This is a genomic window from Thiomicrorhabdus cannonii (assembly GCF_013391695.1).
In the GTDB taxonomy this organism is placed as follows: Bacteria; Pseudomonadota; Gammaproteobacteria; order Thiomicrospirales; family Thiomicrospiraceae; genus Thiomicrorhabdus; species Thiomicrorhabdus cannonii.
Window position 1 is genome coordinate 1 of sequence record NZ_JACBGH010000014.1, and the last position, 44,373, is coordinate 44,373.

Genomic DNA, 44,373 nt, shown 5'->3' on the forward strand with positions numbered 1-44,373 from the left:
AGTGAAACGTCTTAGCGCCGATGGTAGTGTGGGAGGTCCCATGCGAGAGTAGGTCATCGCCAAGCTTATATCCTAAAACCCGCCTACCTCACCGTGGCGGGTTTTTTTTTGCCTAAAATCGACTCTGATTTAGTTGTATTTATTCCTGCCATTCTTTTTCTCAGCTATTATACTAATCTAAACGTATATTTAGAGGTCATGGCATGTATCGTGGTTATTTTGGTTTAACGCAGTTACCCTTCAAGAATACGCCAAACGTGCATTTCTTTTACGAGCAAGCCTCTCGCAAAGATATTCTAAATGCACTGACCTATGTGATTCAGCGAGGTGATCCTATTGTTAAAGTGACAGGTGAGGTCGGTTGTGGCAAAACGACCTTGCTGCGCCTGTTGGCTGACTCTTTGGATGAGCGTTTTACACTTGTATACATTAACTCACCCAACCTGACACCTAAGGATTTACTCTTTCATATTGCCGATGAACTTTGTCTTAGCTTTGATGCTGATTTGCCTAAGTTTCATTTATTGAAAAGTCTTAGACATCAACTCGTTTCGTTGCATGCATCCGGGAAGCATGTCGTTATGTTGGTGGATGAAGCCCAAGCAATGTCCTTTGATACATTGGAAGAAGTCAGGCTTCTGAGTAATTTGGAAACTAATACCGATAAGCTTATTCAGATTGTATTATTTGGACAGCCTGAGTTGGATCAGGCGCTTGAAAAACACCAGCTGCGTCAACTTAAAGACCGTATATCATACAATATTCATGTGCCTCCCTTAACTCAGCAGGAGGTACAGGCATATCTTAACTATAGAATGCGTCAGGCGTCTTTTAAGGATTTGGATTTCTTTGATGCTAAGTTTTCAAAACTGATTCATAAGCTTAGTGGCGGTTTGCCTCGCTCCATTAATACCATAGCCGACCAGTTGCTCATGGCGGTTTTTGGTTCTGGTGACAGAAAGTTAAAAACCAAACATTTTAAGAACTTATCGAAAGAGAATCTTAAGGAGGCAAGGTCTTCTTATTTGCCCTATTTGATTTCATTAGCCATAGTGCTATTTTTATTCTTATTGATTCTTACGCGTTTCGATCAAGGAATAAACCAGTTGTTTGAGCGTACTGTAGGAGGCGTTGTTCATGAGGTTAATCGTGGTAGCAGTGTTGATACAATGGATGATGCTAGTCACAAAACAGTAGCTGCTAACGAACCGGCTGCTGTAGAACATACTGAAAAATTGTCTGAAATCAAAAAAGCAACTATTAATGAAGAAACATCCGTTGCAGACGCCACCCCATCAATGGTTTTATTTATACAAGCGTCTAGTTCGAATATTAATCTTGAATTGGCTGGTGAGTTGGCGGTTAGGCATGAAGCAGCCGTTCAATGGCTGAATGGTTTGAATGAAAGTTCCTATGTTGTGCAGATGGCGACCTTTGATCTTGATGATTACCTAAAGGCAAAAGCCTTTTATACACGATATAAAATGATTACGGATAGTTTGTATGTTGTGTTAGACTTGAATTCAAATACGCAAAAATTTCGAATTAAGTTTTTATATGTGGGTTCGGACAGTTATTCTCAATTGCTGCAAAAAATTAATGAGTTGCCGACCCCGCTTAAAGCTTCACAACCGTTTATTACTCCAGTGCACTTGCTTTTGCAAACGGTGCGAGATACTGAAAAAAATCTAGAAAATTGGGAAAAGTCATGAAACAAATAGATTCTGTTAGCCCTTTCTCTCCACTAGTTATCCTTACGATTTCATTGTTTGGACTGACGTCTTGTGCAACATCTGAGGTCAAGAGAGATCCTGTTTCCCCTCCTGTGAGTAGTGAATTCGCGGTCAAGGGGCATATCAATAAGCAGAATGTTATTGGGCAAGGAGATGGCTCCACTGGGATTCCGCAGCTTGTTACTAAATCTAATGTGTTGCCGCCAAAACCAGAATTTCAGCATTTGGTTAGAAAATATTCACTTGCTGCGGTCAATGTGCCTCTGAAAGAAATTTTATTTAAGTTGGCACAAGACTCCGGAAAACAATTGGATTTTCATTCGGGTGTTAATGGTTCGGTAACTATTAATGCTATTAACCAAGATTTACCAACTATTCTTAAGCGTATGTCTGGGCAGTTGGGTTTTTTATATGAGATTACGGCTGATAGCATCGTGATCAAGCCTGATACCCCTTTTTGGAAGAGTTATGAGGTTGATTATGTAAATATCAAAAAAGTCAGTCAAGATACAATTGACATGAAGATGGCTGTGGGTGGGCCATCTGGCTTGGGTTCAGGTAACGCTAGCAGTAGTGGTGGTAGTGCAGCAAACATTAAGGTTATTGCTGAACATGACTTTTGGTTGGAGCTTGAAGAAAACTTGTCTCGTTTAATCGACGCAGGTGGTGATGCAGTAACTTCTACTGGACAGGCCGGTGCGGTTAATAAAAATGTTGTTGTTAATGAGGAGGCGGGCGTTGTAACGGTCTATGGTGGTGGCATAATTCAAGGTGTTGTTAAAGAATACCTAGATCAGGTCATGAACAGTGCATCCAAACAAGTCTTGATTGAGGCGACGGTTGTTGAAGTGGAGTTATCTGATCAATATCAGGCTGGGATTGATTGGTCGACACTGGTTAAAACTAACGATGGTAACGGTGTATTAAGCCAGAATCTCGTGCCAACAACATTGTCAGGCAACGCTGCTTTGGCATTTAATTTTACAGGACTGGGTGGTGATTGGGATTTAGGCGTGCGTATGTTGCAACAGTTTGGTAAAACTAAAGTATTGTCTAGCCCGAAAATTATGGCAGTTAATAACCAAACTGCTCTTTTAAAAGTGGTCAATAATGAGGTTTACTTCACTATTGAGGTGAATAGGGAGGCTGCTACCACTACTAGTGCAGGAACAACAACCTATGAGACAACCGTTCACACCGTTCCTGTTGGTTTCATGATGAGTGTAACGCCGTTTGTAGGAGATGAGAGTGACGTTTCACTTAATATCAGACCGACGATTTCGCGTATTGTTGGGTATGTTAATGATCCGAGTCCTGATTTGGCCAAGGAAAGTATAGTCAGCCGTATTCCTGTCATCCAAGAGCGAGAAATGGCTTCTGTGTTGCGATTGAAAGATAAGCAGACAGCTGTGATTGGCGGTTTAATTGAGGACTCAAATACAAATGATAAAAACTCCGTACCATGGGTAAATGAGATCCCGTTTGTAGGTGATTTGTTTTCTTATAAGGATGACAACGCTAGAAAAAGTGAGTTAGTGATTTTTATCCGCCCAATTGTTGTTAAAAATCCTGATGTGGATAACGGTGATTTAACTCTGTTGAGAGATTTCCTGAAGACAGAACGCAATTAAGCTTAACTTTAAATAGGTAGAAGTCCTGTGAGTGTTTTACTAGAGGCTTTAAAAAAGGCTGCAGAAAACAAAAAGCAAGTTGAAGGCTCTCATAAAGCAGAGGGGTTGGATAAGGCTGCTTCAGAACCGGAGGGCTTAGAGGTTGGACTTGTTCAAGATAGAGTTATACATACTGAAATGGATGACAACTCTTCGAACGCACAAGCCAATAAGTCTCAAGGCACAGGGCTTGGTTTGACACTACCTATTGCGCCTGCTGATTTAAGTTCCGTTCCAGTTGCTGAAGTTGATTCGGGCATGTCTGAGGGTGGGACATCTGAGAGCAATTCTTCAAGTAAAGTTCAGAAGGGTAGTTCCTCTTTAAGTCTTGCGTCAGATGAGGTAATTCCTGTCCCTGAGTCCTCTCATACGGATTATTTGAAAGATTCAGATTTAAGTAGCAATGTCGAGGCGTCAGGTTCTGACTTATCAAGTACAGATAAGATCAGAGGTGATGATACTGATCTTACTGACGTAAAAGAGTCAAAGGTGGATGATGTGTCTCATTTGGCCTCGGAAGAGAGCATGGCTAAGAATGAGAATAAAGGCAGTTATGCTTGGAGCCTAGAAACGCTTCCAGGTTATCAATCAGTCGATAAAGTGGATGAATCTGTTGGTGCTGTCAGCGTATCCGAACCTATCCATAATGAAGTACCGAATCCAATTTTGAGCACTAATCAACGCTTTAAGCATATTAGAGCAACAGGGGTGATGGGTGTATTGTTTGGTACCTCTTCTAATGCTGTTGTTTATTCATTGATGACTTTATTGGTGTTGAGTGTTTTGGGCGCTGTTGCTGTGGGGTATTTTTATAGCCAAAGTGAAGCGATTGAGAAGAGTATGCAAAAGTATGCGATTACGAAGCTTCCTGAAATACAAGTGGCTTTGCCGATTCAGGTAACTCAAAGCACTCAGGATATAACAGATAAAGATAGTGCAGGCAGTGGTCAGCAAGATGTTTCGATGGGGGAAACTGCTCAGGAGAGTGGTGAAGTGCAAACTTTGACGGGATTGAGTAAAGAGTCCGTTAAAGATCAGCCGGTTGTGAAGCATACAGCCAAAACGTCGAATTATGTATCGCCAGCAAGGGTGGCACGTCCAACCGTCAAGCGTGAAGAAGTTAGATTAAGTATTCAGGCTAGGGAAGAAGTTTCCGCTTTACAGCAAGCTTATGACGCGATGCAGCTTAATGATCTAGAGAAAGCGCAGGTTCTTTTTGAACGGATCTTGTCCGAAAATCCCTCTAGCGTAAACGCGTTGAACGGTATGGCGTCTATTTATGCCCAGCGTGGAGATCCTCAGCAAGCTATTAAATACTACTATCAAGCTTTAGAAAAGGACGCAGATAACTTATACGCCTATGAGTCTGTAATTCAGCTTACAGCGGATCAGTTATCCGGAGAGGCATGGAAAGATGAGCTCAAGAAGTCTATCAGTAAGCATCCTAAATCAGCTGTTTTGCATTATGCATTAGGTAATATCTATGCGAAGGAAAATGACTGGAATATGGCGCAAGCACAATTCTTTGAAGCGCATTCCTTATCGCAAGATAACCCGGATTATCTAGTGAATTTGGCGATCAGCTTAGACCATTTGGGAGAATATGCATTAGCATCCGAGTATTACACCAGTGCATTGGTCTTTGCAGCAAGTCGCCCAGTTAACTTTGATGAATCATCGATTAAGGCTCGATTAGCCAATATTAAGCTGTTCCTCGAGCAAAATCATATATGAAAAGAGTGGGGTTACTAGGGCAACGTTTGATTGAAGATGGCAAGATCACGCCGGATCAATTAGAAATTGCTCTTACAGAACAACGCAAAACGGGTAAAAAGCTTGGTGAGGTTCTTTTTCGCTTAGGCTTTCTTAGCGAAGAAGCCATTAGTGAGGCAATTGGCGAGACCGTCGGATACGATTCCGTTAGTCTGAGTGGTATCGTGCCTGATGCTAAAGCAATCAGCTTAGTTTCGGAGTCTTTTGCTCGCAACCACCTCATTATGCCTGTGAGCCTGCAGGAAAATGTTTTGAAGGTCGCGATGGCGACGCCAGATGATATTCTGTTGCTGGATAAACTAAAACGGCATATTCAAAAAGCGGATATTCAAATCACTCCAACACTTGGTGTTGAGAAGGAAATCCTGAACACGATCGATAACTACTATGGTTACGAGTTGTCGATTGACGGGATATTGCGAGAACTTGAAACTGGTAATATTGATATCAGCCGTATTTCTGAGGCTAGAGAGTATTCTCAGCCTATGGTGCGCTTGGTTGATAGTATTTTGACGGATGCGGTAAAAAAGCATGCTTCAGATGTGCACTTTGAACCTGAAGAGAACTATGTTCGCATTCGTTATCGTATTGATGGGGTGTTGCAAGAAGTACGATTGATACACAAGTCGTTTTGGTCGGGGCTGGTGGTGCGCTTGAAAGTTATGTCTAACTTGGATTTAACTGAGCAGCGTTTACCGCAAGATGGCCGAATGGATTTGATTGTACATGGCCGTCGCATAGATTTTCGTGTTTCGTCTTTGCCGACTACGCATGGTGAGAATTTTGTGTTACGTATTCTGGATCGTGAAAAGGGGATTGTTCCTCTTGATAAGCTTGGTCTGGATGCGGATTCATATCACGAGTTGAAGCTTATGCTGGCTCGTCCGACGGGCATTTTGTTGGTAACAGGACCTACAGGCTCGGGGAAAACGACGACGCTGTATTCGATACTCAATGAATTGAATCAGGTGGGCGTGAATATCATGACCCTTGAGGATCCCGTCGAATATCCAATGGCCATGATTCGTCAGACTGCGGTTAATGAAGAAATCGGGATGGGCTTTGCCGCGGGGATTCGTGCCTTGTTGCGTCAGGATCCGGATATTATTCTGATTGGTGAGGTGCGTGATCCTGATACGGCTGAAATGGCGTTACGGGCCGCGATGACAGGTCACCAGGTGTTTGCGACTTTGCATACAAACTCTGCCATCGGGGCAATCCCCCGACTGATAGATATAGGCGTTTCCCCGTCAATCATGTCGGGTAACATCATTGGTATCATTGCGCAGCGTTTGGCTCGTAAACTCTGCAAAGAGTGCAAGGAGCCTTATGAAGCAGAGGCTTATGAGCGTCAAATAATGGGCGTTCCAATTAATGAGCCTCTCAATTTGTACAGGGCAAAGGGGTGTCCAGCGTGTAACCAAATTGGTTATAAGGGTCGCCTGGCCGTGTTGGAAACCTTGCGTTTTACCAGTGAAATGGATGAAATGTTACTAGCAGGAGAGTCGCAACACGCTATTTTGGAACAGGCTCTGAAGGAAGGTTTTTCAACGATGGCGCAAAGTGCGTTAAGATGGGTCAAACAGGGACATACTTCTATTGAGGAAGTCAGTCGCGTGGTTAATTTAACCGAGTTGCTCTGAGGTCTTAAATGCAAAATTATCGTTACACAGGTATAAATCGCTTTGGAAAACGCGTTAGTGGCGTAATGCCGGCGGCCAACTCTAAAGATCTTAGTCAGCGTTTGTTGAAAAAGCACATTAACCTAATCAGTAGTAAAAAACAGAGCAATAAATTCTTAGGGATTTCTCAAAGCAAAGTTAAACGCAAGGATATCATTGCCATAACCTTCCAGTTTGAGCAATTGCTGAAGGCGGGTGTTCCGCTGATGGAAATCATTGACGATTTAAGAGACAGTTACGAGAACGATGCGGTAAAAGAAATTCTGGCTAGTATTTATGATGCCATGCAAGGGGGCTCAACTTTCTCAGATGCGCTGCGTGAATATGAAGACGTCTTCGGCAATGTGTATATTTCTCTGGTTTCCGTAGGAGAGAATACCGGGCGTTTGGACATTATTCTTGCAGATTTGGCAGGTATGTTGAAATGGGAGGATGAACTTGCCTCTAAAGCCAAAAAGGTCATGATTTATCCTGCGATCGTTGCTACGGTGGTCATTTCCGTTGTTATTTTGATGATGTTGTTTGTTGTGCCTGAATTATTGGGCTTTATTAAGTCCATGGGCGGTGAACTTGGGTTTGCAACCGTATCGTTGATTGCGACTTCAAGCTTCATTTCAGAATATATTATTGAGTTATTTGTAGTACCGATTGTGATCTTTTTTGTCCTTAAATGGTGGCGGAGCAAGTCGGATGACTTTAGAACCAAGACGGACAAAATGGCTCTTAATATCAGTATTATCGGCCCGGTAATCTATAAACTCAAATTGGCACGCATCGCCAACGCATTGGCTGTTATGTACAGTGCCGGCGTAAGCTTTACAGATAGTTTGAAAATGACGGCAACCGTTGCCGGCAACCGCTATCTGGAAAAAAACATTGATGCGGCGGTGCTGCTCATTCAGGAAGGTAAAGCGATTCACCAGGCATTTCAACAAGCAGATGTTTTCCCTTCCATGGCTATTCGCATGGTCAAGGTCGGCGAAAGCAGCGGTCAAATGGATGAGGCTTTGAAGAACGTGAGTTACTTCTACGATCGAGAGGCCAAGGAGTTGATCGAAAAAATCGAACCCACCATTGAACCATTACTTACTCTGGTAATGGGATTTATTGTAGGATGGGTAATGATTGCAGTGCTCGGGCCGATTTATGACACCATATCGAAGGTACAGTAAACGTGAAAGGTGTATTTTATTTAAATGATCAAGGTTTAACGGCATACGCGAACAGTTGTCGGATTTTAAACACTCCGCGTTTTTTCAGTTGGAGTGATGTGCCGGCAATTGAGGAATGGTTAGCCGAGTTGCCTGGGCGGTTCCAATGCTCCCTCATTCTCGATTTGGTGGATGAAGATATTGCTATGGAGGCCGCTCCCAGGCTGTACCTGTGGGAAAAAGCAGCCATTAGAAACAGATTGGTCGAGCGCCTGAAATCAGACGGGGCCGAGTTGATTTTTTCTGAATGGACGGGGCTTGTGCAAACCGGTTCGGAAGGCCGATCAGAAGAGTTGATTCAATCCGCTTCGATTATTATGCCCTCCCATGTATCTCATTTTCTGAACATGCTGGAAGAGGCGGAAATCACCGTAAACGGTATTTACTCCGCGCCATTTTTATTGGCAGATTTCCTCAAGAAATATTTCAAGACAAGCTTCAATCTCAGCAAGCAGGAATTCAACAGCCCTTTCTTTGTTATTTCCCGCCAAGGTGAAAATAGCTACCGCCAGACCTTTTTCAATCAAGGGCGCTTGCGCATTAGCCGATTGATTGAAATTGACAGGGAGGACGACGACTATTCTGGGGCGCAGTCCTCCTTAATTCATGAAGCGAAATTGGCGCGTAATTATATTTACAACCAGAATCTTGTAGCGCATACACAGAACATCGGTTATGTATTTTTGGACTCCGAAGCATTGCGTCTAGAAGGGCTTCAGCAGCGGTGTTTTGATGAGGGGCTGTTTACCAGCGATGACCAGTTGACAACCGCCATTTTTAAGGCGATGCCCGTCGGGTCCTTCAAGTTCGCTAAAACGTTCTGCGGAGAAGCGGAGTCTTCCCATTTCTTGGCAGATTTATTAGTCGGATATGTTCTTAACGATCGGCCGGCGAAGTTTTATTTTACCGAATACAGTCAGAAAATTTACCGTATTGCTACGGCAAATAAGGCGCTGAAAGGGATCAATATAGCCGCCTTAGTTGCGCTTTTGGGGTATGGAACTATCGCGGGTATTGATACCTACATGCGTCAGTACAATATCGAATTGCTGGGACAGCAGATCGAAAATCATATTACAGAGAAAGAGCGTCTGCAAAAACTGGTTGATCTGCAAATAGACGCCAAAGAGATCAAGGCCTCGGTAGATTTCTCGGAGGCCATCCTGAGTTTGAAAACCGATCGGACGGTTGGCTTTAAAATCATGCCGATAAGTGAGGTCTTCAGTCGCCATGAACATGTGCAGCTTATCAATGCCGAATGGAAGCAGTTGGAGCGCTTTGACAGTCACATATATGACGTCGAACTTGACGGTTTGGTCTTTCCTTTTGAAGAGTATTACAAACAACCTGTCGATTGGGTTGATGCATTGGTTGCGGATCTTAAGCAGTTGCCGTTGATTGCGCAGGTTGATTTGGTTCAGGAGCCGTTAAATCGTAATTTGCAGCAGGCCTTAACCGTTTCCATTAAGGGGGAAAAGGTGACAGCGCTACCGTTCAAGCTTAAAATGAGGGTCAAAGATGGCCAGTCAAAGTAGTTTCTTATCGGTAAGTTTATTCAAGAAGTTTTTTCTAATAGGGATTCTTCTGCTTCTTGTTTTGGGTGGGCTGTCAGCCGGACTTTGGCAGTTAGTGAATGATGAGCAGAAAAAGCTTCAGCAGATTGAGCAGACAAAGTTAAAAGAGCTCAACTCACTGCGTAGTCAGGTTAACTTCTTGCAGCAGCAAGTTCGGCTTTACCAGCAGTATGGCGCCAAGTACAAGGATCTGGTTAGAAAGGGGATCGTCAAGCAGCAGGATCGCGTTTTTTGGGCGGATTCCATGGTGCAGATGCAAAAAACCTTAGTGATGCCTGAGTTTTCTTTCCAGTTTACACCGGAACAAATATTGGACAGCAAGCGTTTCGATAAGATTCAAATCGATAAGGGCATGTTCTATTTCAGTCGACTCAATTTGAAAATGAATCTGCAGCACGACGGAGACTTGCCCAAGCTGTTGAATGCAATCAATGAACGCGTCTCTCCTTTTTATTTGGTTGACCATTGCAGCTACAGCATGAAAGACAAAAGTGAGATTATTGAGGCGAGGTTTGATCCCAAGTCGGGCAATATTCAGACCGAGTGTTCACTTGTAGTGTTCCATTCGCATTCAAAAATCGCTAAAAACCTCTAATTTGTCCGCATAGTTAGGACATAAGGGATGAAGATGAAAGTTTTGCAAGCCAACAGGATAATCGCCTCAGGCCTCTTGATTGCCAGTTTGGGATTAATGCCTTTCTCTAACGCCTATTCTGCCGAGCAGGACATGGACAGATTGATGATGACGCCGGAGCAGCGCGCCAAAATTGACGCAGAACGCTTGGCATATCTAAAAAGTCTGGAAGTGAAGACGGTTGAGGAAGAGGAGAAAGAAAAAGCCAAACAGAAGGCAGCCATTAAACGTAAGATCATTTCTCCTGATCGATTAGCTGTTTCCGCGATCATTGAAACGCCAGAAGGCAAACGCTTGGTGCGCGTTAATAATCAATTCAACGATTTTAAATCCAAGGATGTCAAATTGAATGCACAGGCCTCCAATCTTGATGGCGGTCAGTTCAAGGTAGACAATAGAGAGGTATTTGTTCCTGTTGGCAATACCTACTTTACCAACCGCAACAAGATGGTTGAAACCTATAAGTTGGAGCAGCAGGCGGCCAAGGCGAATGCTAAACAGCAGATTCTGAGCGCGGACAAGAAAACCATCGACCGTACCCTTAAGGATGTGAAAACCGTCAACAAAACCCCGCCTAATGCCTTGTCTGTTGAAGGGGCAAATAATGCGGCTACACAACCCATCACTCCGGCGCAAAACCTACCCCCTACAGCTGTTAAACAATGAATACACCGATCTCTTTAGAGAGCCTGCTCGTCCTGAGCGGGCTTTTTTTATTACTGGCACTGATTTTTATTTTCCGTTTCAAAGGGCTGCTGCAAGAGGCTCGCTGGCAATTACGTGAGCAGGCTACCCGGCTCGAAAGCGTTGAGGCATTGCAAGCACAATATGCATTATTGCAGCAGGAACACCGCCAATTGCAACCGCTGATCGGATCCGTTGCCCAGCTGGAAAAACAGCTGTTGGATGGTCAAAATCTCTTGCAGAATAAAGAAGTGCAGTTGGCCGAAGCCCAGGACAAACTTGCGTACGTGCGAGAGCAGCAGGCTCAACTGCAACAGACTTTGGAACACGAAAAGAGCCGTGCGCAGGAAAAGATCGAATTGCTGGAGCATGCCAAGCAGCAGCTGGCCAATGAGTTCAAACTCTTGGCCAATCAGATTTTTGAAGCCAAACAAATGCAGTTTCACGAGCAGGGCAAGCAGAGCATGGAAGCGGTGGTTAAACCCATGCAAGCGGCGCTGGAGTCTTTCAAACAGCGGGTTGAAACGGTCCACAAGGAAGATCTCGAGGGCCGCGCCAGCCTGGGCGAGCAGTTGAAACAGCTGCAGAGCCTCAATGCCAAAATGTCTGAGGAGGCGCACAATCTGACCCAAGCGTTGAAAGGCGACAGCAAAACTCAGGGCAACTGGGGTGAGCTGGTGCTGGAGCGTCTGTTGGAGCGCTCCGGATTGCGTGAAGGCATCGAATTTGAGCGCGAAAAATCGTTTGTGGATGACAGCGGCAAGCGTCTGCGTCCGGACGTGATTATCAATCTGCCGGACAACAAGCACATCATTGTCGATTCAAAAGTCTCACTGCTGCACTATGAGAAGGCACTCAACAGCGATACCGACACGGCGCGCCAACATGCCCTTAAACAGCATTTGTCGAGCCTCAAAAACCATATCGACACCCTCGCCGCCAAGCGCTATGAGCACTTGGAGCGCTTGAACGCACCGGATTTTGTGCTGATGTTTATCCCGGTGGAAGGCGCCTATATGTTGGCGATTGAAACCGATCCGGGGATTTTCGAGCACGCCTTTGAAAAACGTGTCGCGGTGGTCACGCCGACCACTTTGTTTACCACGTTGAAAACAGTGGAACAGCTGTGGCGTTACGAGCGCCAGAGTGAAAATACCGTTAAATTGATCAAGCGGGCCGCTGAGGTGCATGACAAATTCGTGGGCTTTGTGGAAACCTTTGAGAAGGTCGGCAAGCAGTTGGATACGCTCAACGGCAGTTATCACACCGCACGCAAGCAGATGTTGGACGGCAGCGGCAATTTGGTGCGTCAGGCCGAAATGCTCAAGGAGCTGGCCGGTAAAACCAAAAAAGAGATTCCCACGCATTTACTGGAAGAGGCGGGCGGCATTTCCGGCGCCTTGACCGAATAACCAACGCCGAGTCGCTGCCGGCGGACCCGGTCTGTTGAGTTTTTAAAGCGGGTTTATCGCGATGAGATTGTCGGCTCGTAGCGCAAGGTTAACCAGCGTTGTTGGCTGATTTTCTCGGCGCTGTAGCGGCGTTGCAGGCTAGGTGGCAAATCGGCGTAACTGCAGGGACGGTAGCCGGCCTGTTGATAAAATCCCGCCAGATGTCCTTCGGCAAAGGCAAATACCCCGGCCTGTTGAGTTTGCCGGTGCATGTATTGCAGCAATTGGCTGGCAATGCCCTGGTGACGCCAATCGGGGGCGACAAACAGTCCTCGCAGCCAAAAGCATGCTTCTTCATCCAAGGCGATCAACCGTGCGCAGCCGATGATGTGCTGCGGGTGGTGCAGGGCGATAAAATTGCGATCACCCTTGCCGGCTGCGGCCTCGCCGTGCTGTTTCAAAAAATGTTTAAGCTGATAGAACGCTTGATCCTGCGCTTCGCTGAAAGTGATCGTCATGTGGGCTGAATTCTGATTTCAATTTTCAAAGGTGAATATGGCAAGAGCATGTTGCCAGGTCTGTAAACGGCCAGACAAAGTTTGTATTTGTGCGTTTATCTCGCCTGTGGATAACTCTGTGGAAATCGGTATTTTACAACATCCCGATGAAACCCAGCGCGTAAAAGGCAGCGCGTTGCTTGCGCAGTTGAGTCTGGCGCGCTGCCAAACTTGGATTGGTGAGGATTTCAGCGAGGACGCCGGCCTGTTCAAATGGCTCCAAGATGGCGAGGTTTTTCTGCTCTATCCGCCTCAGCCGGAGGCCAGTGAGGCCGTATCCATTTCGCCGGCGGAACTCAAAAAACAATCTCAACAGGCCGGGTGGCGGCAGCCGCTCAAGATATTGGTCATCGACTCGACTTGGAAAAAAAGTTACAAGATGCTGCAGTTAAACCCGTGGTTGCAAGGCCTTAAGCGGCTCGCGCTGACGCCGGATGCGCCTTCGCGTTATCACATCCGCAAACAAAAAAGCCCCGGGTGTCTGTCGACGCTCGAGGCAATTTATAGTGTGTTGAGCCAGCTTGAAGGCGATGCCAAAAAATTTCAGCCGTTATTGCAGGCGTTTGACGCCATGAACCGACAACAGCTGGCGTTCAGGCCCATGCCAACCACTCCGGACGCCTCTTAGGCCTTACCGTTCGAATCGACCTCTTCGCGCAGTTTCCTGAAGATAAACAGGTTGGAGAGGGTGAAGTTGAAGCCCATCCCCATCAGCACGCCGATAATCAGCGCCAGCACCATCTGCTCCTGAAAAAAGGGCACATAGGTGGTGAGCACATAATAGGTGCCGTAGTTGACGGCAAAGCCGAGCAGCGAGCTGCTGACAAATGCACTCCATTGTGTGGTCTTGCGGGTTTTCTCGCGGTGATTGAAGGTGACCAGACGGTTCAGCATCCAGTTCCAGGTCGCCGCCGGCCAGAAGGAGATGGCTCGCGCCACCGTATGGCTCACGCCGAACACCTGCAACAGCAGATAGACCGCCAAATCCACAATAAAACCGCTGCTGCCGACCAGGGCGAACTGAAAAAATTCCGCTTTGGTTTTGAACCTGTACTGATACAGGCGACGCAAATGGCGCAGGTATTTGAGCTGTTCGGCCAAGGTCAGTTTGGATTCGCCGTGAATGCGGTCGACAAAGTGAATCGGCACTTCGGAAATATTTTTGAACTCGCCTTTGACCATGACCTCCAGCGCGATTTTATAACCGATCGGCGAGAGCATGCCGCGCGGTGGAATATCGGCCTTGCGCACTGCAAAGAAGCCGGACATCGGGTCTTTGACACGCGCCAACGGCAAGGCAGGCAGGGTGGCAACGGCGGAGTTAATATAACGCCACAAAGACCAGCTTTCATCGATACTGCCGCCCGGAACATAACGCGAACCCAAAACAAAGTCGCTTTCGCCGCTGCTGAGGCGCTCGATCATTTGCGGAATGGCGCTGGCCGGATGCGACAGGTCGGCGTCCATCACCACCACATAATCGCCCTGCGCGTTATCGAAGCCGTCGATCACCGCCGGGGACAGGCCGCGATCTTCAGTACGCGTGACGATACGGATCGGGTGTGTACTGCTGAGTGCTGCGACCTTTTCAATCGAGCCGTCCTGCGAGTTGTCGTCCATGATCAGGATTTCATACTCGCGTGTCTGCAAGGCGTCACGAATCATTTCGCTCAGCGGTTGCAGGTTGGCCACTTCTTTATAGGTGGGGACAATAATCGAAATCATCTGCAGTCTTTACTCCACATCGTCACGCAAAAAGTTGCGGCAGTGATAAAAATAGTAGGTCACTATTATAGAGCCGTTTTCAGCGATTGGCAGGGTTTTCACCGGCTCGCAGGACTCGAAGCGGTTGGGCTTGTTGGTTTGCGGCGGAATTTTCTCGTAATGCGGCGCCACCAGCAGTCCGTCGCTGCCTTTTGCCGGCAGTCCAAACCAGAACTCAAACTGTGTCTGCTTGCCGCCGGCAACGTAAACGGGCTGTGGGCGAACGTACCACGTCAGGTGGCTGGCGTAACTCCAGTTAGACACAAACAACGGCAAGTCGGCGTTGCCATCCGATAATTCGGTTTGCAGGGATTGTGCGGTTCGCGCCGCAGCCTGCCAACCCCATTCGCCTTGCAGCGGGTGTTTATGGTCCGGAAACGGAATCCACGGCGTCGCCAAAAAGCTGTGCAGGGTCAGACTCAGTGCCAGAGCCGTGGCCGCTTGCAGACCAGTCAACCATTTCACCCAGCGTGTATCGCGACGACACCACAGCCAGTGAACAACCACCGGAATCAACAACAACCAAGCCAGCGCCGGCCAGTGAGGCAAACTCTCTTCGCGTCCCGCCCCCCACGCAAACAGCGCAAACACCGGCACGGCAAACAGCAGCAGCAAACGGCTGGTGGTGTGTTGGTAGTTTTTGAGGGAAAGCATCATCAGCCAGCCGAACACAAACAGTAGCGGCGTGTAGACCACAAACTGCGCCGCCTGCGAGCGCAGCAGGCGCGTGATTTTCCAGTCGGGGTTGTGGGTGCCGTGATGCAGCTGATAAAGGAACGAGGCCCAATCGTGCATGGCGTTCCAGTACAGCAGCGGCGTGATGACCAAGAGCGCGACAGTCACCGCCAGCCAAAGCCCTGTATTGCGCAGCCAAGACCAGCGTTTCTCGATGGCCATGACCAAAAAAAGCGAGAGCACCAACGTCACGGCGGTGTATTTGGACAGCGCGGCCAAGCCGACCAACAGTCCCAGCAGCAGCCATTGTTTGAGAGTGACCGGTGACCCGGCCTGTTGAGTTTGCAGCATCTCCCAAACCAGCCAGACCAGCGCCAGTACAATCACCATCAGCGGATCGTCCGGCAACATCCCCATGCCCATCAACGGGAACATCAGCGTGGCGTTTAACAGCGCCACCGCCCAGAACCCCTGCCAGTTGTCGGCGGCTTGCGAAGGCTTTGCAGAAACTGAACAGGCCGGGTCGGTCGCAAACAGACGGTTGGTCAGACGGTAAAGCAGAAAGTTCAGCAGAACATACAGGGTGATGGGCACAATGCGGGCACCCCAGTCGGTCGGAAAGAGCCACATCGGCACGATTTGCAGCCAGCCCACCAGCGGCGGGTGGTCAAAGTAACTCCAATCGGGCATTAAACCGTACAGCGCATAATGCGCCTCGTCGCCGCCCAGTTCCAGTTTGAATGCCAGCGCGATATGCACGAGCGTCATCACGCCGACTATCAGGGCGGCTGCTTGATGAGGCAGCAGGGAGCGCAAGGTTTTCAACATAAATCAGCTTCTGCCGTAGATGTCTTCAAGGCGGATAATGTCGTCCTCGCCGGTGTATTCACCCACCTGTGCCTCAATCAGCACCAAGTCGAGGCGGCCGTTGTTTTCCAGACGGTGCACCTCGCCAATCGGGATATAGGTCGATTCGTTGGGACGCACCAGCTGGGTTTTGTCGCCGACGGTGACGGTTGCTGTGCCGGACACCACCACCCAGTGTTCGCTGCGGTGCAGGTGTTTTTGCAGGCTGAGGCGCTTGCCGGGTTTGACGACAATGCGTTTGATCTTGTATTTGTCGGCCGATTCCAGCACCGTGTAGGTGCCCCACGGGCGGTGCGCCGTCTGGTGGACAGCCGGCAATTCGCTGCCTTTGGCTTTGAGTTGTTCGACCACCTGTTTGATCTTCTGCCCTGAGCCTTTGGGGGCGATCAGCAGGGCATCGGCGCTGTCGATGACCATCAGGTTGTCGACATCGATCAGGGCAATCAGGCGTTCGTCGCCGATAATGAGGTTATTGCGGGCATTGAGCAACAAACTCTGGTCGTTCTGGGTATTGCCGTCCGCATCCTTGGGCAGTTCTTCACTCAGCGCCTCGAAGCTGCCGACATCACTCCATCGAATATCGCTTGGCACGACCTTGACGCTTTGGCTTTTTTCCATGACCGCATAGTCGATGCTGTCTTCCGGAATGGCGAGCATCGCCTGCATCGGAATGCGCATAAACTCGCCTTTGTCGCTCGCTTCATAGGCGCTCACGCAGCCCGCGTAAAGCTCGGGCGCATGGGTTTGCAACTCCTGCAGAAACACGCCGGCCTTAAAACAGAACATGCCGCTGTTCCAGAAATAGTTGCCCTGATCCACGTAGCTCTGCGCCGTGGTGGCATCGGGCTTTTCCTTGAAGGACAACACCTTGTTGCCGTCCGCTTCAATATAGCCAAAGCCGGTTTCGGCGTAATGCGGGGTGATGCCGAAGGTGACGAGCTGGTTTTGTTCGGCCAGCGCGCGTGCCTGCGCGACCGCGTGCTGGTAGGCGCGCTGGTCTTTAATCAGATGATCCGATGGGGTGACCAGCACCAGGGTGTCGGCTTCCATGCCCAGACACGCCAGCGCGATGGCCGGTGCGGTATTGCGGCCGACCGGCTCCAGAATAAATTGCGGGCGCTTGGCAAGATTCAGCGGTGCCATCTGGTCGAGCGCCAGAAAATACTGCTCCTGATTGGAGACAATCACAAAATCGTCGCAGACGGCGCGGTTGCGCTCAACGGTCTTCTGAAACAAGGACTCGCTTTTGAAACCGTCATGAAAAAAGGGTACAAACTGTTTGGGCAAAAGGGTGCGGCTAATCGGCCAAAGGCGTGTGCCGGAACCGCCGCAAAGAAGCACGTTGATCATCTGCTTACCTGTGGTTGAAAAGTGTTGTCGTCATTCTATCGAATTTGGCGTTGTTTGTGAGCGCCGATTACAGTTTCAGGCGCTTAAAAATGGTTTCGGGGATGTTGCGGATAATCAGCATAATCCAGCGCCAGAAAAACGGCGTGTACAGGGTGTGTTTGCCTTTTTCGACGGCGGTGACGATGCTTTGCGCAATCTGCTGCGGTTTGGCCCACAGCGGGCCCTTTTTAAAGGCGGCGGTCATGGGGGTGTCGACAAAGCCGGGTTTGATGTCCAAAACATTGACGCCATGCGCGAACAGGCGGTTACGCAAGCCTTGCAGGAAAATCGACACCATCCCTTTGGCCGCGCCGTACACATAGTTGGATTGGCGGCCACGATCGCCGGCCACACTGCTAATCACCGCCAGAGTGCCGCTGCCTTGGGTTTGCAGACGGTTGGCGCACAGCGTCAACAGACTGATGGTGCTCAGTGCGTTGGTGTTCAATTCTTTAAGGGTGAGTTCCACGCTCTGCTCGCAGGCGGCTTGATCGGGTAGGGTACCGTGTGCCATCAGTACCACGTCAATCTGCCCGAGCGTGGCAAAGGCCTGTTCGATCACGGTTTCATGGGTGGCAAAGTCATTGACGTCCAGTGTCTGGATCTTGACGTCAGCCGCGCCGCGGACGCGCGCATCGGCGGCGATGGTCTCCAGTTTTTCCACGTCGCGCGCCACGAGATAAAGCCGGGCGCCCTGTTGGGCGTAGAGGCGGATGGTCTGTTCTGCAATGGCCGACGTGGCGCCAATCACCAAAATGTTTTTCATTTAAAGTCCTATTAAAGTCCCAAGCGTAAAGATTGCAATGAGTGAAAACAGCGGTCCGCGCCGGTCTGGGCGCGGATTTCGGCAAACGCCTCCCAGTTGGGATAACTCTGCTTAAAGGTGGTTTCCGACATACGCGCGTCTTTGGTCAGATAGAGCCGGCCGCCGAAGTCGAGCACAATGCGGTCGAGTTCGTCCAAAAAGGCGAACAGCGTGGCGTCGATCTTAAAGTCCAGCGCCAGGGTATAGCCTTCCACCGGAAAACTTAGCAGATTGTCATTCGCCTTGCCGAAGGCTTTGAGTACCGCCAGAAACGAGCCGCGTTTGGAGGCGACAATGCGTTGCAGGATCGTTTGCATGCCTTCCAATCCGGCCGCCTTGGGAATCACGAACTGATACTGGGTAAAGCCGTTTTTGCCGTACAGGCGGTTCCAGTCATGCAAGCCGTCGAGCGGGTAGAAGTAGGGGTCGTAATGCACTTCACGCTGGGCGTGGCTGCGCGTCTGCTTGTGGTAGTAAAGCGTGTTGAACGCCTGCACCGAATAACGGTTGAGCAATTGGCTCGGCATATTGAACGGCACTTTGAGTTTGCCGCTGCGGTGCGCCTGCAAATCCCCTTGCGGCACGTGTTCGCCCAGCATCAGCAGTGAGCGGCCGAGTTTTTGACCACTGGATAAGCAGTCAATCCAGGCGACCGAATAGGTGGCCTGTTCAAATTCTTCAAAGCGTTCCAGGGTTTCAGCCAGATTTGCCGTCTTGTAACTGCTTTCGGCAATCAGGGCACTTTCGATCGGAATCAGCCTGAAAGTGGCGTTAAGGATAATGCCGGTCAAGCCCATGCCGCCGCAGGTGGCGTAAAACAGCGAGGCGTTTTCGCTGCGCGAGCAGGTGATGATGTCACCATTCGCCAGCGCCAGTTTCAACGCGCTGACATGGTCGCTGAAACAGCCGTGTAGGTGATGGTTTTTGCCATGCACGTCACTGGCGATGGCGCCGCCCACGGTCACGAACTTGGTGCCGGGAGTGACCGGCAGAAACCAGCCGCGCGGCACGAAGATTTCCAGCAGTTCTGAAAGCGTCACGCCGGCGGCGCAGCGGATGTCGCCGGTGTCCGTATTGAATTCGATCAGATGATTCAGATGCAGGGTCGAAAGCGTCTGTTCGGCCAGCGCGCTGTCGCCGTAGCTTCTGCCCATGCCGCGCGCAATCAGCGATTTTTCCCCCGGTGCGGCCAGCATTTCGGCGATGCGGCGTTGTGAATGGACGTTTAAGAGTTCCGTTTCGGTTTTGGGGTATTGTCCCCAGCCGCAAAGCGTACGTTGATTTATGCCTTGATTCATTGGACGGCCTTCTGTGTACGAATGGGTGTCACAAACACAAAGCGTTTATCGAGCTGGTATTTCACATAGTAGCCGATTGCCAGGCCGAGGATGCCGCCGAGATAACGCATCTCTTTGGTGCCGAACAGCGCATCGAAACCGAATTCCATGCCCCAGAAAATTGCGGTGGTGGCCACGCCCATCAGGGTGTACAGATAAAATGTGCGGCTGTCGTGCGCCAGCGATTGCGTCTGGTATTGGAAAATGTATTTTTTATCCAGCGCGTATTTGACGACCAATCCCACGGCCGTGCCGACCAGTATCGATAGCGTCACGCCGTAAGCCGCATCGTAGATACGCAGGCTGATCTCTTGACCGAGAATATTGGCGGCGGTGGCGATGGCCGCGAAAATCGTGTAAATTAGCGCAATCTTCATATAGAGCCGGGCGGTTTCGCTTGGTGCATAAAAACATGGATTCTAACACCGAAGCGCCTATGAACCCAACACTTCACACCTCTTCCGGCTCAACGCTGACCGGCCTGTTCAAATTAATGCGACCGCGCCAGTGGATTAAAAACGGTTTTGTACTGGCACCTTTGATGTTTGCCGGACTGTTTCTGGATACCACAGCCGTTTCACAAGCACTGTTGGCGCTGGTTTTATTCAGTGTGGCGTCATCCGCCACCTATATTGTCAATGACCTGCGCGATATCGAAGACGACCGTAAACATCCGATCAAATCCAAAAAGCGCCCGCTGGCGTCCGGACAGGTCAAGCCGGCGCAGGCCAAGGTGTTGCTGGTGGGCTTGTATGCCATTCTCGGGCTCGGAGTCTGGCTGCAACCGGCGGTGATGGGGGTGATTGCCGCCTACCTGCTGTTGAATGTGGCCTACTCGTATTGGCTGAAACACCAGCCGGTGCTGGATATTTTCACCATCGCCATCGGCTTTGTGCTGCGGGTATATGCCGGCGCCATGGCGATTGCGGTGCCGGTGTCGTCGTGGATGTTTGTGACCACCTTGAGTCTGGCGCTGTTTCTGGCGGCGATCAAGCGCCGTCAGGAACTGGTGCAAAGCGGCGAGGGCGCGCGCAAGGTGCTGAAAATGTATTCGGTGTCGATTGTCGATAAATTCGCCGAAATTTCCGCCACCGGCGCTTTGTTGTTCTACAGCTTTTTTGTGATGTCGGCGCGTCCCGAACTGGTAATCACCGTGCCGTTTGTGCTCTTTGGCCTGTTCCGTTACTGGTATATCGTCGAATTTGTCGGCGAGGGCGAATCGCCCACCGATGCACTGTTGAGCGATAAGCAGTTGCTGTTGACGGTGCTCGGCTGGATTGCCGCGTCGCTCGTTGCGCTGTGGCCGGCGGGAGGCATGTGATGGATTTGACCTATCTTTTGACGCCGTTTTTTGCCTGGCTGGTGGCCGGTGTGACCAAGTTTATGGTGAATTGCGCGCGTGAAAGGCGTTTGGCGTTCGATCTGATCGGTTACGGCGGCATGCCAAGTAATCACAGCGCGATTGTCAGCAGTGTGGCGGCGATTGTTGCGCTGCGCGAAGGGATCGAGCATCCGGCGTTTGTGGTGGCCTTGGGGTTGGCGTTTGTGGTGATGTTGGATGCCAACAGTCTGCGCCGTCAGGTGGGACGCCATGCCGAGCAGATCAACAAGCTCAATGTGCAGGTGGCGGTAGAAAGCGTGGTATTGCGCGAACGCATGGGGCATTCGCGCCTAGAAATTCTCGCCGGCATTTTGGTGGGCTGTTTAAGCGCTTGGATACTGAATAGTCTGGCGTTGACATGGTAAAGGATAATTTGTGATTGCCCGATTGTCTGAATTGACTCTTTTGCAAAAACGCCTATTGGGCGTTTTTGTTTTGTTGAAGCTGGCCTTGCTGTTCTGGCTGCCGCTGACCGGCGACGAAGCCTATTTCATTACCTGGGGGCAGTCGCTTGCGTTGGGGTATTACGACCATCCGCCGGCGGTCGGCTGGGTGCTGGGGCTGATGAGCCTGGTGGCCGACAATCTCTACTGGTACCGCAGTTTTGCGTTTGTTGCCTCGATTTTACTGGCCTATTGGCTTTACCAATTGCTGTTAATGCGCAGCTCCGCTGATGCGGACGACGCGGTTCGGCAAACGGCTTTGTGGGTCGCCTTGGCGTTTTTTGTCTCGCCGGTGTCATTGATGTTTGTTTTGACCGCCAACGACACCGTCTTGGTGTTCTTTGGGGTGTGGGGAGTATATCTTTTCGCCAAGGCGATGCAGACCGATAGCTGGCTGTGGACCGTGCTGGCCGGCGTGGTGCTGGGCATGGCGTTTTTGTCCAAGTATTTTGCCGCGTTTATGCTGCTGGGCCTTTTGGCCTTTGCGTTATGGCAGTGGCGGAATTGGCGCAAAATCGCGGTGATGGCCGCGATTATTTTGCTGTTTGTCGGTGAAAACCTCTATTTCAATCTGACGCACTGCTGGAACAATATTCTCTTTAATTTCGTGTCACGCACCCGCGACAGCCACCTGGATTTGATGCAGACAGCAAGTTTCATAGCAATGGTATTGGCGATGCTGTCGCCGTTGGGTGTCTATTACTGGTCACGTGCCCGTCAATCCCTGCGCGATGAGCGGATTTTGCAATTGGCATGGTTTGCGGCCTTGCCGTTGCTGGGGGTGTTGTTCATCGTCAGTCTGTCCAATCCGGTCGGACTGCATTGGCCGTTGCTGTCGGTGGTGCTGTTGCATCTGCTTTATGCCAAATTATCGTTGCCGCAACTGCACAGGCTCTATGCATTCAATGCGCTGGTGTCGGGGCTGATTGCGCTAGTCGTGCTGGCGGCGCTGCCGTTTGCCGGGCAGCTTGTGGATGAACGTGAACGTCCGTTGGTGCCGCTGTATACCGACACGGCCGAGGTGTGCCGACAACTGCCGCAGGGCACGCTGTTTACCCTCGATTACAGCAGCCAATCCACTCTGGCCTATCATTGCCAAAATGACGATATCCATGTGTTCAAAAGTTTGTCGAAATACGGCCGGGAAGACGACAAACTCGTGGATTTCAAGGCATTGGACGGGCAGACGCTGACGCTGCTGGTGATCCGCGAGCGTGAACTGCAAAGAATCAAACCCTATTTTGACGAGGTCGATATTGAACCTCTCAAACCGGTGCGGGGCGCGGTTTACTGGCGGGTGACCGGCAAAGGGTTCAATTATGCGCTGTATCGTGAAAAGGTGCTGCGTGAAATCTATGAAAATTTCTACCACCAGCCCGACTGGCTGCCGCCAGCTAAATGCGGTTTTAAAGAACGCTACGGTTTTTAGGCGTTTTTAAGCGTTCATTCAGACCCGGCCTGTTGAGTTTTTTCAGGCCGTTTTGGGGCTGGGCTTTACAGCGGTGTTTTATGCGGCTCGCCGGCGATTTCAACGACCAGCTTGGGCACCAGATAGCCCGGCAGTAAGCGCCGTAAATTTTCCACCAGGCTTTTCGCCGTTGCATTATCCACTTCAAAATGCGCCGCGCCCTGCACGCGGTCGAGCTGGTGCAGATAGTAGGGCAGTATGCCCTGCGTGAACAGTTGCTGGCTCAGATCCGCCAGTGTTTCGGCATTGTCATTGACCCCTTTGAGCAGCACGCTCTGATTGAGCAGGTGAAACCCGGCGGTGCGGTAGTGCTGCATGAGTTCGGCGGTTTTGGCGCTGAGTTCGTTAGGGTGGTTGCAATGCACCACCAACACCTTATTGAGGCGGCTGCATTTGGCCCACTCCAGAAACCGTCCTTGCGGCGCGTTGCTGGGGGCGACGATCGGCGTGCGGCTGTGAATGCGCAGTGTCTGGATATGTGGTATCGCCTCGATTTTTTTCACCAGATCCAGCAGGGCGTTTTCGCTCAAGGTAAAAGGGTCGCCGCCACTCAAAATGACTTCGTGCAGGGAGTCGTCTTCGCCAATCTGCTGCAAAGCCTGTTGCCAGTGGCGCTGGTTGATCTGTGTTTCATACGGGAAGTGACGACGGAAACAGTAGCGGCAGTGGATGTCGCAGCGCGGGCTGGCCATCAGCAATACGCGGCCGTGGTATTTGTGGATCAGACTTGGCAGCGGATTGGCCTGCAGATCGCCCACCGGATCGAGTTTGAAACCGGGATGAACAAACGTCTCGGCGCGTATCGGTAGAATCTGTTTGAGTAACGGGTCGTCGGGATTGCCGGGCTGGATTTGGTCGATAAAGTCGGCGTGGGCCTTGAACGGGAAAGGGCTTTCAGCCACGTCCAAGGCTTGCGGATCGAGTTCGAGATGTTCAAGCAGCCGGGCAAGAGCGGTTTTCACAGGCGGCGGTTTCCGTTAAAATGAGCCAGTTTAAGGCGTTATTTTAGCAAGATTTAGGAAACCCCATGGCAACTTACAGTACTAACGAATTTAAAAACGGCCTGAAGTTTTTATTGGACGGCCAGCCTTGTACGATTGTGGACAATACCATCGTGCAGCCCGGCAAAGGGCAGGCGTTTAACCGCGTGAAATACCGTAACCTGATGACCGGCCGCGTGTTGGAAAAAACCTTTAAATCGGGCGAAAAGGTCGAGGCGGCGGATGTCATCGATACCCAGTTGCAGTATCTTTACAACGACGGCGAGTTCTACCATTTTATGAATCCCGAAAGCTTCGACCAGTATCAGGTGGCCGCCGCCGCGATCGAGGATGTGAGCAAGTGGCTGGTGGAGCAGGATGAATGTACCGTGACGTTGTTCAACGGCGAGCCGATCTCGGTGACGCCGCCGAAAACCACGGTGCTGGAGGTCATCCAGACCGATCCGGGCTTGAAAGGCGATACCGTCGATTCCAGCGGCAAGCCGGCGACCTTGTCGACCGGTGCGGTGATTCAGGTGCCGTTGTTTGTCAAAACTGGCGATAAAGTGCTGGTGAACACCGAACGCGGCGAATATCTGTCGCGCGCCAAAGAATGAGCGAGCTGATTCAGAACCCATCCGACCCGGCCTGTTCAGTTTTTTCGCGCCTGCAAAAACGCGCGCAGTTGTTGCAAACGCTGCGGGCGTTTTTTTATGCCCGCGGGGTCATGGAGGTGGATACGCCGATTTTATCGGCGGGCACGGTGCCCGACGTGCACTTGCGCGCGCTCTCCACGCTGGTGCAGGTGCCGGGCGAGCGCGACCGGCAGCGCTTTTATCTGCATACCTCGCCCGAATACCCGATGAAGCGCCTGCTGAGTCTGGGCAGCGGCGATATTTTCTATCTGGGCAAGGTGTTTCGTGACGGCGATTTGAGCCGCCGCCATCAGGTGGAGTTCACCATGTTGGAGTGGTACCGCCTCGGGTTTTCGTTGTTCGAGCTGATGGACGAGGTCGCCGAAATCATCGGGCAGATATTGGGTGATGGCCGGCGGGTTGAAAAGCTTTCGTACCGCGAAGCCTTTGAACTACATGCCGGTATTGGCGATATTTTCAACGCCACGGCGGGCGAGTGCAAAGCGGTATTGGATGCACGCGGCATTGAAATCGTCGGTGTTGATGATGACGACAAACCTTTATGGGAACAGCTGGTATTGACCGAGGTGATTGAGCAACAGCTCGGACGCCACGCCATCACCCTGCTTTACCACTATCCGGCACGCGAAGCGGCACTGGCGCAGGTGCCGGCGGATAATCCGTTGGTGGCGGAGCGTTTTGAGGCCTATGTGGACGGGCTGGAACTGGCCAACGGCTACCGTGAGTTGGCCGACGCGGATGCCTATCGCGCGCGTTTTAACGAGGCCTTGGCGACGCGCCAAACCTTGGGGTTGGAGTCGGTGCCGCTGGACGAACATCTGTTGCAGACTCTGGCCGCCACGCCGCTGCCGGATTGCAGCGGCGTGGCGCTGGGGGTGGACCGTCTTCTGATGTTGCAGCAGGGCTATACCGACATCAAAGACGCCATGCCGTTTGGCTTATTGGAGGCTTAGGGCGCTTAGCCGAACAATGCGTCAATCTGCTGTTGTGCCTGTTCCAGGTTTTTGGCGTGAATCGCGTCGCCCATATTCATACCGGCAGCATTGATAAAACGTGTCTCGTGCAGACCGTTGAAACCTAAAATGGTTTTGAGGTAAGGCGTGGCGTGATTCATGGCGCTGGCCGGTTCCTGAGTGTAGTCGCCGCCCGAAGCCATCACCACAACGGTTTGCTTGATGCTCAACAACCCTTCAACGCCTTTTTCGCCGTAGCGGAAGGTTTCGCCGGCGCGGGTCACCAGGTCGATATAACTCTTCAAACACGCGGGAATGGCAAAGTTGTACATCGGTGTGCTGATCAGCAGCGCGTCCGCGCGTTTCAACTCCGCCACCAAGGCGTCCGACAAAGCCAGCTTCTGCTGCTGTTCGCCAGTGCGTTTGTCTTTGGGCGTGTACATCGCCTCAATAAAGCTTTCGTCAACGTAGGGCAGCGTCATGTCGGCCAAATCGTGATGGATGATTTCACCGTTATGATGGGTTTTAAGCCAGTGCTGTTGGAAGCGCTCGGCGAGCTGCTTGGAGATGGAGTGCGCAGGGCTTTGCGCGCTGGCGTCGATTCTGACGAGAACGGGGGCTGTCGTGGTTTGCATGTTTGTGTGTCCTTGCTGTTGGGTGGTGGTAATCCATTGTAAAGGGGATGACGCTCTGAACAAAATACGCTTTGATTAAAACAATGTTGCTTGGTTGAGAACAATTAATGAGGAATTGGCATTTCATAGGGGGCTTGACAGGGGGTGTATACTATCTGGGCACCTCGAATAACCCCCAATGAGATTCTGCGGAACTTAAAGGCCACTTATTCCAGGCGTGCGTCGCCGACCTTAGTCATTCTAAGGTCAAGGCGCACAACACCGAAGAAGTGGTCTTTAAGCCCCGCCCGAGGGGCTTAGCCAAATTTGTCAGCTCTGCGTTGTGAAGTTTTGCAAGGTCTAGACATTGCTTCAACTTTACGTCTTGATCTGACAAATTTGGCGTTGCCAGAATCCATCGTGGGTTATTCGAGGTGCCCATCTATAACTGTTACGTTTAATTTTGCCGATAAAGCCAAGGAGTGCTTGCAATGAACGATTTTACAAAACGCTCGACCATGGTGCTGTTCTCTGACCCGAAAGGTGCGAGTTCACACCGAGTGCGTTTGGTTGCCCAGGAAAAAGACATCCCGATGGAAATCATCTCGGTGGACGAAAGCAATCTGCCGGAAGACCTGCTGGAATTGAACCCTTACGGCACCTTGCCGACCCTGGTTGACCGTGAGCTGGTGCTGTACGATCCGCAAGTCATTATCGAATATCTGGACGAGCGTTTCCCGCATCCGCCGTTGATGTCGGTCGATCCGATCTCCAAGGCGCGTGCGCGTCAGATGCTGCGCCAGATTGAAAAAGAGTGGTATCCGCTGATCGACACCATCAGCAAAAGCGAAAATCAGGATGACGTCAAAAAGGCGCGTCGTGAATTGACCGAGCGCCTGATTCAGCTGATTCCGGCGTTTGACCATCAGCCGTTCTTTATGAGCGAGGATTATTCGCTGGTGGACATCAGTCTGGCGGTATTGATGTGGCGTCTGCCTGCTTTGGGCATCGATCTGCCGAAGTCCGCCAAACCGATCATCGACTATGCTGAAAAAGTGCTGGAAAGAGAGACTTTTGGCGCCAGCTTGTCGGACGACGAACTGGATATGCGGGACTAAGGCCATGATCTCCAATCGCCCCTACATTATCCGTGCGATGTACGAGTGGATGGTGGATAACGGCTGGACGCCGCATGTGCAGGTCGATGCGCTCTATCCGGGCATTCAGATTCCGCAGCAGTTTGTGCAGGAAGGCGTGATTGTCTTCAATATTGCACCGGCGGCGGTGGTCGGCTTGGATATGGACAATGACAGCTTCGCTTTCAAGGCGCGGTTTCAGGGGGTGGAGCAGGTGGTGCGTTTTCCGCCGGAAGCGGTCTTGGCGATTTTCGCACGCGAAAACGGCCAAGGCATGCCGTTCCCGCGCGAGCCCTATCCGACTGAAGACAAGCCAGCCAAAGCGGGCTTAAGTGCGGTTAAAGATGCGGAACCGGATAAGGCCGAAAAAGCCGAAGCGCCGGCCAAACCCGCTAAGAAAGGTGGTAAGAAACCGACGTTGTCCGTGGTGAAATGAACCTCACGCCTTAAACGGTTGGATGACCTGCATCCCTTCAAAAGCCCGCAAAATCGCGGGCTTTTGTTTTTCCAGAAACAGCAGTTTCAAGTTCGGCCCGGCATCCATGGTGAAATAGACTTCGATGCCCTGGCGGCGCAGCTCCCAGACTTTATGCATGGCGGCGACCGATTCCGGTTGCCAGTAAAGTATCGGCGGCCAGGTGGCGATCATGGTGGCGTGCATGGTCAGCGCGTTGTGTTCTGCGGTGGCGCCCAGTTGACTGAAATCCCGCGTCACAATCGCCTGATGAATCGTCTTCATATCCGCTTCGGCTTTTTGCGGCCAGGCCTGGTAGAGCGCGCAGGTTTCCACCGTTTGCTGCATGCCGGCGGTGGAGCTGACCGGCTTTTCGCCGATATCGACTTTTAATAATCCCACACAGAATTCCGGCCAATTTTCATCAATGGCTTCGGCATAGCTGTCCAGACCGTCTTGGCGTGTGCCGCAGTGCCACAGGGCAAAGCCGTCAAACAGCGAGCGGCTGGCGCTGCCGCTGCCGAAGCGCGCCAACAGCGACAGGCTCTTTTTATCCAATTGCCATTGATACAGGTCGTTGAGCGCCAGCACCAAGGCCGCATAACCCGAGGCGGACGATGCCAGACCCGCAGCGGTGGGCACGCTGTTCACGGTGTCGACCTGATAGGCATAACCTGGCGGGCGGAAGTAATCCAGAAAACGGCTCAGGCGCTGGGCAAAAGGCGCATCCGCTGTAAGAGTTTGCCCGTTGAGCTGAATTTGGTCTTCTGCTCCTTCAATCAATGCCAAGCTGGTTTGGGTTCCCAGCCCCGGCAGGCTGATGGAGAGGCTGCCGTTGACCGGCAGGTTCAGCGCCGCATCGCGTTTTCCCCAGTATTTGCTCAAGGCGATATTGACCGGCGCTTCGCCGAAGCCGCTGGCTTGAGAGGGGCTTAAGGCGTTGGGTGCTTGGCTAATGACCGCCTCCACAAACTGTTGCGGCGTCAAAGCGGCATCGGGGCGTTGCAAAAGCGAGGAAAGCGCGGCGTGCATGTAGGTATCCTTTTTAGCTAAGCGTTTCGGTGGCGGCGCCCCGCGGCGTTGGTTTGACGGAAAACGAAACATAATCGTTGAGGGCGGTTGGAAGGGTGACCGGCGTATTGCTTAGACCCAAAACACAATCGCCCAAGCCGGAACCAGAGATTTTGGCACTTCCCATGCCTTCAATAGCACGCAAACCGTAAACCAATTGGGAGAGTTTTGCATCGTTAACGCCCAGGGCATCCATTAATCCTTGGTAAACATTGCCAAGTCGGAAAAAAGCCTGCAAATTGCCTGCCTGCAACGCCGCAGTGGCGCTTTGCGTGGTGTCGCCCATCAGGTCGTAGAGGTTTTTCAACAGGCCGGGTTGCTGCTGCCAGTGGGTCGCGACCTGTTGCAACACCACGGCGGTCGGGGTTTTGTAGCCGCTGTAGAGCAGCGTCAGCTGCAGCGATTGGCTCAGTTTTTCTGGCAGCGTCTTCAGAACGGCGGCTTGGCCGTCAATCGCCGGTTGATAATAGAGGATGCCGCCGCAGAGGCTCGCGGCCAGGTCGGTACCCGAACCGCGCCCCTGAATCTTAAGGATGATTTGGTGACCCAGCGCAAACAGGGCGTCGCGATTCAGTTTAGTGTGGCAGATTGTGTTCAAGCCGTCGAGCATGGCGGCGAGTACGGCGGCGGAGCTGCCGAAGCCGATGGTGGAGGAGAACTCGCTGCGGATTTCAATCTGCAAGCCGTGAGGCAATGAGTCGGCAAACGCCTTGAGGGCTTCAATCACAAAACGCAGTTGCGGGTGGTCAACCTTTTCGGGCATTTCCCGCAGTTCTTGCAGACTGAAACTGTAATCGGCGAGTGCCGATTGGATGCAGATCAGAGCGTCATCGCTCGCCTGCCATTCGATTTCCATAAACTGGTCGATGGCGCACGCCAGCGCCGGATGGCCGCAAACCACGCTGTGTTCGCCCAGCAGCATAATATTGGCCGGCGCACGGCTAAACCATTTCACAGTGGACTCCTCGGCTGTCGGGTTGCATGGCAAAAAAACGGTAGCCGTATTGCTCGCAGAGCTGTTTTGGCGGCTGTGCGCTCAGGCAGAGCACGATTCCGGCGTTATCTCCGCTGATGCTGCCGGCACCGCAGATTTTGGCGGCCGCCTGGTATTGGCGGTTGAGCCGTTCGATAAAGCCGGACACCTTGGCCGGCACCACGCCGATTTGGCAGAGCAGTTGATGGTTGGCGTTAAGGGCCGTTTTCAATGCGGTTTCGTCTTGCGCCAACCAGGCCTGTTCAATCTGGGCGCTGACGGCGGCAAAGTTTTGCCAGAGTGCCGAGTCGTCGGCAAATTGTCTAACGGCCGAAACGCATTCACCGGTGCTGCTCTGTGGCGCGCCGGTGTCGATTAGCCAGGCCTGCAGATGCTTGAATTCGCTATGATCGAGCGGATGCGGTTTTTCGCCCAATTTAAATCTCAACAGGCCGGGGGTGAGCAAAGTAGCGGGATCGATACCGCTGGAGCGGCCGTGCTGGTAGTGCTCGATGTGTTGCGCCATTTCTAGCAGTTTGTCGGATTCGAGCGACAGCTGATGGGCATGAAACAACGCAGCTAAGGTGGCCACAATCACTGCGGCGGAGCTGCCTAGTCCGCGACCCATCGGGGTTTCAGAGTGAAGCTGCAAGTGCCACTGGCCGACGTTGAGCGCATAGTGGCGCTTAAAGACCGCCAGGGTTATCCAGATGAGTTGTTCCGGCGAGGTGAGCACCGCTTTGATGGAAAGATGGTTTTGCCGAAAGGCTTGAAAGCGTTGCTCGATGGCATCGACTTGCGCTTGCCAGGCGGCTTCATCACACTGAGCAGCGCATTGCAGATCAGGCAATTGCAGGTTAAATATCAGGCTGTCGGCCGGCGTGAAGGTTAGCGCGCAGCGGGTCGGCAGTTGAATGGCGAGGCTCAGCGCGGGGCAATGATAGAGCACGGCGTGTTCGCCGCTGAGAATCAGTTTGGCCGGCACCGTGCAATGGCTTTTCATGGTCGTTTCCGCAGCGCTCATGGGGGCGGAACCTTACTGCGCCTCGTAATAGCGTTTGTGGTCTTGAATGCCGGCGAGTCGGTAAGGCCCTTTGTTGTGGCGCTCGAAGGTGATGTTTTCGACATTGTCATCCACCTGATGGTAGAACGCCAGATACTGGGCATAAGTCAGCGGTTGACGGCTGTCGATCTGACGTTGGTGGCTGGCGCTCATCAGCACCTGCTGATAGCCGGGTTGGATCAGGCCGGTAAAGAACTCGGCCACGCAGCCTGAGCCGTAGCTGAAAAAGCTGACGCGACGGTTTTCGAGGTTCTCTTTGAGGTTGTCGAGCAAGGAGCAGAAACCGACGAACAGCGACGCGCTGTAACTGTTGCCGACGATGCGGTTGTAGATCTGGCTGGGCCAGGTCTGCGCGCGGAATTCATCTTCGGTCAGCTTGACGCCGGCCACTTTGGCCAAGGTGTGGTGCGCCTTTTCCGCCATTTTGGTAAAGGGGATGTGGTAGCAGAAGTGGTTGATGTCGCCAAAGGTGCGACCGGTCTCTTCGGTAAAGTGCTGCCATGCCTGTTTCAGGCTGTTCAGATAGACTTTGGTGGAATATTTGCCGTCCACCAGTGCAGTGGTGCGCTGGTTGGGACGCCAGAAATCCATCACGTCTTCGGTGTGGTAGCCGGAACCCGGTTCGATGGCGATAATGCGCGGGTTGGCGGTGACCAGCATGGCGACCGCGCCGCAGCCTTGGGTGGCTTCACCCGAGGTATCGACATCGTATTTGGCGATGTCTGCCGCGACCACCAGAATTTTTTCTTTGGGATTGGCGCGCACCATCGCCGTGGCCATTTGCAGCGCGGCCGCACCGGCATAACAGGCGTGTTTGAATTCGACGACGCGGCAGCGTGGAGAAAGTTTCAGCAGGCCGTGCAGAAAGGCGCCGGCCGATTTGGACTGGTCAACCCCGGATTCGGTGGCAAACAGCACTGCGCTGATCTGGTTTTTATCGATCTGCTGTAAAATCGGCGCAGCCGCTTTCGCCGCCAGGCTCACGACGTCCTCATCGGGGGGCGCAATCGACATCTTCTCCTGACCGATGCCGACAAAATATTTGTCGACATCGATGTGTTTCTCTTTGGCAAATACATCCAGACCCAGATAGTAGTCGGATGTGGAGAAGTGGATTAAGTCTATGCCTACATTCATATTACTGTGCAGATCGTTCAAATTCGGTTGTTAAGGTTTCTTGGGGCATCCGCTGATTTATGGATTCAGCAACAGCGTCTGATTCAGGTGCAGGTCATCCGCCTTGGCTTGCCCCAGCAGGAATTGCGCGGTGGCGAACTCCTGCCTGAATTGTTCTATTTTTTCGACCACGGCCGTCTCGGACGTCATGGCCGGTGCCAACAAAGGCGCGGCTACCCCGCATAATCGGCCGCCCATTATAACAGCTTTTACCATGTCGATGCCGTTTCGTATTCCGCCGCTGGCGATAAACTGCGCCTGCCCTTGATAGGGGCGCGCCAGACGCAGGCTCTCAAGGGTGGTGAGGCCCCAGTCCTGAAAGGTGAAGCCCAGGCTGTTGTCGGCGCGATGCGCTTCAATCCGGCTCCATGAAGTGCCGCCGCGTCCGGCCACGTCAAACCAGGTCACACCGGCCTGCAAGCCCAATTCGATATCGGCGGGTGACAGGCCGCTGCCGACCTCTTTCAAAATGACGGGAACATCAAGTTGCGCCACCAGTTTGACAATCTTATCCGCCAAGCCGCCGAAATGGGTATCACCCTCGGGTTGAATCAATTCTTGAAGCGGATTCAGGTGCAAATAGAGCGCATCGGCCTGCAGGGTTTCGACCGCGCGGCGCGCTTCATCGACACCAAAACCGTAATTGAGTTGCACCGCACCCAAATTCGCGATTAACGGCACATTCGGCGCATACTGGCGCAGCTGGAAACTTTGTTGCGCGGCCTCGTCCAGCATCATGGCGCGTTGCGAACCGACCGCCAGCGGCACGCCGCAAGCCTCCGCCGCCAAAGCCAGATTGCGGTTAATGCCGGCGAGATTATCCGCCGCGCCGCCGGTCATGGAGGCGACCATAAACGGGAAGGCGATGGGTTTGCCCAGAAAGGTCGTGCGGGTATCGAGCGCGGCGAAATCCAGCTCCGGCAAGGCGCGATGCAGCAGGCGGAGCTGGTCGAAATCGCTTTGGCGTTCGACGTCGGGGTCGTTGAGGACCGCCTCGATATGGTCTTGCTTGCGCTGGGTGATCTGGCTCATGGTTCAGCGCTGCGCTGCGCGCTCCAGTTTGATGTGCGCTTCCATCAGCTCGCCCGGATTGGTCTGGGCGGCCAGCAAGGAGAGTTCGCCGCACAAGGCGGTCGCCCCGGCAATACAGGCCAAGCGGCGGGCGTTGGCACCGGGCGCGGCATCAGTATCCGCGCAACCTAGCTGCTGTAGATTCTCCAATACAAAATCCAGTCCTTTGCCGTTGCCGACGGTGCCGACAATCAGATTGGGCAGGGTCGTGGAGAAATACAGATCGCCCTCGGCGGTCAGCTCGACGTGATTGATGGCCTGCGAGCCTTCGACGATATTGGCGGCATCCTGACCGGTCGCCAGATAAAAACCCAGCAGCATATTGGCCACATGCGCATTGGCGGAGCGCAATCCGCCGGAAACGATACTGCCGATCAGGTCTTTTTTGATGTGCAGGTCGACAATCGCCTCCGGCGTGGTTTTGAGGTAACGCTGGCAGAGTTTGCGAGGAATGGTGACTTCGCACACCACATATTTGCCGCGTCCCAAAATGCCGTTGACCGCCGAGACTTTTTTGTCGGTGCAGTAGTTGGCGGAGATGGAGACATACTCCAAATCGGCGTATTCGTTCAAAATCCACGGAATCAGCTTATCGGCGGCATTGGTGACCATATTGTGGCCGGAGGCATCACCCGTGGTGAACTCCAGACGCAGGTAGATGAGGTTGCCGACCACCTGGAAGTGGGTGTCAATCAAGGTCGCAAAACGGCTCGACTGCGAAACCACCTGCTGCATTTCCGCCTGACGGCTTTGCAGCTGTTGCAGGCGCTGTGCGGCGATGCCGGCATGCGCGGCCTGCAATAGAATCGAGCGCGTCATGCGTTCGTCGATCACGGTGACGCGGATGCCGCCGGATTTGGCAGTGACACGCGCGCCACGTGCCACCGAGGGCCACAACGGGGTTTCATAAGTCGCCATCGGCACCATCAAGTCATCCGTTTCAACCTCTCCAATAAGTTTGAAAGGGCCGACGGATTGCATCGGAATGCTGGCGTAATGCATTGGATTTGCTGTGTGATTTTTCATAGCGGCTATTATAAATGACCCATCGCTTCACGTCACAAATATGTGTTTGTATCCGTCCTGCGCTTGAATTTTGCGATTCAGCTGCTATAAAGCCTGTGGCTCGAGACGAGAATGACTATCTAAAGAACAAAGTACAAAGGAAAACAGATGACTATAGCGACAGCCCGCCATATTCTGGTGGAAACCGAAGCGCAGTGTAACGCATTGAAACAGCAGATTGAACAGGGCGCGGATTTTGCCGAAGTAGCCAAGGCCAATTCGCTTTGCCCCTCCAGCCGAAGCGGCGGCGACCTGGGGCAGTTTGGCCCGGGGATGATGGTGCCGGAGTTCGACAAGGTGGTGTTTTCCGCCGAAGTCGGTTCGGTGGAAGGGCCGGTCAAAACCCAGTTTGGCTACCATTTGCTACAGGTGACCAGCCGCAGCTAAACATCTTATTGCAAGCCTGTGGAGAGAACGTCAAACCCGTTGGTGCCGGCAAGGTGCCGGCGGGTTTTGTTTTTTTTGCAGGCACGCCTAAAGCGGATGGCGTAGTGGCCGTTAACGTTACTGCGTAGAATTGTTTAGCCGAATACGCCTATTTGTCCGTTTTTAGTGTGGTGATATGAGAATAGCAATGTGATTATTAATACCTTGTCGACCGATTTAAGGGCTTTAAGGCAGTTGACCGTTTCCAGTGCCGATGGCGAGCTGGCGATGCAGCGCATGTCCAGCGGCAGCCAGCTGAATCGCACGGCTGACAATGCGGCGGGACGCGCGATCAGCAGCGGTCTGTTATTGCAGATGAAAAGTTCCGAGCAGGCGGCACGCAACCTCAATGACGGCATTTCGCTGGTGCAGGTGGCGCAGGGCGCTATGGGCGAGGTGGATTCAATGTTCCAACGCATGCGGGAATTGAGTCTGCAGTCGCTTAACGGAACTTATACCGACGCCAATCGTGAGCAGATGGATCTGGAGTTCCAAGCGCTCTATCAACAAGTGCAGCACATTGCGGAAACGACCCGCTTCAACGGTCAGACGCTGCTGAATGTCAATGGCACGATCGCCCTGCAAGGCAGTTGGGAGTTAAGTGACGCTAATCGGCTTGAGGTCCGAACCATCGATCTGCTGGAGAGTGTCGGCGACATTACCTATACCGTTCCGGGAACGCCCGGTACCGACGATACCCTGCAGTTTGCCGCTCCGGGCGGATTTGATACCGGCCTGTTGGGATTGGGTCTGGCGGCGGACAAGTTCACCCTGAATTTGATGGGCGTGCAGAGTGTGACGGTGAAGAATCTCGGGCTTCTGCCATTAAGCGGGGCCGATGTTTACGCCTTAAACGGCGCCGACGCCAATCAGAAAATCGCCAACTTCATCAATACCGACAGCGCCTTGCAAAGCGCCGGATTCAGCGCGGTCTATCATGCAGGTGACGGCTCGCTCGAGGTGCTTTCAAGCAGCCGCGATATGGTGGCCGGCGATATCAGTTGGAGTGTCAATGTCGATGTGGGAGCGCCTTTGAGCTTCAGCTCTTCGGTGATTGCCGGCACGCCGCCAACCCCAGATACCGAGGTGACCATTCCGGGCGCGACCATCGGCGATATTAAAACCGTGACCTCGGCCACCGAATCGTTGCTGGCGCTTGATCTCTATATGGAACGGAGCACCGCCTATCGCAGTGAGCTGGGGGCGATGCAAAACCGCTTGAACTATTCGATGGATGTGCTGCTGACGGCGAATGACAATTTTGCGGCCACGCGCTCGCGCATTACGGATGCCGACTATGCGGTGGAAACGGCACGGCTGGCGCGCAGCAGGATTCTGACCGATTCGGGGCAGGCCATGCTGGCGCAGGCGCATGATTTATCGGAAAGGGTCATCGGCACGCTGCTGCGTTGAGGGAGAGGTTAGCGGCGTTTGAACCAGCGGATCAGCAGGAAAACGCCCAACGCCAGCCACGGGTAGACGACCCAGCGCAACACCTCATACATCAGCGTAAAGGTGCCCGACAAGCCTTCCAGACCTTCGACGGTCAAGCGGCCGTTTTCTGCCGTGGAAAGGGCCATGACGGCGGCGATTAACAGCATCACGCTTAAAAAAGCGCCCACTTGCCAGAAAAGTTTGCTCCATTGATCCATGCGCTTATCCGTACAATTTTTCTGAAAAAAACGTTCAAAAAACTCAACAGGCCGGGTAGCGGCGCTGTCTTGCTTGCTTAAGGAATCTCTGCTTAAGGAATCTCTGCTTAAGGAATCTCTGCTTAAGGAACCTATGATTAAATCAGAGGCTCCTTAAATCATGCCTTTTTTCTGGGCACCCAAGCCGAGCAGATAAAACCCGCCCACCACAATCACCGGCAGCCAGGCGTCGTGGATGTCACGCAGCAGGCCCACCAGCAGCGGGGTGATAAACGAGGTGATCAGCGCAAAGCCAAACGCGCAGAACACCACAAACAAGGTGATTTTAAGAAACATCTGCAAGGAGCCGATCTGGGTTTTCACCATTTTGGTGATGTTGTCGCCGTAAATCACCAGCAGGGTGGCGGCCATCGACAGCCCGATCTGGCTGAGGTAAGGTTTCATCCAGCCCGCCACCACGCTCAGCGCATCGGTTACGAATGTCAAATCCATATACCCTCCGCGTTATTGTGCCTCTGACTCGCCTTTTGGCGTGTAAGTGAAATGTTGCCCGCCAATCGCTGCTTCATACATCAAACCGCCTTTGACGATCACAAAGGTCGCCATGCCTTTGTAGTAGCTGCCTTTGTTGGCGGTGTGGTCCTGGGTCACGCCGGCCGTGGCGCTGGTGCCCTTGGTGGACACTTCCGCCGCGGCACCCGCGGTAATCACCACTGCCGACGCCTGTGCGCCGAATTCGAACGAGCCGCTGGTGAATTCATCGAAAGCACGCTTGTCTTCAAAGAAGATGATCTGGCTGTAAGCCTGACCGCCCAACTGCCAGCCGAAGCTGACCTGGTTCAGAGTGGTGTTGCCGACGTGTTTCAAGCCGCGGTAAACACGTCCTTCGCCATAGGCCGCGCCCAGCATAAAGCCGCCTTTGCCCACCGTCGGGAACAGCGCGAAGCCGTAGGCGTTGTCAAAGAAATCGCGGGTCTGGTCGGCTTTGTGGAAGCGTTGTACCGTGTCGTTGTACTGGTCCGCCTGTGCCGGCAGAATCCATAACCAAGCCAGCATCAAAAACAGGGCGCGTGTCAGTGCCTTCATAATCGTAACCTCATCTGTAGCGTTAGTGGGTGGTTTAAAACAGTGCTGTCCATTATAGTGATTTTTGCCAATCACTAAACCCTAAATTAGCGGGCGGTGCGCAGTTTAAGCAATGGAAGAAATTTTTTAGTATAGTGACAAGGTTCATAACCGGGAGGAGAGTTTCATGACGGTCATTTGGAGTATGTTGGGCATAGCGGTGCTGGTGGCCATTTATCTGATTGTGATTTACAACCAGCTGGTCAGCTTGCGTAACCGTTTTAAAAACAGTTTTGCGCAGATCGAGGTGCAGCTCAAGCGCCGTTACGATCTGATTCCCAATCTGATCGAGGTGGCCAAAAAAGCCATGGCGCACGAGCGCGAAACCTTGGAAGCGGTCGTGCATGCGCGCAATCAGGCGGCCGGTTTGCTCAAAGAAGCGGCGGCGCATCCGGGTGAGGTCGGCACCATGGCGCATCTGGCGCAGGCCGAAAGTCAGCTGGGGCAGGCGATGGCACACTTTAATGTGGTGATGGAGGCTTATCCCGATCTGAAAACCAACCAGACGATGATGCAGCTCAACGAAGAGCTGACCTCCACCGAAAACCGCGTGGCGTTTGCACGCCAGGCCTATAACGATGCGGTGATGCAGTACAACACCTACCGTCAGAGCTTCCCGCCGATTCTGGTGGCCGCGAGTTTCGGCCATCCGCAGGATGCCGAGTTGCTGGAGTTTGCGGATAGCGCCGAGATTCAGGCGGCGCCCAAGGTGCAGTTTTAATTGGATCGTTGCGCTGTATAGCCCGCCATGAATTTCTATCTTTCGCAGGATCGCGCCCGACAAACCACGCGCTGGCTGGTGGTGTTTTACCTGCTGGCCTTGCTGGTGCTGTGCGCCATCAGCAGTCTGGTATTGCTGGCGGTGGTGCGCGCCTTTCAAGGCTACGGCGCCGGCGTGGTCATGCCGGCGAATCTGTGGCTGCCGGTGCGTCCCGAAGATTGGCCGTGGCTGTTGGGAGTGTGTGTCTTTGTACTCGGCGGCGCCTTGATCCGCTCGCTGTTGAAAATGCGCGAACTTTCGCACGGCGGCCAAAGTGTGGCGCTGGCGTTGGGCGGGCGCAAAATCCAGCCGGATACACGCGATCTGCAGGAGCGCAAAATGCTCAATGTGGTCGAAGAGATGGCAATCGCCTCAGGCATGCCGGTGCCCGAGGTCTATGTGCTCGACAAGGAGGAGGGCATCAACGCCTTTGCCGCCGGCCTGACGCCGACCGATGCGGTCATCGGCGTGACGCGCGGCGCGGTGGACAAGCTCAACCGCGAGCAGCTGCAGGGCGTGGTCGGTCACGAATTCAGCCATATTCTGAATGGCGATATGCGCCTGAACCTGCGTCTGATTATGCTGATTAGCGGCATCGAGTTTGTCAGTGTGGTCGGGCGCATTTTCACGCAGTCCAACCGCCGTTCTTATTCGAGTCGCGGCAACCGCAAAGGCGGTGGCGGTTTGGTGCTGGCCGGACTGGTGTTGCGTCTGCTCGGCTGGTTCGGCCAGTTGCTGGGGCGCATGATCCAGGCGGCGGTGAGCCGGCAGCGCGAATATCTGGCGGACGCGTCGGCGGTGCAGTTTACCCGCAATCCGTCGGCGGTGGCCGATGCCCTGAAAGTGATCGGGCATGAAGTGGTCGAGGGGCGTCTGACCCGTACCGACACCCACGAGGTCAGCCATCTGTTTTTCGCCCAGGCGTTTCGCAGTTATTTCAATCTGCTGTTTGCCACCCATCCGCCGCTGGAAGAGCGCATCCGTCTGCTCGACCCGGCGTGGGACGGCGAATATCTGGCGCCGCAAAAAGCGGTTTTGGCCGAACCCAAAAGTGAACAGGCCGGGTTGGAACGCTTGCAGGGATTGGCCTTGGCGGGGGTGGCGCAGGTTGTTTTGAGCGAAACGCTGGAAGCCTCGGCGACGCAATCGGAGGCGCGCGATCCTTTGTCGGCGCTGGCCGCTGTAGTCGCCGCCTGGTGGTTGGCACAAACCGAAACGGCGATTCTGCAGCAGGCGGAATCGCTGCTGGCGGGCTATGCCTTTTCCGGATTGCAGACGGCTGTCGCCGAGCAGCGTCAGGCGCTGGAAGCCTTGTCGCCAGCGCAGCGCCTGCAGGTAATTGAAGTGGCGATGCCGGCGTTGAAGTCGCTTTCTGCGGCGCAATATCACGATTTTAGAGAGCTGTTGCAGCGCCTGATGGATCTGGACGGCCGGCGTGACCTGTATGAACAGGTGCTGGCGCAGCTGGTGCTGCGTTTTCTGGATGTGCATTTTGGCCTCGCCAAGCCGCACGGGGTGCGTTATCGCCGCTTGAGCAGCGTTACGCTGGAGGTGCAGCTGCTGCTCTCCATGTTGGCCGATTACGGGCATGAAACCTCGCAAAATGCCCTGGCACAGCGCGCTTATGAACGCGCCATGCAGGTGCTGGGCTTGCCGGGCAGACAGCCGATGGAGACGGCCGGCATGTCGGCGCAAACCTTTGAACAGGCCACCCACAAGCTGGCGCTGTGTTCGCCGGAGTTGAAGCAGCAGATTGTCCGCGCGCTGCTGGCCTGCGCCGAATACGACCACCAGCTTTTGGAGGTGGAGCGCGAATTGATTGTGGCGATTGCCGCCACTTTGGATGTGCCGATTCCGCGCGCCCTTTTGGAGTGGGTTTAACCCGGCCTGTTGAGTTTTTGCAGCGCCCTATAAATTTCGGGAATCCATATTTTGTGATGGACAAGTTGATGACGATTAAAACCACGAAGAACACGAAGAGCACGAAGTTTTTCTAAGTAATTGATCTGTCTTCTTAATGCCTCTTATTGATTTGAAGTGTTTTTCAAACGGCTTTAAAACGCAAAACCAATACCGAAAACTGATTAACGCCCAAAGTCTTCGTGCCCTTCGTGTACTCTGTGGTTCATTAAATTAATCATAAAATACGGTAACCCTAAATTTCAATTGCTAAAACAAGGGCTTGGGCCCATAATTCGCGCACCAAATTTTGAGGTGCGTGTATGACGTTGCAGGTGTCGTTGGATTTAACGCCGAATCTCATCGATGAGATGCTCGATGCGTTGGTGGAGCAGGGCTGGTACGAGTGGCCGCAGGCGGTGAGCCAGGAGCTGTGCGAGGCGCTGCTGGCCGAGGTGGAACAGTACGACGAAGAGGGCGAGTTGCAACGTGCCGGTATCGGGCGTGGCGATGCCCATCAGCTGAATAAAGAGGTGCGTCGCGATCAGATCAAATGGCTCGACGGTTCCACCGAAGCGCAGGTGTTGTATCTGAAGCAGATGGCGGAGTTGCAATATCAGCTCAACCGTGCGCTGTTTTTAGGGCTGTTCGAGTACGAATGCCATTTTGCGTTATATAAAAAGGGCGATTTCTACAAGAAACACCTCGACAGTTTCCGCGGCCGCGCCAACCGCATGGTGACCACGGTGCTCTATCTGAACCCCGGATGGCAGCCCGATTGGGGCGGGGAACTGGTGGTTTATAATGAAGAATCCACCGAGGTATTGGCGACGGTCACCCCGGAGTTGGGCAAACTGGTGGTATTTATGAGCGAACAGATTCCGCATGAGGTCTTGCCGACCCATCGGCCGCGTGTCAGTATCGCCGGCTGGTTCCGCTGCAATAACAGTATTGCCGGGATTGTCGATCCGTCCTTGTAAATTGCAATTGTGAGGCGTTCAAGGATGCGTCTCAACTATGCGTGCCCATCTCGATCAGCCCCATCACAATTTCGATGCCGATCAGCACGATGATGATCCACTCCAGAAACGAACTGTGTTTGTGGTTGTAGAGCTCCATCATCATGGTGATGTCCTCTTTCATGGTATTGAGCTTGAAGCTCATGATTTCAAATCTTTCCTGCAGTTCGAGCTGCTCCGCGAGGCGGATATAAAGCTGTTCGTAGGCTTCGTTGTCCCACAGGATATTGGGCTTGTCGAGCAACAGCAGATCCAGCAGTATGTCGTGGCGCAGCAGACTGATTTGCTGGGCGTAGTCGGCAAACTGCCGGCGTCGTTTCCATCCCAAGCCCGCGGTGGTCGTTTCCATCATGTGGCGGCCTTTGCTGAAATGGCGTTCCACCTGATGTTCGAATTTTTCCAACCCGACGCTTTGCGCAATTACCAGCGCCACGATCATCACCGGCCACAGGCTTAATTCGGGCAGTTCGATGCGGTCGTTGTTGACGTCGAAAGGCTGTGACATTTTAGGATTGATACGCAGCTGGTAGTCCTGATGCAGGTAGTGGGTTTCGAACTGTTCTGCCTGATAGAGACCGAGCTGCAATAAGGTCTGCACAATCTGTTCGCGCGACCAGTCCACAAAGGTGATCACGTCGAATTCGGTAAAAAACAGCAGGCGGCCGTCGTCGAGTTCGACATAGAAGCACGCTTCGATGCCTTTGTTGAGTTGCAGTCCGAGTTTGTTCATGACCTCATAGCGGTTCAAATCCGGCGGTAAGTAGACTGAAAGCAGGGTGTGTTTTGCTGTGGTCATGGCGCGTACTCCGTTGTGGACCGTCGTTGTTTCTTTTGTGATTATAATGAGTTAGCGTGCGATGTACAGACAAGTTCCGTGTTCGTAAGTAGTTATTAGTACAGAAGTTTCGAAGCGTTGGTTTGTCATTTACTTTTAATACGTTTCTGCTTTAATAGCAGGGTGTATTTTCATTTGGAGTATCAACGATGATCTCGATTAAATCCCGTTTTATCATGTTAATCGGCTTTATGCTCGGTGTGATTGTCTTTCTGATGGCGGCCGGCATCGGCATGATGAAAAGCAATAATCAGTCGTTTGAAGCGCTCTACGCCGACCGTATTGTGCCGCTGCGGGATTTGAAGACTATCGCCGATTTGTATGCCGTCAATATCGTGGATACCAGCCACAAGCTGCGCAACGGCCAGCTGACATTCGAGCAGGCCAAGAACAATATCGAACAGGCCGAGGCGCAGATCAAACAGAAGTGGAGCGGCTATATGGCCACCACCTTGACGCCCGAAGAGGCCAAACTGGCAAACCAGGCGCAGAAGCTGATGGTGCAGGCCGACAATTCGTTGAAGGAGTTGTTCGGCGCAGTGGCCGCTCAGGATATGGATCGCGTCACGCAGTATACGTTGGGCGACCTCTACACGTTTATTGATCCGGTTTCCGATGCCGTCAGCGCCTTGGTGAATCTGCAGCTGGATGTGGCCGCCGAGATGAAGGCCGAACAGGAGCGTGAATACGAAACAGTGTTCACGCTGAGTGTCGTCATCGGCATTCTGATTGTGTTGGCGGCGGCGCTGCTTTCGTGGAAGATTCTGCGAGCGGTGCTGGAACCCATGAACGAGTTGGTGGCGGTTTCGCAACAGGTGGTTCAGGAGGGTGATTTCTCGCGCCGCATCACCATCCACCGTCAGGATGAGATCGGTCAGGCTTCGGCGGCGTTCAACCGTCTGATCGAACAGGTCAGTGATGCGTTGGTTGAAGCCAATGCGACGGTCGATGCGATAGCCAAGGGCAATTTCGGTTTGCGTATGCAGGGGCAGTATGTGGGCGAGCTGCAACGCCTGAAAGATGGCGTCAATGCGTCTGCCGACAGCGTGGCCTTTACCATGAACGAGCTGGGTAAAATCATGCAGGCACTGGAAGACGGCCGTCTGGATGCCAAGATGGACGGGCGCGTGGCCGAAGGGTTCCGTCATCAGGTCGAGCGTGCGCTGGGCAGCGCCAATACCATCATCGAGCAGATCAACGGCGTGATGCAGGCGATGGCTCAGGGCGATTTCTCGCAGCGGGTTGCCGCACAGGCTGCCGGCAGTTTCGATCAGCTTAAACAGAATGTGAACCAGTCGCTGGACGCGCTGGAAGCGGCCATGCAGGCGATTCAGACGGTGATGGAGGCGTTGCGCAACGGTGATCTGACGCGGCAGATGGATGGTACCTATCCGGGCGTTTTGCGTACCATTCAGGAAAGTTTGAACGGTTCGATCGGCAATCTGGAACGTATTGTCACGCAGGCGCTGGAGGCGAGCAATATTGTTTCGGGTGCGTCGGAAGAAGTCTCCAAAGGCGCTTTGGATCTGAGCCAACGCGTGCAGCAGCAGGCGGCGGCGATTGAGGAGACTTCGGCGACGATGGAAGAGATGAATTCCGCGGTGCAGAACAATACCGATTCGGCGACCGAGGCCGCCAAGCTGTCGCAACAGGTGCAGCGTAAAACCGAGCATGGCGCAACGGTGATGGACAAGACGATTGAGGCGATGCATGCGATTGAAAGTTCCAGCCAGCGCATCAACGAAATTGTCAGCCTGATTGACAGTATCGCCTTCCAAACCAACTTGCTGGCACTGAACGCGGCCGTGGAAGCGGCGCGTGCCGGTGAGCACGGTCGCGGCTTCGCGGTGGTGGCCGGTGAGGTGCGCGGTCTGGCGCAAAAGGCCGCCGATGCCGCGAAGGACATCAAAGATTTGATTACTGAAAGCAGCCAGCGTGTGCAGGAAGGTTCGCAGCTTGCCGGCGAATCGGGCCAAATGCTGGGTGAAATCAAAACGGCGATTACCCAGGTCAGCGACATGATTGAACAGATTGCCCGCGCTTCGGCCGAGCAGGCGAATGGCGTGGGTCAGGTGCATAACGCCATCAACGACATTGACAGTGCCACCCAGCAGAACGCGGCTTTGGTGGAACAGACCTCGGCGGCATCGGAAAGCATGGCCGAACAGGCGCAGGGCTTGGCGCGTGAAATGGCGTTTTTCAAAACCAAGGCAAGCTCTGGCGTGCGTGCGTTGCCCTTCAGGGGGTAAGCCCGTTCGCAGGGTTCTGAAACCGGCTTACTGAAGTGACCCCCAAATGTTGGACACCAACTTTGGGGGTTTTTCATGTCCAAATACAGTCGCAATACAAAAGTCACCATAGCAAAGCGCTATCTTCAGGGCGAAAATTCTACCGCTCTCTCAACACT

At 52.8% G+C, this 44,373-nt stretch carries 42 protein-coding genes; 23 read left to right on the forward strand and 19 right to left on the reverse strand.

Going from position 1 to position 44,373, the window contains the following annotated elements; translation table 11 throughout:
* Positions 1-203: 203 nt before the first annotated feature.
* Genes HZ297_RS11085 through HZ297_RS11125 form a run of 9 tightly spaced genes read left to right on the forward strand, consistent with a single transcriptional unit; the run spans position 204 to position 12,373 of the window.
* Entirely contained in the window at positions 204-1,712 is a 1,509-nt protein-coding gene (locus HZ297_RS11085; protein WP_178863738.1) for an ExeA family protein, read from the forward strand.
* Positions 1,709-3,364 carry a type II secretion system protein GspD gene (locus HZ297_RS11090; RefSeq protein WP_178863741.1) on the forward strand — a complete coding sequence of 552 codons (1,656 nt, stop codon included), beginning with the start codon at positions 1,709-1,711 and terminating at the stop codon, positions 3,362-3,364. The genes HZ297_RS11085 and HZ297_RS11090 overlap by 4 nt, the downstream gene beginning before the upstream one ends.
* A gap of 27 nt (positions 3,365-3,391) precedes the next feature.
* Positions 3,392-5,137, forward strand: a complete 1,746-nt coding sequence (locus tag HZ297_RS12190) for a tetratricopeptide repeat protein (RefSeq protein ID WP_178863742.1) — start codon at positions 3,392-3,394, stop codon at positions 5,135-5,137.
* Complete coding sequence (locus HZ297_RS11100; RefSeq protein ID WP_178863745.1) at positions 5,134-6,819, forward strand: GspE/PulE family protein; 1,686 nt, start codon at positions 5,134-5,136, stop codon at positions 6,817-6,819. Before HZ297_RS12190 ends, HZ297_RS11100 begins: the two co-directional genes overlap by 4 nt.
* Positions 6,820-6,827: 8 nt before the next feature.
* Complete coding sequence (locus tag HZ297_RS11105) at positions 6,828-8,030, forward strand: type II secretion system F family protein (RefSeq protein WP_178863747.1); 1,203 nt, start codon at positions 6,828-6,830, stop codon at positions 8,028-8,030.
* A gap of 2 nt (positions 8,031-8,032) precedes the next feature.
* Complete coding sequence (locus tag HZ297_RS11110; RefSeq protein ID WP_178863749.1) at positions 8,033-9,604, forward strand: hypothetical protein; 1,572 nt, start codon at positions 8,033-8,035, stop codon at positions 9,602-9,604.
* Positions 9,588-10,238, forward strand: a complete 651-nt coding sequence (locus HZ297_RS11115) for a hypothetical protein (RefSeq protein WP_178863751.1) — start codon at positions 9,588-9,590, stop codon at positions 10,236-10,238. Before HZ297_RS11110 ends, HZ297_RS11115 begins: the two co-directional genes overlap by 17 nt.
* A 27-nt stretch (positions 10,239-10,265) precedes the next feature.
* Complete coding sequence (locus tag HZ297_RS11120; protein ID WP_178863753.1) at positions 10,266-10,943, forward strand: hypothetical protein; 678 nt, start codon at positions 10,266-10,268, stop codon at positions 10,941-10,943.
* The gene (locus HZ297_RS11125) at positions 10,940-12,373 is read left to right on the forward strand and encodes a DNA recombination protein RmuC (protein WP_178863755.1); all 1,434 of its coding nucleotides are present in this window, start codon (positions 10,940-10,942) and stop codon (positions 12,371-12,373) included. Before HZ297_RS11120 ends, HZ297_RS11125 begins: the two co-directional genes overlap by 4 nt.
* 53 nt (positions 12,374-12,426) lie before the next feature.
* Here the strand turns inward: HZ297_RS11125 and HZ297_RS11130 are convergent, their stop codons facing one another.
* Complete coding sequence (locus tag HZ297_RS11130; RefSeq protein WP_178863757.1) at positions 12,427-12,870, reverse strand: GNAT family N-acetyltransferase; 444 nt, start codon at positions 12,868-12,870, stop codon at positions 12,427-12,429.
* Positions 12,871-12,907: 37 nt separating this feature from the next.
* Between HZ297_RS11130 and HZ297_RS11135 the strand changes: the two genes are divergently transcribed.
* Positions 12,908-13,537, forward strand: a complete 630-nt coding sequence (locus tag HZ297_RS11135) for a tRNA-uridine aminocarboxypropyltransferase (protein ID WP_178863759.1) — start codon at positions 12,908-12,910, stop codon at positions 13,535-13,537.
* Here the strand turns inward: HZ297_RS11135 and HZ297_RS11140 are convergent.
* From HZ297_RS11140 to HZ297_RS11165, 6 genes are all read right to left on the reverse strand, one after another.
* Positions 13,534-14,634: a glycosyltransferase gene (locus tag HZ297_RS11140; protein ID WP_178863760.1), complete on the reverse strand. Its 1,101-nt coding sequence runs from the start codon at positions 14,632-14,634 to the stop codon at positions 13,534-13,536. The genes HZ297_RS11135 and HZ297_RS11140 overlap by 4 nt on opposite strands.
* A gap of 9 nt (positions 14,635-14,643) precedes the next feature.
* On the reverse strand, positions 14,644-16,176 hold the full coding sequence (locus tag HZ297_RS11145; RefSeq protein WP_178863761.1) for a glycosyltransferase family 39 protein: 1,533 nt from the start codon (positions 16,174-16,176) through the stop codon (positions 14,644-14,646).
* A gap of 3 nt (positions 16,177-16,179) precedes the next feature.
* On the reverse strand, positions 16,180-17,565 hold the full coding sequence (locus tag HZ297_RS11150; RefSeq protein WP_178863762.1) for a mannose-1-phosphate guanylyltransferase/mannose-6-phosphate isomerase: 1,386 nt from the start codon (positions 17,563-17,565) through the stop codon (positions 16,180-16,182).
* 67 nt (positions 17,566-17,632) lie between these two features.
* On the reverse strand, positions 17,633-18,370 hold the full coding sequence (locus tag HZ297_RS11155; protein WP_178863763.1) for an SDR family oxidoreductase: 738 nt from the start codon (positions 18,368-18,370) through the stop codon (positions 17,633-17,635).
* An 11-nt stretch (positions 18,371-18,381) separates the two neighbouring features.
* Positions 18,382-19,707: an FAD-binding oxidoreductase gene (locus tag HZ297_RS11160; RefSeq protein WP_178863764.1), complete on the reverse strand. Its 1,326-nt coding sequence runs from the start codon at positions 19,705-19,707 to the stop codon at positions 18,382-18,384.
* Entirely contained in the window at positions 19,704-20,123 is a 420-nt protein-coding gene (locus tag HZ297_RS11165) for a GtrA family protein (RefSeq protein ID WP_178863765.1), read from the reverse strand. The genes HZ297_RS11160 and HZ297_RS11165 overlap by 4 nt, the downstream gene beginning before the upstream one ends.
* 59 nt (positions 20,124-20,182) lie before the next feature.
* Here HZ297_RS11165 and HZ297_RS11170 point away from each other — a divergent pair, with 59 nt between their 5' ends.
* Genes HZ297_RS11170 through HZ297_RS11180 form a run of 3 tightly spaced genes read left to right on the forward strand, consistent with a single transcriptional unit; the run spans position 20,183 to position 22,999 of the window.
* Entirely contained in the window at positions 20,183-21,067 is an 885-nt protein-coding gene (locus HZ297_RS11170; RefSeq protein WP_178863767.1) for a decaprenyl-phosphate phosphoribosyltransferase, read from the forward strand.
* Positions 21,067-21,492 (forward strand): divergent PAP2 family protein, encoded by a 426-nt coding sequence (locus tag HZ297_RS11175; protein ID WP_178863770.1) that lies wholly within the window; start codon positions 21,067-21,069, stop codon positions 21,490-21,492. Before HZ297_RS11170 ends, HZ297_RS11175 begins: the two co-directional genes overlap by 1 nt.
* A 10-nt stretch (positions 21,493-21,502) precedes the next feature.
* Complete coding sequence (locus HZ297_RS11180) at positions 21,503-22,999, forward strand: glycosyltransferase family 39 protein (RefSeq protein ID WP_178863771.1); 1,497 nt, start codon at positions 21,503-21,505, stop codon at positions 22,997-22,999.
* A 65-nt stretch (positions 23,000-23,064) separates the two neighbouring features.
* Here the strand turns inward: HZ297_RS11180 and epmB are convergent, their stop codons facing one another.
* On the reverse strand, positions 23,065-24,000 hold the full coding sequence (epmB, locus tag HZ297_RS11185; RefSeq protein ID WP_178863773.1) for an EF-P beta-lysylation protein EpmB: 936 nt from the start codon (positions 23,998-24,000) through the stop codon (positions 23,065-23,067).
* Between the two features lie 65 nt (positions 24,001-24,065).
* Between epmB and efp the strand changes: the two genes are divergently transcribed.
* Together efp and epmA are read left to right on the forward strand one after the other, a co-directional pair.
* Complete coding sequence (efp, locus tag HZ297_RS11190; protein ID WP_178863775.1) at positions 24,066-24,635, forward strand: elongation factor P; 570 nt, start codon at positions 24,066-24,068, stop codon at positions 24,633-24,635.
* Entirely contained in the window at positions 24,632-25,627 is a 996-nt protein-coding gene (gene epmA, locus HZ297_RS11195) for an EF-P lysine aminoacylase EpmA (protein WP_178863777.1), read from the forward strand. The genes efp and epmA overlap by 4 nt, the downstream gene beginning before the upstream one ends.
* A 5-nt stretch (positions 25,628-25,632) precedes the next feature.
* Here the strand turns inward: epmA and HZ297_RS11200 are convergent, their stop codons facing one another.
* Positions 25,633-26,262, reverse strand: coding sequence for an FMN-dependent NADH-azoreductase (locus tag HZ297_RS11200; RefSeq protein WP_178863779.1), 630 nt, complete (start codon positions 26,260-26,262; stop codon positions 25,633-25,635).
* Positions 26,263-26,732: 470 nt separating this feature from the next.
* On the opposite strand from HZ297_RS11200, the gene HZ297_RS11205 reads away from it, so the two are divergent.
* Both HZ297_RS11205 and HZ297_RS11210 read left to right on the forward strand, forming a co-directional pair.
* Positions 26,733-27,359 (forward strand): glutathione S-transferase N-terminal domain-containing protein, encoded by a 627-nt coding sequence (locus HZ297_RS11205; RefSeq protein WP_178863782.1) that lies wholly within the window; start codon positions 26,733-26,735, stop codon positions 27,357-27,359.
* A gap of 4 nt (positions 27,360-27,363) precedes the next feature.
* Positions 27,364-27,813 (forward strand): ClpXP protease specificity-enhancing factor, encoded by a 450-nt coding sequence (locus HZ297_RS11210; protein WP_178863784.1) that lies wholly within the window; start codon positions 27,364-27,366, stop codon positions 27,811-27,813.
* 3 nt (positions 27,814-27,816) lie between these two features.
* Here HZ297_RS11210 and mvaD read toward each other — a convergent pair whose 3' ends face one another.
* Genes mvaD through HZ297_RS11240 form a run of 6 tightly spaced genes read right to left on the reverse strand, consistent with a single transcriptional unit; the run spans position 27,817 to position 34,211 of the window.
* Positions 27,817-28,863 carry a diphosphomevalonate decarboxylase gene (gene mvaD, locus HZ297_RS11215; protein ID WP_178863786.1) on the reverse strand — a complete coding sequence of 349 codons (1,047 nt, stop codon included), beginning with the start codon at positions 28,861-28,863 and terminating at the stop codon, positions 27,817-27,819.
* A 13-nt stretch (positions 28,864-28,876) separates the two neighbouring features.
* Positions 28,877-29,857 carry a GHMP family kinase ATP-binding protein gene (locus HZ297_RS11220; RefSeq protein WP_178863787.1) on the reverse strand — a complete coding sequence of 327 codons (981 nt, stop codon included), beginning with the start codon at positions 29,855-29,857 and terminating at the stop codon, positions 28,877-28,879.
* A complete protein-coding gene (locus HZ297_RS11225) occupies positions 29,844-30,899 on the reverse strand; it encodes a mevalonate kinase family protein (protein ID WP_178863788.1) in 1,056 nt (351 codons plus the stop codon). The genes HZ297_RS11220 and HZ297_RS11225 overlap by 14 nt, the downstream gene beginning before the upstream one ends.
* A 12-nt stretch (positions 30,900-30,911) precedes the next feature.
* Positions 30,912-32,075, reverse strand: a complete 1,164-nt coding sequence (locus tag HZ297_RS11230) for a hydroxymethylglutaryl-CoA synthase (RefSeq protein WP_178863790.1) — start codon at positions 32,073-32,075, stop codon at positions 30,912-30,914.
* A gap of 57 nt (positions 32,076-32,132) precedes the next feature.
* Entirely contained in the window at positions 32,133-33,146 is a 1,014-nt protein-coding gene (gene fni / locus HZ297_RS11235) for a type 2 isopentenyl-diphosphate Delta-isomerase (RefSeq protein ID WP_178863792.1), read from the reverse strand.
* A 3-nt stretch (positions 33,147-33,149) separates the two neighbouring features.
* Entirely contained in the window at positions 33,150-34,211 is a 1,062-nt protein-coding gene (locus HZ297_RS11240) for a hydroxymethylglutaryl-coenzyme A reductase family protein (RefSeq protein ID WP_178863794.1), read from the reverse strand.
* 147 nt (positions 34,212-34,358) lie between these two features.
* Here HZ297_RS11240 and HZ297_RS11245 point away from each other — a divergent pair, with 147 nt between their 5' ends.
* Both HZ297_RS11245 and HZ297_RS11250 read left to right on the forward strand, forming a co-directional pair.
* Positions 34,359-34,637 (forward strand): peptidylprolyl isomerase, encoded by a 279-nt coding sequence (locus HZ297_RS11245; RefSeq protein ID WP_178863796.1) that lies wholly within the window; start codon positions 34,359-34,361, stop codon positions 34,635-34,637.
* Between the two features lie 189 nt (positions 34,638-34,826).
* On the forward strand, positions 34,827-36,089 hold the full coding sequence (locus tag HZ297_RS11250) for a flagellin N-terminal helical domain-containing protein (RefSeq protein ID WP_178863798.1): 1,263 nt from the start codon (positions 34,827-34,829) through the stop codon (positions 36,087-36,089).
* Between the two features lie 8 nt (positions 36,090-36,097).
* On the opposite strand, the gene HZ297_RS11255 is transcribed toward HZ297_RS11250, so the two are convergent.
* The 3 genes from HZ297_RS11255 to HZ297_RS11265 form a co-directional block, all read right to left on the reverse strand.
* Positions 36,098-36,328, reverse strand: a complete 231-nt coding sequence (locus HZ297_RS11255; protein ID WP_178863800.1) for a hypothetical protein — start codon at positions 36,326-36,328, stop codon at positions 36,098-36,100.
* Positions 36,329-36,481: 153 nt separating this feature from the next.
* On the reverse strand, positions 36,482-36,820 hold the full coding sequence (locus HZ297_RS11260; protein ID WP_178863801.1) for a DUF3392 family protein: 339 nt from the start codon (positions 36,818-36,820) through the stop codon (positions 36,482-36,484).
* A gap of 12 nt (positions 36,821-36,832) precedes the next feature.
* Positions 36,833-37,414 carry a lipid-binding SYLF domain-containing protein gene (locus HZ297_RS11265; protein WP_178863803.1) on the reverse strand — a complete coding sequence of 194 codons (582 nt, stop codon included), beginning with the start codon at positions 37,412-37,414 and terminating at the stop codon, positions 36,833-36,835.
* Positions 37,415-37,580: 166 nt separating this feature from the next.
* Between HZ297_RS11265 and HZ297_RS11270 the strand changes: the two genes are divergently transcribed.
* The 3 genes from HZ297_RS11270 (at position 37,581) to HZ297_RS11280 (ending at position 41,092) form a co-directional block, all read left to right on the forward strand.
* On the forward strand, positions 37,581-38,174 hold the full coding sequence (locus tag HZ297_RS11270; RefSeq protein WP_178863805.1) for a LemA family protein: 594 nt from the start codon (positions 37,581-37,583) through the stop codon (positions 38,172-38,174).
* 27 nt (positions 38,175-38,201) lie between these two features.
* A complete protein-coding gene (locus HZ297_RS11275; protein WP_178863807.1) occupies positions 38,202-40,094 on the forward strand; it encodes a M48 family metallopeptidase in 1,893 nt (630 codons plus the stop codon).
* Between the two features lie 341 nt (positions 40,095-40,435).
* Positions 40,436-41,092: a 2OG-Fe(II) oxygenase gene (locus tag HZ297_RS11280; RefSeq protein WP_178863809.1), complete on the forward strand. Its 657-nt coding sequence runs from the start codon at positions 40,436-40,438 to the stop codon at positions 41,090-41,092.
* A 31-nt stretch (positions 41,093-41,123) separates the two neighbouring features.
* Here HZ297_RS11280 and HZ297_RS11285 read toward each other — a convergent pair whose 3' ends face one another.
* A complete protein-coding gene (locus tag HZ297_RS11285; RefSeq protein WP_178863810.1) occupies positions 41,124-41,927 on the reverse strand; it encodes an RMD1 family protein in 804 nt (267 codons plus the stop codon).
* 188 nt (positions 41,928-42,115) lie between these two features.
* Between HZ297_RS11285 and HZ297_RS11290 the strand changes: the two genes are divergently transcribed.
* Complete coding sequence (locus tag HZ297_RS11290; protein ID WP_178863812.1) at positions 42,116-44,215, forward strand: HAMP domain-containing methyl-accepting chemotaxis protein; 2,100 nt, start codon at positions 42,116-42,118, stop codon at positions 44,213-44,215.
* Positions 44,216-44,373 lie beyond the last annotated feature (158 nt).

Coding starts and splice junctions, on each gene's coding strand:
- HZ297_RS11085 (WP_178863738.1), top strand. CDS start 204: ATGTATCGTGGTTATTTTGGTTTAACGCAGTTACCCTTCAAGAATACG.
- HZ297_RS11090 (WP_178863741.1), top strand. CDS start 1,709: ATGAAACAAATAGATTCTGTTAGCCCTTTCTCTCCACTAGTTATCCTT.
- HZ297_RS11100 (WP_178863745.1), top strand. CDS start 5,134: ATGAAAAGAGTGGGGTTACTAGGGCAACGTTTGATTGAAGATGGCAAG.
- HZ297_RS11105 (WP_178863747.1), top strand. CDS start 6,828: ATGCAAAATTATCGTTACACAGGTATAAATCGCTTTGGAAAACGCGTT.
- HZ297_RS11115 (WP_178863751.1), top strand. CDS start 9,588: ATGGCCAGTCAAAGTAGTTTCTTATCGGTAAGTTTATTCAAGAAGTTT.
- HZ297_RS11120 (WP_178863753.1), top strand. CDS start 10,266: ATGAAGATGAAAGTTTTGCAAGCCAACAGGATAATCGCCTCAGGCCTC.
- HZ297_RS11125 (WP_178863755.1), top strand. CDS start 10,940: ATGAATACACCGATCTCTTTAGAGAGCCTGCTCGTCCTGAGCGGGCTT.
- HZ297_RS11130 (WP_178863757.1), bottom strand. CDS start 12,870: ATGACGATCACTTTCAGCGAAGCGCAGGATCAAGCGTTCTATCAGCTT.
- HZ297_RS11135 (WP_178863759.1), top strand. CDS start 12,908: ATGGCAAGAGCATGTTGCCAGGTCTGTAAACGGCCAGACAAAGTTTGT.
- HZ297_RS11140 (WP_178863760.1), bottom strand. CDS start 14,634: ATGATTTCGATTATTGTCCCCACCTATAAAGAAGTGGCCAACCTGCAA.
- HZ297_RS11145 (WP_178863761.1), bottom strand. CDS start 16,176: ATGTTGAAAACCTTGCGCTCCCTGCTGCCTCATCAAGCAGCCGCCCTG.
- HZ297_RS11150 (WP_178863762.1), bottom strand. CDS start 17,565: ATGATCAACGTGCTTCTTTGCGGCGGTTCCGGCACACGCCTTTGGCCG.
- HZ297_RS11155 (WP_178863763.1), bottom strand. CDS start 18,370: ATGAAAAACATTTTGGTGATTGGCGCCACGTCGGCCATTGCAGAACAG.
- HZ297_RS11160 (WP_178863764.1), bottom strand. CDS start 19,707: ATGAATCAAGGCATAAATCAACGTACGCTTTGCGGCTGGGGACAATAC.
- HZ297_RS11165 (WP_178863765.1), bottom strand. CDS start 20,123: ATGAAGATTGCGCTAATTTACACGATTTTCGCGGCCATCGCCACCGCC.
- HZ297_RS11170 (WP_178863767.1), top strand. CDS start 20,183: ATGAACCCAACACTTCACACCTCTTCCGGCTCAACGCTGACCGGCCTG.
- HZ297_RS11175 (WP_178863770.1), top strand. CDS start 21,067: ATGGATTTGACCTATCTTTTGACGCCGTTTTTTGCCTGGCTGGTGGCC.
- efp (WP_178863775.1), top strand. CDS start 24,066: ATGGCAACTTACAGTACTAACGAATTTAAAAACGGCCTGAAGTTTTTA.
- epmA (WP_178863777.1), top strand. CDS start 24,632: ATGAGCGAGCTGATTCAGAACCCATCCGACCCGGCCTGTTCAGTTTTT.
- HZ297_RS11200 (WP_178863779.1), bottom strand. CDS start 26,262: ATGCAAACCACGACAGCCCCCGTTCTCGTCAGAATCGACGCCAGCGCG.
- HZ297_RS11205 (WP_178863782.1), top strand. CDS start 26,733: ATGAACGATTTTACAAAACGCTCGACCATGGTGCTGTTCTCTGACCCG.
- HZ297_RS11210 (WP_178863784.1), top strand. CDS start 27,364: ATGATCTCCAATCGCCCCTACATTATCCGTGCGATGTACGAGTGGATG.
- mvaD (WP_178863786.1), bottom strand. CDS start 28,863: ATGCACGCCGCGCTTTCCTCGCTTTTGCAACGCCCCGATGCCGCTTTG.
- HZ297_RS11225 (WP_178863788.1), bottom strand. CDS start 30,899: ATGAGCGCTGCGGAAACGACCATGAAAAGCCATTGCACGGTGCCGGCC.
- HZ297_RS11230 (WP_178863790.1), bottom strand. CDS start 32,075: ATGAATGTAGGCATAGACTTAATCCACTTCTCCACATCCGACTACTAT.
- fni (WP_178863792.1), bottom strand. CDS start 33,146: ATGAGCCAGATCACCCAGCGCAAGCAAGACCATATCGAGGCGGTCCTC.
- HZ297_RS11240 (WP_178863794.1), bottom strand. CDS start 34,211: ATGAAAAATCACACAGCAAATCCAATGCATTACGCCAGCATTCCGATG.
- HZ297_RS11245 (WP_178863796.1), top strand. CDS start 34,359: ATGACTATAGCGACAGCCCGCCATATTCTGGTGGAAACCGAAGCGCAG.
- HZ297_RS11255 (WP_178863800.1), bottom strand. CDS start 36,328: ATGGATCAATGGAGCAAACTTTTCTGGCAAGTGGGCGCTTTTTTAAGC.
- HZ297_RS11260 (WP_178863801.1), bottom strand. CDS start 36,820: ATGGATTTGACATTCGTAACCGATGCGCTGAGCGTGGTGGCGGGCTGG.
- HZ297_RS11265 (WP_178863803.1), bottom strand. CDS start 37,414: ATGAAGGCACTGACACGCGCCCTGTTTTTGATGCTGGCTTGGTTATGG.
- HZ297_RS11270 (WP_178863805.1), top strand. CDS start 37,581: ATGACGGTCATTTGGAGTATGTTGGGCATAGCGGTGCTGGTGGCCATT.
- HZ297_RS11275 (WP_178863807.1), top strand. CDS start 38,202: ATGAATTTCTATCTTTCGCAGGATCGCGCCCGACAAACCACGCGCTGG.
- HZ297_RS11280 (WP_178863809.1), top strand. CDS start 40,436: ATGACGTTGCAGGTGTCGTTGGATTTAACGCCGAATCTCATCGATGAG.
- HZ297_RS11285 (WP_178863810.1), bottom strand. CDS start 41,927: ATGACCACAGCAAAACACACCCTGCTTTCAGTCTACTTACCGCCGGAT.
- HZ297_RS11290 (WP_178863812.1), top strand. CDS start 42,116: ATGATCTCGATTAAATCCCGTTTTATCATGTTAATCGGCTTTATGCTC.